Raw genomic sequence first — 57,671 nt, forward strand, 5'->3', positions numbered from 1 at the left:
AGCGTCGGCACGTCCTGGCCGAACTCGACGGCCCGGACGACGACGGCCCCGAACGGCTCCCCGACGTCGGGCTCGACGGTGCGGCGAAGCTCCTGGTGACGAGTCGTGCGCTCCGTGTGCGGCGCGACCACCCGGAGCTCTTCACCCGGTACCTCGCGCTCGAGGCGACCGGCAGCGCGGCGGACCACGTGATCGCGTTCGACCGTGGGGGCGCGGTCACGATCGCGACGCGCCTGCCGATCGGGCTCGAGCGGGTCGGCGGATGGGGCGACACCCTCGTGCACGCCGTGCCCCAGGACCGCGTGGACGTGCTCACCGGCCGCAGCGTGCCGGCCGGCCGGGGCATCGCCCTCGCCGAACTGCTCACCGACTACCCCGTCGCGCTGCTCGTGCCGGCGCACGTGGCCGAGGCGACGGACCACGGCACGGAGACCCCCGCCGACAGCGGGGCGCCCGCCGACAGCGGCTCCGGCTCTGCCGGTGAGTCCGACGCGCAGGCCGAGATCGACATCCTGGAGGGTCACGCATGACCGCACCCGACCGCTACGCCGTCTGGGCGCCGACACCGGAGCGCGTGCGCCTCGTGGTCGACGGCACCGAGTACCCGCTGACCCGCGGCACCGACGACTGGTGGACGACCGACGCGATCGTTCCCATCGTCGGAGCCCGCTACGGCTTCCGCGTCGGCGACGACGACGCGGTGCGGCCCGATCCGCGCAGCCGCTTCCAGCCCGAGGGGGTGCACGGCCCGTCCGAGGTCGTCGACCCCGCACGGTTCTCGTGGACGGACGACGCGTGGACCGGGCGTCCGGCACGCGGCGGCGTGATCTACGAGATGCACGTCGGCACCTACACGCCCGAGGGCACGCTCGACGCCGCGGCCGCGAAGCTCGACCACCTCGTCGAGCTCGGCGTGGAGTTCGTCGAGCTCCTGCCCGTCAACGCGGTGAACGGCGAGTGGAACTGGGGCTACGACGGCGTCGGCTGGTTCGCGGTGCACGCTCCCTACGGCGGCCCGGACGCGTACGACCGCTTCGTCGACCGTGCGCACGCACTCGGCCTCGGGGTCATCCAGGACGTCGTGTACAACCACCTCGGGCCGAGCGGCAACTACCTGCCGCTGTACGGGCCGTACCTGCTGCAGGGGCTCGGCAACACCTGGGGCGACTCGGTGAACGTCGAACACCCCGAGGTCCGTCGGTACGTGCTCGACAACGTCCGGATGTGGTTCCGCGACCACCACGTCGACGGGCTCCGGCTCGACGCCGTGCACGCCCTGCGGGACACCACCCGCCCGCACGTGCTGCAGGCGATGGCCTCCGAGACGGACGCGTACTCCGCCTTCGTCGGGCGGCCGCTCTCGCTCATCGCGGAGTCCGACCTCAACGACCCGATCATGTTCCGCCCGCAGGAGGCCTCGGGCTACGGCCTCGCCGGGCAGTGGTCGGACGACTTCCACCACGCGGTCCACGTCGCGCTGACGGGTGAGACGAACGGCTACTACGCCGACTTCGCACCGCTCTCGGCGCTGGCGAAGGTCCTCGAGCACGGGTTCTTCCACGACGGCACGTGGTCGTCGTTCCGGGGGAAGCGGCACGGGCGACCGATCGACCGCGGGACCTCGCCGACGACGGCCCTCGTCGTCGCGAACCAGAACCACGACCAGATCGGCAACCGTGCCGCGGGCGACCGTCTCGCGGCGACCGTGAGCGACGAGGGTCTCGTGATAGCCGCGGCCCTGACGCTGCTCGGCCCGTTCACGCCGATGCTCTTCATGGGCGAGGAGTTCGCCGCCTCGACCCCGTGGCAGTTCTTCACGTCGCACCCCGAACCGGAGCTCGGCAAGGCCACGGCCGAGGGGCGCATCAAGGAGTTCGCCGAGCACGGCTGGGACGAGTCGGCCGTGCCGGACCCGCAGGACCCGACGACGTTCACGAACTCGAAGCTCGACTGGTCGGACGTCGATTCCGAGCGGGGCGCGGCGATCCTCCGGGCCTACCGCGTGCTCGTCGCCCTGCGGCGGACCGACCAGGCCTTCGTCGACCAGCGGTACGAGGCGAACGCCGTGCGCTGCAGCGAGGACCGCCGCTGGCTCGTGCTCACGCGCGGGTTGCTCGGCCCGGATGCCCGGCCGGTGCACGTCGTGGTGAACTTCCTCGACGACGCGGCCGAGGTGCCCGTCCCCGGCGCCACCGGCGAGGAGCTCTACCGCTTCGGCGAGGCCGACGTCGCGACGGACTGCGTCCGCTTCACCGGGCGGGGTGTCGTCGTCCTGCGCTGACCAGCGCGAATCCGACCAGCGCGAAGCTGGTCAGCGCGAAGCCGACCAGCGCGAACCGAACGGCCCGTGGCGACTCCGCCACGGGCCGTTCGTCTGCCCGCCCGCATTCCTCCCCGGGCCCGCCTCGCCCCTCGACGGGCGCCTCCGCGAAAGCGACAGACACCCGCCGTCGCCGTCCGGGAACCTGTCGCTGTGCCGCCACGGACCGCGGACGGATCCGCACGGAGTCGCTTTCGCGCCACGCGGACGCGCCACGCGGACGCGACGCGACCGCGACCGCGACCGCGACCACGGACGCGACGCGACCACGGACGGACCGGAGGCGCGGTGCCAGCCGGCACCGCGCCTCCAGGAAGCCCGTCAGCAGCCCGTCAGGCCGCGTGGTCGGCGACCGCGTGCGCGTTCGCCCGCACCGACGGGAGTCGGCGGTGGTCCTTGACGAGGGACCGGGCCTCGCGGATGCGCCGGTCGATGCCCCACTTCGTGACGAGGGTGAGGCTCTCGCGGACGATGTTGCCGCTCATCTTCGAGACGCCGAACTCCCGCTCGGTGAACGTGATCGGGGTCTCGACGACGCGCAGACCGGCCTCGAGCGCGCGCCAGCAGAGGTCGACCTGGAAGCAGTAGCCCTTCGAGGCCACGCCGGCGAGGTCGATGCGCTCGAACGCCCGCGAGGTGAACACCCGGAACCCGCCGGTCGCGTCACGCACCGCGATGCCGAGGGCGAGGCGCGTGTAGAGGTTGCCGCCGCGGGAGAGGAGTTCGCGGTACCAGGGCCAGTTCTCCACGGCGCCGCCCTTGATCCAGCGCGAGCCGAGGACGAGGTCGTTCGTGTCGGCGAGCTCGATCATCCAGGGCAGGTACTCGGGGTGGTGGGAGCCGTCCGCGTCCATCTCGACGAGCTTGTCGTACCCGTGCTCGAGGCCCCAGGCGAACCCGGCGAGGTACGCACCGCCGAGGCCGTCCTTCACGGTGCGGTGCATCACGTGCACCCGGTCGGTCTCACGCGCGATCTGGTCGGCGATGTCGCCGGTGCCGTCCGGGGAGTTGTCGTCCACCACGAGCACGTGCACGTCGGCGTCGGTGGCCGCCAGGGTGCGCTCGACGATGGGGCGGACGTTCTCCGCCTCGTCGTAGGTCGGGATGATGACCAGTGTCGTGCTCATGGTGCTCCTTGCGCTTGACATCGAAGATATCGGCCGGTCGCTGCGTCAGTCCGACGAGAGGTCTGCGAACACGATCAGATTGTCCGTGTAATGACCTGTGGCCGTGTCGAACGTGCCGTCACACGTGATGAGGCGCAGCTGGGGTGTGGGGGCGGTGCCGTAGACGTCGCTCGTGGGGAACGCCGACTTCGCCGCCCGTTCGGACCGGTCCACCGTGAAGGTGCGGGTGGAGCCGTCGGACATGGCGACGTGGACCTCGTCACCGGGGACCAGTTCGTCGAGCCGGAAGAAGACGGCTGCGGCGGTGGGGCTGTCGACGTGCCCGGCGATGACGGCGGGGCCGACCTCACCCGGGACGATGCCGTCGCTGAACCACCCGGCGCTGTCCCAGTCCTTCGGCGGGTCGAGTTCGCCGGCGGCGCCGCGGTGGAGGTCCTCGAGCGACGAGGACACCCCGATGGCGGGGATGGTCACACGGACCGGCGTGGCGTCGGACCGGGCGGCGGGGGCTGCCGGGTCCTGGAAGCCGTCGGTCGCGCTCCCGGCCGCGGGTGCCGCAGTGCCCGACGATCCGGCGGTCGGCGAGGCCGACCCGGCCACCGTCGGTCCCCCGGTCCCGTTGGTGGCCGCGACCGCGACGCCGGTGACCCCGCCCACCACGAGCACCCCGGCCACGACGGCCACGACGAGCACGCCGCGCCGCCGCGGTCCGCCCGCGCCGAGTCTCGGCTCGCCGGACACACTGCGGCCTCCGGCAGCGCGAACTCGTCCGCCCCGCCGAGTCTCGGGCGCGTCCCCGCGCGCACCGGCCCACCGCCGCCCGCTCACGAGGCACCCCCGGCACGCGTCGCGCACCCGCCGAGCACGTCGGACGTGAGCATCGTCGCGCCGAGCGCGGCCCACGCGTCCCCGTAGTACGTCGGCGTCGTCGCAGCCGTCCGGTCCGCCCGGCGCAGGTCCGTCGCCGCCGCTGCCGACTGCCCGGATGCCTGCTCCGCCGCGGCCCGCGCCACGTACGCCAGCGCGTTCGTGTCGCCCGTCACGGCCGTGCCGCCGAGGTCGAGCTGTGCCGCCAACTGCGTCTGCCGCCGGAGCGTCGGCGCGATCGACCCGGCCAGGGACCGGTCCTGCGCGGCGCAGGCCTCGGCGTACCGGAGCGGCAGCCGCATCGCGTCGTACCCGTACAGCACCCGGTCGTCCCCGCCGGTCGCGGGCATCGGGTCGACCGTGCCGTCGGCGTGCACCTGGGACCAGTCACTCGGCAGGTCGGACCCGGCGAGCACGGCCCGCGTGACCGCTCGCGACCCGGAGCCGAGCGCCTTCCATCGGTCGTCGCCGGTCGCCTTCGCCAGCACGTCGTACGCCGCCGGTGACGCGTACGAGGCGTCGTACCGGTACGGCTCGGAGTCGGCCCACGGCCCGGGCAGCAGGATCGTCCCGAGCTCGGTCGTGGCGGTCTCGTGCTCGAGGATCGCGGACGCCATGGTCTTCCCCGCCGTGGTGTACCGGGGCTCGTCCCACGAGGACCCGGCGAGCACGAGTGCCCTGGCGGCGTCGAGGTCGGCGTCGCTCGCGGATTGCCCGTCGGCGATGCCGTCGTCCGGCGTCCACCGCCACGCGAGCAGGTGGTCATCGGTGAGCAGGTGCCGCTTCGTCCACGTCCAGATCTCGCCGAAGCGGTCACGGTCGCCGTTCGCGTAGGCGATCAGGAGCCCGTAGGCCTGCCCCTCGCTGACGGTGTCGCCGCCCTGGTCGGTGCGGACGACGCGGCCGTCCTGCACGTACCGGTCGAGGAAGTCCGTCCGCAGCTGCTCCGGCGAGCGCGCTGCGTCCGGCGCCGCCGAGGACGTCGGGGTCGACGCACCTCCGGCCTCCGGCTGCGAGGCGCCCCACGGGCGCACCGCGACGAGCGCGATGCCGAGCGCGACGAGCACCGCGCCTGCGGCGGTCACGGGGATCCAGGTCCTGCGGGTCATGCGGCCTGCCTTCCTGACTGGGTGCGGTGTGGGACGGGAGGCGCGGATCACGCGGGCGGATCCGCTGGGGTGATCCGCGCCTCCGGTCCGGCGTCAGCGGAACAGCGAGCGGAGCGTCGCGATCAGCTCGTGGGTGGCCTGCTCGACCGGGTCGGCGGCCGCGCCGCCACCACCGGTCTGCACCCCGCCGGACGGCGTGGACGCCGTGGCTGCCGCGTCCGTGACGGGCACGACCGTGAGGTCGCCCTTGCTGTCGTCGAGCACGAACAGCGTCGAGACGGTGTTGCCCGCGAGGTCGACCTTCGCCGTGCCCCGCTGCCCGCTGCCGGAGACGTCGAGCGTCCACTTGCCGGCGCCGACGGTGGCGTACTTCGTGGCGGTGCCGAAGGCGGCGTCCTCGGCGACGGCGGTCCCCTCGGAGGTGCTCACGTCGACCGACTTCGCGGTGGTCGCGGCCTGCACGAGCCGGAGCTTCGCCTTGCCGTCACCGGGCTGCTGGAGGTCGTCGGTGAACGCGGTCGTCTTGAGCTGCGAGTTCTTGCCGTAGGCGACGACGGTGCTCGCGTCGCCCTTGTCGACCGTGACGTCGGTGGAGATGACCGGGGTCGAGTCGGGGGCGTCGGCGGCGCGCATCGACAGGACGTAGGTGCCGACCGGGAGCTCCTGGTACGGGCTGACCTGGCCGTAGGTGACGTCGTCGAGCTCGAAGACCGTCTTGCCGCCGGCGAGGCTCGACAGCTCGACGTCGACGCCCTTCGTGTCCGGGGAGAGGTGGCCGACGCGGAGCCAGCCCTGGTCGCTCGAGGTGGCGGCGGGTGTGGCGGCGGTCGCTGCTTGCGGCGCGAGGCCGACGGCTGCGGCGACGAGGCTCGTGGCGAGGGCGCCGACGAGGAGGGTGCGACGAGGTGCGGGCATGGTGGTGCTCCTTCTGGTCGTGGTTCGGGTCTGGTGCGTGGGTGCGGCGGCGGTCACGAGGCGCTCGTCGCGGTCGTGGTCGGGTCGGCGGGGGCGTAGACGATGGTCAGGCGCGACCCGTCCCGCTCGACCGAGTCGGGTCGGAACCCGCTGGCCATGGCGTCGAGGGTGGCCTCGACGCGGGACGCCTCGGCGTTCCCCGGGGCCTGCAGGACGACCCGGCGGAAGGGCTGCCCGGTCTCGCCGGACACCGGCGTGAACCGGTCGACCTCGACGAACCCGTCGGCGAGGACCTGCCCGAGCGCGATCATCGCCCGCGAGTCCACCTGCCCGGCGCGGAACTGCGACTTCGTGCCCTCGTCGGCGAAGAGCGCCGGGTTCGAGGCGAGCTCGGTCCCCATCGTCTTCCGGAGGTCGGTCGCGCGGGTGATGGCGGCCTCGGCGGCCGTCGACCCCTCGGCGTGGATGCGTCGGACGTCGACCCGCTGGTTGCCGGTGCCGAACGCGGCGACGGTCGTCGAGTTCTCGATCGCCTGGCGGATGTCCGACGACGAGTTGCCGCCGGTGCGCATGGAGTCCGTCGTGACGACGTAGTCCGAGTCCTTCCAGCCGTTCGGCGACTGGCGTTCGACCGCAGCGTCGGTGTCGAGCTTGTAGTACCAGATGACGTTGTTCCGGGCGAAGCCGTCCTGCACGAGGTCGACCCACATGGCGTCGTCCACGAGCAGCCGCGAGGACTTCGGGACGTTGTCACCGACCCACTGCTCGGCCTGCTGCATCGGCAGGTCGAGGTTGCCGAGCACGAACCCGCGCAGCTGCGTCCCCCAGAGCGGGAGTGCGACGAGGAGTGCCGCGGACGTCACGACCGCCCACGTGGTGCCGAGGCCCCGGCGGACGACGGCCCGCGCATCGGTCCCCGAGGTCCCGCGCAAGCGGCCGAGCACGGCGAGGACGGCACGTTCGGCGGTGTAGGCGACGAGGAGCGCGGCGAACGGGATGAGCATGATCACGTACGGCACGGGCAGGTACCCGTTCGGGCGGAACATCATGAGCAGCAGGAACACGAGCATCGCCGCGATCGGGCGTACCCGGCGGAGGAACAGCCCGACGAACGCTGCGGCCGAGCCGAGCACGATGAACACCGGGTCGAGCGCCCACCACTGCGCGGCGGCCTCGTTCGCGAGGCTCCCCGCGTCGAAGACCGATCCGCTGGCCGCCCGGGAACCGAGCTGGTAGGTGATGCCCTCGAAGAGGCTGACCCGACCGGTGCCGGGCAGGAGCTCGCCCTTCACCGCGGCGAGCAGCAGGTAGCCGCCACCGATCACGGCGAGCACGGCCCCGGCGACGCTGAGCGTGTACCGGCGAGTGCTCCGGTCGGCCCGGCGCACCGCGATCCAGATGAGGAACGGCAGGGCGAGCAGGTACGTCTCCTTCGAGAGCACCGCGATGCCGAGGCACGCAGCGGCACCCGCGAAGCCGGCGAGCTGCTGGCGACGGCTGAGCACGAGGACGAACGCGGCGAGGAGCCACGGCGTCGCGACGTTGTCGATGTAGACCGTGCGGTGGTACTGCAGGGCCAGGGGCGACAGCGCGAACACGAGGCCCGCGACCGCCGCGGTGGCACGGCCGGCACCGAGTCGGCGGGCGAGGACGAACAGCAGGATGCTCGACACGGCGGCGAAGAACACCATCGCCTCGCGCCCGGCCTCGACGGCGAACGGGTAGCGCGCGAACGCCCCGGTCAGCGAGGTGTACCCGGCGATCTGGATCCAGCCCAGCGGCGGGTGGTCGTACCAGTACGTGTAGTGGGTGATCTCGCCGAGGTGCGTGATCGCCCAGGCCTGGGCGGTGTACGTGCCCTCGTCGTCGATCCGCTGGGGCGTGCCGGACATGTTCCACGACTGCACGACGACGGTCACGGCGAGGACGGGGAGGAGCCAGCCGAGGCTCGCGGCGTGCCGGCGGAACCAGGCGCCGACGCCGGAGCGCTGGCGGGCGACGGCGCCCCGGATCGGGATGCCGGTGGTGTCGGTGATGCTGGCGGTCATCGGGTCCCTCCGGTGGTCGACGCGACGAGTTCACGGTCGTCCGAGCGGTCGTCCGCCCGGTCGGTGGTCACGGCGTTCGCGAAGCCGACGACCTCGGCCGACTCCCCGGCCGTGCGGTGCTGCCCGGTGTGCTCGGTCTTCTCCCACCCGTTCTGCCCCTTGGCGTGCCGGACCACGGCCCGGACCGCCGCCGCGGCGAGGAAGATCTGGTACGGCACGAGGCCGAGCACGAGCTTCACGTAGTCGCGGATCCGGACCTTCTCCTTGTAGAGCCGACCGAACTCGTTGAGGCCGACGACCTCGACGGCGAGCAGCATGAGCGTCGGGGCGACGGGCACGAACGACACGAGGGCGATCGCCGTCGGCACCTTGACGAACAGGATCATCAGGACGCTGAGCGGGATGAGCAGCCCGGTGGCCGCCTGGATGAACGGCATCGTCAGCATGTAGCGGGCGAAGAACCGCTGGCGGAACGACGGGAGCTTCTTCCACTCCCCCTTGCCGAGCACCTGCAGGAAGCCCTGGTTCCACCGGGTCCGCTGCTTGAGCAGGGAGGCGAAGGTGGGCGGGGTCTCCTCGCGGGTGACGGCCTCGGGGCTGTAGGCGACGACGACCTTGGCACCGTCGGCGGAGAGCCGGACGCCGAGCTCGCAGTCCTCGGCGAGGCAGTGCGCGTCCCAGCCGTTCGACCAGTCCAGGCGTTCCTTCGTCACGAAGACGGTGTTGCCGCCGAGCGGGATGAACTTCGACCCGGCGTGGAAGTGCAGGCGCGAGCGGAACCAGAAGTAGTACTCGAGCACGTTCCGGAGCGACCACCAGCTCGACTTGAAGTTCATCAGCTGCACGCCGCCCTGCACGACGTCGGCGTCGGTCTCCTGGAAGCGCGAGTCGACCAGGGAGAGCAGCCGCGGGTAGACCTCGTCCTCGGCGTCGAACACGCCGACGATGTCGCCCGTCGCGTACTGGAGCGCGAGGTTCATCGCCTTCGGCTTGTTCTTCGGCGCGGTGTCGTCGACGACGACCGTGATGAGCCCGGGGTGCCGGGCCGCGGCGGCACGCACGACGGCGTCCGTCTCGGGGTCGTCCTCGCCGACGATCGCGATGATCTCGAAGTCCGGGTGGTCCTGCTTCGCGAGCATGTCGAGCGTCTCCCCCATGACGTCCTGCTCGTGGCGGCCGGGGACCAGCAGCGTGAACCGGTGCGCCGCCGGGCGCGGGGTCTGGCTGAAGCTCGTCGACTTGAGCGCGTCGCGCGAGCGCCAGGCGTGCAGCATCCACCACAGCGTGGTGAGCGCGATGATCGTGAGCAGCACGGAGATCGCGATGAGGGCCGAGTACCCGACCCACTCGCCGACCGACCAGGCGGCCTGCGGGAGCTGCCCCGAGCCTCCTGTCGGGACGTCGGTCGTGCCGCGGTTCGGGACGCTCGACGGAGCCGTCCCCTCGTTCGGCTGGAGCAGCGGCCCTGCGGCCGTCCACAGCGTGGCGGAGATGGTCATTCGGCGAGCTCCTTCGCGTGAGCGTCGGTGGAACGGAAGACGAGGGCCTTGTACGCGGCGAACCGGAACGCGGTGCCGAGCACGAGACCCACCCCGTTGCCGGCGACGTTGTCGGCGAGGGTGGAGGTGAAACCGAGGACGTAGTGCGAGACGAAGAGGCACGCGGCGGCGATGCCGAGGCCGATGAGGTTGGTGACCGCGAACAGGAGGCCCTCCCGGAGGGTCTCGCGGCGGCCGGTCTGCCGCTCGGCCCGGAACGTGATGAACCGGTTGCCGATCCAGGCGACGGCCGTGGACACGACGGCGGAGACGATCTTCGCGGCGATGGGCCCGTCGGGCATCACGGTCGCGCGGAGGAGATTGTAGACGCCGAGGTCGATGACGAAGCAGACGGCGCCGATGCTGCCGAAGGAGACGAGTTGCCGCGCGAGCACCACCAGGCGCGCGACGGCCGCGCGCGGAGGGACGGGTACCGCGCCGGTTGCGGATGGCACCACAACGGGGGTATCGGTTCGGGTCATGCCCCCGATTCGGGGGGCTTCTCGAGGCGGTTTGGGTGGGGTACAGGCTTACGGATGGTTCTGCCAGTTTCGCGACACCCGCTGTTCACATGCGGGTCGCGGTAGACGCGCCCCCACGACGGACTGGAGGCGCGGTGCCAGCTGGCACCGCGCCTCCAGGTCGGAAGGGTGGTCGCGTCTACGCGGGGCGCGACGCCGGGCTGACGGTCTTCGACGCGTCGCGCTCCGGGATGTCCCCCAGGGCTGCGTCGATCGCCGCGAGGGCGTCGGCGTCCAGGCGCACGCCCGCGGCCTTGACGTTGTCGGTGACCTGCTCCGGACGGGACGCGCCGACGATCGCACTCGCGACGTTCTCGTTCTGGAGCGTCCACGCGATGGCGAGCTGCGCCAGGGTCAGGCCGGCCTGGTCGGCGACGGGCTGGAGGCGCTGGACGGCTTCGAGGACCTCGTCGCGCATGAACCGCTTGATCATGTCGGCGCCGCCCTTCTCGTCGGTGGCGCGGGAGCCCTCGGGCAGCGGCTGGCCGGGCTTGTACTTGCCGGTGAGCACGCCCTGGGCGATCGGCGACCAGACGATCTGGCTGAGGCCGAGCTGCTTCGACGCGGGGACGACTTCGCCCTCGATGACGCGCCACAGCATCGAGTACTGCGGCTGGTTCGAGATGAGCTGGAAGCCGAGCTCCTTCGCGAGCGCGGCACCGGCGCGGATCTGCTCGGCGTTCCACTCGCTGACACCGATGTACAGCGCCTTGCCCTGGCGGACGACGTCGGCGAAGGCCTGCATCGTCTCCTCGAGGGGGGTCTCGTGGTCGTACCGGTGCGCCTGGTAGAGGTCGACGTAGTCGGTCTGGAGGCGCTCGAGCGACCCGTCGATCGACTCCATGATGTGCTTGCGGCTGAGGCCGACGTCGTTGTGCCCCTTCGGCCCGGTCGGCCAGTAGACCTTCGTGAAGATCTCCAGCGACTGGCGGCGCTCGGCCTGCAGCGCCTCGCCGAGGACGGTCTCGGCGGCGGTGTTGGCGTACGTGTCCGCGGTGTCGAACGTGGTGATGCCGGCGTCGAGCGCTGCCCGCACGCACTGGGTGGCGACGTCGTTCTCGACCTGCGAGCCGTGCGTCAGCCAGTTGCCGTAGGTGATCTCGGAGATCTTGAGTCCGGAGTTGCCCAGGTACCTGAATTCCATGCTCCCGACGCTAGCGGGCTTCCCCGCGCCGTGAGGGGCCGTGCGAGTACCTGGGTGCGGGGGCGCGCGCTGCGCGCTGCGCGCGTGGGGGTGGGGTGCGCGGTGGTGCGCCGGCGGCGGGGATGCGCGAGCGGGCGGAATGCCCACGGGACCACGCTGGGACCGGGGCCATTTCGCCCGCTCGCGCCGCGCCTCCCGAGCCCTTCGGACGCGCCGGCGGCGGGGATGCGCGAGCGGGCGCTATACCCACGGGACCACGCTGGGACCGGGGCCATTTCGCCCGCTCGCGCCGCGCCTCCCGAGCCGCCCTCGAGCCGGCCATCCGTCCACAGGCGGTCGCTCGCACCAGCCGTCCACAGATCAGGGCGGGCGCCACTCGCACGGTGCCACCGGCGGCCACGCTGGCCGCATGCACGTCGACGCGACCTTCCCGATGGCCCTCCGCGGCCGACCGTTCCGCGTGCGCGAAGCCCTGCACCGCGGCGTCAGCGCCGGCCGGCTCCGATCACGAGCGTTCCTCCGCCCGTTCCACGGCATCCGCGCCTGGACCCGTCCGCAGACGCACGACGAGCGCGCGCGAGCGGTGCAGCCGCGCCTGCGCCCGGACCAGGCGTTCAGCCACACGACCGCCGCAGCGATCCTCGGCTTCCCGCTCCCGCGCCGGCTCGAGCGCGATCCCCGCGTCCACGTGACGACGATCGGGACGGACCAGGCGCTCCGTGTCCGCGGGACGATCGGACACCGCGCCCACCGCGGCAGACTCCAGGTGGTCCACTCGGGCACCGCGGCGCTGACCCACCCAGCGGACACGTTCATCGCGCTCGCGACCCTCCTGAGCCGTGACGAACTCATCGTGGTCGGCGACGCGATCATCGGCTGGCTCGGCTGGTGCGACCACGCCGAACTGGTCGCCGCAGCTCGCCGCTACCGCGGAGCGAGGGGCATCCGTCGCGTCCGAGCAGCCCTCGCCGAGATGCGCCCAGGGTCACGTTCGCCCGGCGAGACCCGGCTCCGGCTCGCCCTCACGCGGCGTGGTCTGCCGCAACCGGCCCTGAACCACGACGTCGTGGTGGACGGCCGGTGGGTCGCCTGCGTCGATCTCGCCTACCCGGACGCCCGTGTCGCGATCGAGTACGAGAGCGACCTCCACCGCACCGACGATCGCACGTTCCGCAAGGACATCACGCGGGGTGAACACCTGAAGGACGCCGGCTGGTGGCTGCTGCGCGCCACCGCGGACGACGTGGGACCGGCGATCGAGGCGCTCGTCGCGCGCGTCCGTCGCCTCCTCGACGGCGTCTCGACCGGGAGGCACGACCCACGTCCGACACGCCGGCCGGCGTCATCGAGATGAACATTGGTTGACGCTTCAACCAAACACGTGCAGAATGGGCTAGCATCAACTTCGATGCAGGCGCATGGAATCGTGGTTCCGCCCGACGCCTGCTCGGGAACGCAGTCCACACGCTTCGAAGGAGTCACCATGACGCTCACCGCCTCGACCATCCCCGGCTACCAGACCGGTACCTGGAAGATCGACCCCACCCACTCCGAGGTCACGTTCTCGGTCCGCCACCTCGCGATCAGCAAGGTCAAGGGCAAGTTCGAGACCTTCGACGCCACCGTTGTCACCGCCGAGAACCCGCTCGAGTCGACCGTCGAGGCGAACATCGACGTCGCGTCCATCAACACCGGCCAGGAGCAGCGCGACCAGCACCTCAAGACGAGCGACTTCTTCCTCACCGAGGAGCACCCGCAGCTCACCTTCCGCTCGACGAGCATCGAGGCCAAGGGCGACGACCTGCACATCGCCGGTGACCTGACCCTTCGTGGCGTCACCAAGCCGGTCGTCCTCAAGGCCGAGCTCGGCGGCTTCACGGCCGACGGCTACGGCCAGGTCAAGTTCGGCGCCGAGGCCACGACCAAGATCGACCGCACCGAGTTCGGCGTGAACTGGAACGCTGCGCTCGAGGCCGGTGGCTTCACGCTCGGCAACGACGTGACGATCAACCTCGACGTGCAGTTCGTCCTCCAGGCGGCCTGACACCTCGTCCCTCCTGACCCGAAGGTCATCGCGTTGCGCGTGACCTGAGGGACATCGAACCGCAGGACACTGCAGTACCCGAAGCGAACGGCCCGGCTCCTCCACCATGGAGTCGGGCCGTTCGTCGTTGCTGGGGGGGCTTTGGGGGGGTCTTGTGCCTGGTCGCTCGCGCGTCCGGCCGTCGAGCGGGCGAAGTACGCGCGGTTCCTGGCAAGCGCCCGCCAGCTTCCGCCCGCTCGCCGCGACCGCGACGCGATCGGCTCCGTCGCGCGCGCCGGTGTCCCTGGTCGCGCGCGCCACACGCGCCGATCGGGCGGATTCGGCACCGACGGACGTGGCACCCCCGCGCATTTCGCCCGCTCGCCCGGCGACCGCGCGCAGTAGCGTGAGACCGCAGCGTCCGCCGACCGGCACCGGGCGACCGCCGCGGGGAATCGGAACCCGAGCCGGAAGGTTGCAGGGGAACACACCGGAACCGCCTCCGGGCCGGTCGTCGAACACCCACCAACACGCAGCACCCCGCACCCCGCACCCGCAGGACCCACGAACAGGAGCACCACCATGGCCACCGACTGGATCGCGCTGCAGGCACTCGCGGCAGCCGAGTTCGGCCGCCGCGTCGCCGCCGTCACGGACTGGGACGCGTCGACCCCCGACTCCGAATGGACCACCCGAGACCTCGTCCGACACGTCGTCGAGGAGCAGCGGTGGATCCCGAAGCTCCTGACGGGGTGCGACTACGCCCAGGCCGAAGCGGATCTCGAAGCGGTCGGCTCCGACCTCGCGGCCGAGTGGGCGAAGTTCGCGGCCGAAGCCATCGAGGCGTGGCAGAGAACGCCCGCTGACACGCCGGTGCACCTCGCCACGGACGTCGTCCCGGCCGGGCAGTACCTCACCGAGCAGACCAGCGACATCACGATCCACACGTGGGACCTCGCGCGGGCGACCGGCAGCGACGAGACCCTGCCGGACGAACTCGTGCAGGCCGTGTGGGAGCACTTCGAGCCACAGATCGAGGACCTCGCCGCGACCGGGCTCTACGCCGCACCGGTCGACGTCGACGAGGACGCGCCGCTGCAGGTCCGCCTCCTCGCGGTCACAGGGCGCGATGCCAGGGTGGCGGCATGACCGAAACCGCCCGCTCGGCAGCCCCCGCAACCGCCCGCTCGACAAGCCCGGCAGCCCCCGAAACCGCCCGCTCGGCAGCCCCCGCAACCGCCCGCTCGACAAGCCCTGCGAGCCCGGCAAGCCCCGAAACCGCCCGCCCGGCGACCCCGACCACCCGCCTCGGCGCCTCCGGCCTCCAGATCAGCTCCGTCATCCTCGGCATGATGTCCTACGGCGACCCCGACAAGGGCGCCCACGAGTGGAGCGTCGGCATCGACGAGGCCCGCCCCTTCGTCCGCCGCGCCTACGACCAGGGCATCACCACGTTCGACACCGCGAACGTGTACTCCGCTGGCAGCTCCGAGGAGATCACCGGCACCCTCCTCAAGGAACTCGCCCCGCGCGAGGAGGTCCAGGTCTTCACCAAGGTCTTCAACCGCATGCGCCCGGGCCCCAACGGCGCCGGACTCTCGCGGGCGGCGATCATGCACGAGATCGACGCCTCGCTGACCCGCCTCGGCACGGACTACGTCGACCTGTACCAGATCCACCGCTTCGACCCGCACACCCCGGTCGAGGAGACGATGGAGGCCCTCCACGACGTCGTGAAGTCCGGCAAGGCGCGCTACATCGGCGCGAGCAGCATGTGGGCGTGGCAGTTCGCCGAGATGCAGCACGTGGCCGACCTGAACGGCTGGACGCGGTTCGTCAGCATGCAGGACCAGTACAACCTCCTCGAACGCGAGGAGGAGCGCGAGATGTACCCCTTCTGCGCCCACACCGGCGTCGGCGTGATCCCGTGGAGCCCGCTCGCCCGCGGCAAGCTCACCCGCCCCTGGGACGCGCAGGGTTCCGGCAACAGGGCCGACACCGACGAGTTCGGCAAGACGCTCTACAAGCAAGACGAGGACGCCAACCGCGCGATCGTCGACGCGGTGCAGCAGGTGGCCGAGGCGCACGACGTGAGCATGGCGCAGATCGCCCTCGCGTGGGTCATGCGGCAGCCCGCAGTCTCCGCCCCGATCGTCGGCGCGACGAAGGAGCACCACATCGACGACGCGGTCGCTGCGACGACGATCGAGCTCACGGACGACGAGGTCACCCGTCTCGAATCCGCGTACACACCCCGGGTGCCGTCCGGTTTCTGACGCACCCACCGGACGGACGGGAGGCGCGATGCCAGCTGGCACCGCGCCTCCTGGCCGTCAGACGGTCGCGTCCGGAATCCGCCGCTCGCCGCCCAGCCGCGCGATCCGCACGAGCGCCGCGCGCTCCGTCCCCGGCTGGTGCCCGAGCACGGCACCGATGCCGTCGAGCACCACGCCCGCGGTCCGCCGGACCGGGAACTCCACCGGCCCGACCGCAGGCGTCCGCAGCCCGAGCATCGAGCGGTGCCGCGGATCGAGGGAGACGACCGCGCCGTCGAAGAGCGCCCGGTACCCGGGGCGCAGCAGGCGTGCGAGGGGCGGGTCCTTGATGAACCGGACGACGTCGAGCGTCCGTGCGTTGGCGACGAGTTCCCCGCGGTCGAGGTACCCGTTCATCTGGGCGCGGAGCTCGGCGTCGGACTCGGGGGCGTCCTCGACGCCCATCAGCCGGCCGGCGATCGCCCACTCACGGACGTAGGCGTCGGCACCGCCGGGGATGGGTTCGCCCCACAGCTGCGCACTGCGGAGGAAGGCGTCGGTGAACGCGAGGTGCACCCACCGGGCGAGGTCCGGGTCGTTCGCGGCGTACGGCTTCGTGACCCCGTGGCCGTCGACGTACTCGCCACGGACGCGCTCGTGGAGCTTCCGGACCCAGGCGCTCGCGGACCGGGCCGCCGTGGTGTCGCCGTGCGAGACCGTGTAGATCCAGCGGATCGTGCCGGCGAGGCGGCCGAACGGGTCCTCGCGGTAGCGGGAGTGGTCGGCGACGCCGGCGAGCGCCCCCGGGTGGAGCGCCTGGACGAGCAGGGCGCGGACACCCGCGAGGATCGTCTGCTTCCCACCGTGCACCGACCAGGTGGCGGAGCCGGGCCCGAAGAACCCGGCGTCCGTGCCCTGTTCGAGCTCGTCGATCCAGGCCGGGCGCTCCGTCGCACCACCGGTGAACGTGTCGTTGAGACGGGATCGGAAGGCATCGGCGACAGAGGGCATGACGCCATCGTCCGTCGTGCCCCTGACAACGCGCTCGGGTGGCCCGCTAGGTTGGTCGGCGTGAGCATCGACACGCCTCGTCCCTGGCTTGCCTCGTACGCCCCGGGGGTCCCGCACGACATCGACGAGCCGACCGGCTCCCTGTACGACATCGTGGAGGGGTCCGCCAGGCGCTTCCCGAAGAAGGTCGCACTCGAGTTCTTCAAGCGGACGACGACGTACGCCGAGCTCGAGGAGCAGATCCTCCGGGCGGCGAACGGCCTCCGCAAGCTCGGGGTGACCGCCGGCGACCGGGTGGCGATCGTGCTGCCGAACTGCCCGCAGCACATCGTGGCCTTCTACGCCGTGCTCCGCCTCGGCGCCGTGGTCGTCGAGCACAACCCGCTGTACACGCCGCGCGAGCTCCGCCACCAGTTCGAGGACCACGGTGCGAAGGTCGCGATCGCGTGGGACAAGTCGGTGGCGACGCTGCAGGACTTCCCCTCGGACGTGAAGCTCGACGCGATCGTCTCGGTCGACCTCACCCGCGCGATGCCGCGCGGGACCCGGATCGCGCTGTTGCTGCCGGTCGCGAAGGCCCGCGAGTCCCGGGCGAAGCTGACCACCAAGGTGCGCGGCACGACGCCGTGGGACGACCTCGTGTCGAACCGGAAGCTGTCGAAGCGCCACCCCCGACCCGCCACCGACGACGTCGCCCTGATCCAGTACACGTCCGGCACGACGGGCGTGCCGAAGGGTGCGGTGCTGTCGCACGGCAACCTCATCGCGAACGCCGCACAGGCCCGGGCGTGGGTCCCGCAGATCCAGCCCGGTGACGGCAGCGTGGTCTACGCGGTCCTGCCGATGTTCCACGCCTACGGCCTCACGCTCTGCCTGACCTTCGCGATGAGCATGGCCTCGCGGCTCGTGCTGTTCCCGACGTTCGACCCGGCACTCGTGCTCGCCGCGATGAGGAAGCACCCGCCGACGTTCCTGCCGGCCGTGCCCCCGATCTACGCGCGGCTGCAGCACGCGGCGGACTCCGCGAAGGTCTCGCTCGAGGGGATCGAGATCGGCATCTCCGGGGCGATGGCGCTCTCGAAGGAGGTCGTCGAGCCGTGGGAGGCCCGCACCGGCGGCTACCTCGTCGAGGGCTACGGCCTGTCCGAGTGCTCCCCCGTCCTGCTCGCGAACCCGGTGTCCCCGGCCCGGCGCCTCGGGTCGATCGGCCTGCCGCTGTCCTCGACCGAGGCGCGGGTGGCCGACCCGGACGACCCGACGAAGGTCCTCGGGGCCGACGAGCCGGGCGAGCTCCAGGTCCGCGGGCCCCAGGTGTTCCGCGGGTACTGGGGCAAGGCCGAGGCCACCGACGAGGTCTTCACGCCGGACGGCTGGTTCCGGACCGGTGACATCGTGGCGATCGACGCCGACGGGTACGTCCGGATCGTGGACCGCCTCAAGGAGCTCATCATCACCGGCGGGTTCAACGTCTCCCCGACCGAGGTCGAGGACGCCCTGCTCAAGCACCCGAGCGTGCGCGAGGTCGCGGTCGTCGGGATCACCCAGGGCGGCAACGAGCAGGTCGTCGCGGCCGTCGTGCCGAAGGACCCCGCGACGTTCGACGCCGATGCCCTGCGGGCGTGGTCGCGCGAGCACCTCGCCGCGTACAAGGTGCCCCGCCGGGTGGTCGTGGTCGAGGACCTGCCGCGCTCGATGATCGGCAAGGTGCTGCGGCGGAAGGTGCGCGACCAGATCCTCGGCGAGTAGCGGCGCACCCGCACCCCCGGCGGCGCGCCCCCGGCGGCGCACCCGCACCGCTAGGCGCGCGTGCGCTCCGGCACGGCCAGGACCGCCAGCCCGACGACCACCAGCCCGATGCCGACCCAGCCTCCGGCACCGAGGTGCTCCCCCACCACGAGCACGGCGAGCACCGCGGCCACGACGGGCTCGAACAACGACAGCAGCGTCGCGACCGAGGCGCTCACGGACCGCAGCCCGACGGCGTACAGCGAGTGGCCGAGCACCGTCGGCACGAGCGCGAGGTACAGGAACACCGGCCAGTTCGCCGCGACCCCGAGCGACGCCTGCCCGCCCACGGCGGCGAGCACCACGAGCGGGACCGCCGCGAGCCCGAACACCGCACCGACGAGTCCGCGCTCACCCGGCAGGGACGCGCGAGCCGGCGGGGAAGCGCGACCCGGCAGCGACGCACGAGCCGGCAGGGACGCGCGAGCCGGCAAGGACCCGCGACCCGGCAGGGACGCGCGAGCCGGCAGGGACACACCGCCGGGCAGCGCGACGGGAACGGACACCGCACGCATGCCCCGCGCGACCGCCCACGAGTACAGCGCGTACGTCAGACCGGCGAGCAGCGCACTCCCGAGCCCGAGCACGAGCGACCCGCCCCGATCGGAACCATCCGACGCGCCCGCATGCTCGGAGGACCGCGCGAGCGTCACGACGACCATCCCGACCACGCTCACCAGGGTGGCGACGACCCACCTGCGCGTGACGCGCCTCCCGTCCGCCACCCACTCGACGAGCCCCGCGAACACGGGCGACGACCCGATGGCCACCGTCGTGCCCAGCGCGACGCCCGCGTCCGCGAGGGCCGCGTAGAACGCGACCGCGTAGACGACGAGTGACGCCGCGCCGAGCAGCGCCCAGCGACGGCTCGCCGGGTCGGCGACCGCGCGGAGCGTGCCGCGACCGGCGCCGAGGGCGAGGACGATCCCGCCGAGGCCGAACGTCACGGCCCCGAAGACGAACGCGGGGACCCCGGGCGCGAAGTGCGTCGCGGTGCCGGTGGTCCCCCACACGGCCGCGGCGACGAGGACCGCCGCGAGTCCGCCGACGGGCCTGGAGGCGCGGCTCGCGTCCGCCCCGCCCGTCACGACACGTGGACGCTCGGTCGGCGGTTCACGTCGGGCTCCGCCTCGCGCAGCACCTCGCGCGTCACGGGCGCGACGTCACCGACGCCGGTGAACACGAAGCGGATGGCGTTGCGGATCGGGCTGCCCTCGTTCCACTCGAAGTAGATGCTCGGGACGACGCCGGCGATGTCCCGGATCGCGAGGAGCGTCGACGCGATCGTGTTCGGCACGTTGCCCGACCGGACCTTGAGCACGCGGTGCCCGTGGATGACGTGGCCCTCGACGACGAGGTCCTCCTCGAAGTCGGAGGAGTCGGCGGGCAGGACCTCGAGGAACATCGTCGGCACGCGGGCGGGGATGCCGGAGTCGCGGCGTTCCTCGCGCCCCTTCGACCGGTACGCCTCGGCCGTGCCGGCACCCGGTTCGTTCGCGATGATGCAGACCGAGCTGAACTGGTCGGCGTCGGCCTCGATGAACTGCCGGGCGGTGGCGTCGAGCTCGATCGACGACGCACGGAGCTCGAACGACCGGCGGACGCGGGAGACCAGCGAGACCACCACGATCGCGATGATGAAGATCGCGGCGATCCGGACGCCGTCCGGCCGCTCGATGACGTTCGCGACGGTCGTGTACACGAACACCACGGCGATGATGCCGAACCCGATCGTGCGCTTCTTCTGCTGCTTGCGTCGGGCCGACAGGGTCACCGCGACCGCGGCGCTCGTGATGAGGACGAGCACGCCCGTGGCGTAGGCGCCGCCCTGCGCGTCGACGTTCGCCTGGAAGATGATCGTGATCACGAAGGCGATGAGCGTGAAGATGATCACGAGCGGTCGGGTCGCCCGCGCCCACTGCGGTGCCATGCCGTAGCGGGGCAGGAACCGGGGCACGAGGTTGAGCAGACCCGCCATCGCACTCGCACCGGCGAACCACAGGATCGCGACCGTCGAGAAGTCGTACACGGAGCCGAACACGCCACCGAGGTACTCGTGCGCCAGGTACGCCAGCGCCCGGCCGTTCGCGCCGCCGCCCGGTTGGAACTCGTGCTGCGGGATGAGGAAGGTGGTGACGATCGACGAGGTGATGAGGAACGAGCTCATGATGACCGCGGCGACGGTGAGCAGGCGCTTCGTCCCGCGGATCCGTCCCTCGGGTCGGGCGCTCGTGTCGTCGGACGCGTCGCCGCGCACCTGCGGCATCACCGCGACGCCGGTCTCGAAGCCGGACAGGCCCAGCGCGAGCTTCGGGAAGACGATGAGGGCGATGCCGATCATCACGAGCGGGTTGCTGTGCTGCGCGGTGAGGCCGCTCCACCAGTCGCTCGCCACCATCGGGTTCTCGAACACGTGCCACAGGGACACACCGACGACGACCGCGTTGAGCAGCAGGTACACCGCGACGAGCGCGACCGCGATGCCGATCGCCTCCTTGAAGCCGCGGAGGAACACCACCCCGAGCAGGAGCAGCAGCGCGAGCGTGAGCGGCACCGGGATCTCGGTGAACCAGTGCGGCGTGAAGGGGTTCTCCGCGATGTGCGCCGTCGCGTCCGCCGCGGACAGCGTCATCGTGATCATGAAGTCCGTCACCGCGAACCCGAGGAGCACGAGCACGAAGAGCTTGCCGGCCCACCAGGGCAGGAGCTTCTCGAGCATCATGATCGAGCCGGCGCCCCGGAAGCTGTCCTGCGCGACCCGGCGGTACACCGGCAGGGCGCCGAACAGCGTGACGAGCACGAGCACGATCGTCGCGATCGGCGACAGGAGCCCGGCGGCGAGCGCGGCGATCGCGGGCTGGTACCCGAGCGTCGAGAAGTAGTCGACGCCCGTGAGGCACATGACGCGCCACCACGAGTGGGTCTTCTCCACCTCGACCTGGTGCGGGCCCTGGTGCGAGGCGCCCTGGTCGGCCCCGTGCAGCATCCAGCGACGCACACGGGTGCTTCGGTCGAGGGGAGGCTCGGTCGCGTCGCGTTCCGCGGCCCGCTCGGCGTCTGTCGCGGTCACGGACACGATCGTAGGCCGTCCTAGCGCCGTGGTCTCGCGATCACCGCCGCGACACCGGCCACCACGAGCAGGACCCCGGCGGTCAGGCAGGCCCCGAGCAGGAGCGTCATCGGGTCGACGGTGAACCACGGCAGGGCGCTCACGGCCATCGCAGCGGCGAACACGAGGAGGACGACCCCCCAGAAGACCGTGCCGAAGCGGGGTGCACGGCGCGGGCGGCGAGCGGGTGCCGGGGCCCCGTCGAACGGCGCGGTCGGGGTGGTCGGGTCGACCGGTGTGGTCCGGTCGTCGGGGGTGGTCCGGTCGTCGGGGGTGGTCCGGTCGTCGGGGGTGGTCCGGTCGTCGGGGGTGGTCCGGTCGTCGGGGGTGGTCCGGTCGTTCGTCATCGTCTCGTTCCTCACTGGTCGACGGTCACGGCGCGCGGCACGTCGACGCCACCGCCGATGAGCCACACGTGCACGGTCGTGGTCTCGGCGGCGTCCGCCGATCGCGCTGCCCGGTTCTCGACGGTCGTCGTGCCGAGCGCGCCACCGAGGCTGTCGTCCGCGTCGTCGTCCGGACGGAGCTCGACGCCGTACCCGATGCCGCTCACCCGGACCCGGACGGGAGCGTCGGTCGGCAGCTGGACCTCGGCTCCCCCGGCTCCGAGCCAGAGGTTCACCGTCCCGCCGCCGTCGGCCTCGTCGAGCCCGCGGAGGTCCAGCGTCGGCCCACCGACCACCATCGCGTAGTTCCGCTCGGTGCCCGGCCGCACGTCGTCCACCCGCCAGGTGGTCCCGCCGACGACCGTGACCTGCGTGCCGGTCGGCAGCACCCCCGTCACGACGAGCGCGACGACCCCGATGGTCGAGAACAGCCCGAGGCCACCGCTCTCCCGCCCGCGCACGCCGGCCACGACGGTCGCCACGGCGAGCACGGCGACCGCGGCGGCGATCCCGAGCACCGGCACGGGCAGGTCGGTCTGCTGCGCCCACACCGCGACGCCGGCTCCGACGACGAGGGCGAGGCCCAGGCTCACGGCGACGTACCCGGCACCGGGGAGCCGGTCGGCTCGCTCCGCGCGCCGTTCCGCCTGACGCTGCCGTTCCGCGCGCATCCGCTCGGTGTGCTGACGGTGTCGGTCCGCCGCGGAGGTCGTGTCCCACTGCCAGGAGGCGCTGCTCGCCCCCGCCACGGACCCACCGGGAGCGACGTGGTCGGGTCTACCCGCCGTCGTCGCGCCCGTCGCCGCCCACGGCGTCGGCGCGGGGTCGTCGGCACTCGTCCAAAAGTCGCGCCGCGTGCCCGGCTCCGCCGGCTCGCCGTGCGCCGCCTGCTCACCGGCCGCCGCCTGCTCGCCGGCTGCCGGCTGCGAGCCCCGGCGCGCCAGGACCACCACGAGCCACACCGCGCACCCCACGAGGGCGATCGTCCACGCGGTCCCGAGCGTGGCCGAGAGCCATCCGGGCATCCCCCACGCCACCGGAACGCCCTGCCACCAGATGCCCTGGACGGCGGGGACGAAGGTCAGCACCACGAGGACGCCGATGGCGATGAGCGCCGGGTCGAGCACCCCGCGGACCATCCGCTCGACGTGGATGCGTCCGGACGAGTCCGGCAGCAGCGCCCACCCCGCCGCGTAGGCGAGGAACACCGGGCCGCCGAGGAGCGCCACGACGATCGCGACGCCCCGCACCACGAGCGGGTCGAGCCCCGTCCGCTCGGCGACGGCGCCGCACACGCCGGCGAGCCAGCGGTCGTCGGACCGGGTGACGTGGATGCCCCGGATCCAGTCGAAGAACCGTGTCGCCGACGCGGGGCCGCCGGTGTCCTGTTGTGTCATGGCCACCAGCATCGTGGCCGCCGACGGTCGGCACCATCGGGGTTCACCCTGATCGTCCCCTGATCCCCGCCCCCGAGCCCGCGATCGACGGACCCGGGGTGCCAGGATTGGCCCATGCCGACCGCCACGATGTCCCGCCCGGCCCTCCGGGTCGTCGGTGGCGTGTGCGGCGGGTTCGCTGCCCACACCGGGCTGCCCGTCGGCGCGGTGCGGCTCGCGACCGCGGTGCTGGCGGTGTGCGGCGGGGCCGGTGTCCTGCTCTACGCCTGGCTCTGGGCGACGACGCCGAGCCAGGGTCCGGCGACGCCGACGTCCCTGCGGGCGGTGCTGACCCGTCCCGCAGCGGAGGCCGAGGCCGCGCCGGACGAGCACGCGCGCCGGGCGCCGGTCGTGGAGATCCTGCTCGGCATCGCCCTGCTGACGGCGGGCGGCGCGATGGTCGCATCGCGGCTGGGCGCCGACGTCCCGCTCGCGTTCATCGTGCCGGCGATCGTCGTCGCCACCGGGGCGGCACTCGCGTGGCGGCAACTCGACGCCCTCCGGAACGTCCGCACCGCGGGGTCCTCCGCCCTCATCGTCCGTGCCCTCGGCGCGCTCGTGCTCGTCGTGCTCGGCATCCTGCTGTTCTTCACCTCGAGCACGCACCCGAACGTCTGGACGGTCCTCACCGCCGCGACCGCGGTGCTGCTCGGCGTCGCCGTCGTGGTCGCGCCCTGGGTGGTCCGGCTCGTCCGCGACCTCGCCGAGGAGCGCGCCGCCCGTGTGCGGGACGTCGAGCGCGCCGAGATCGCGGCGCACCTGCACGACTCCGTCCTGCAGACCCTGGCGCTCATCCAGCAGCGGGCCGAGCCGGGCTCCGACGCCGCACGGCTCGCGCGGGCCCAGGAGCGCGAACTCCGGTCGTGGCTGTTCGCCGAGCAGGCCGAGCCGACCGCCGACCTCGGGGCCCAGCTCCGGGCGACCGCGGTCGAGATCGAGACCGAGTACCCGGCGCAGGTCGAGGTGATCGCGATCGGTCCGGCGCGCGCCGACCTGCCCGAGGGCATCGTCGCGGCCGCCCGCGAGGCGATGCTCAACGCCGCTCGGCACGCCGGCGGGACCGTCCGGGTGTACGCCGAGACCGCCCACGACCGCGTGGAGGTCACCATCGGCGACCGTGGGCCGGGCTTCGACCCCGCGGCCGTCCCGGAGGGCCGCTACGGCGTCCGCGAGTCGATCGTCGGCCGGATGCAGCGCATCGGTGGCACCGCGACGATCGCGCCGGGGCCGGGACGCACCGGCACCGAGGTCCGTCTGGTCCTCCCCCTGACCGCCCCCGACCGGCCGACCGAGGAGCACCCGTGACCGAGGACCCCACCGCGCAGCCGCAGGCCGCACCGCTCACCGTCGCCATCGTGGACGACCACTCCATCTTCCGGGCCGGCGTGCGCGCCGGGCTGCCGCCGCGCCTCCTGGTCGTCGGTGAGGCCGCGACCGTCGACGAGGCCGTCGACCTCGTCGCCGCGACCCGACCGCGCGTCGTCCTGCTCGACGTCCACCTGCCCGGCGGTGCGGGCGGTGGCGGCGCCGAGGTGATCGCACGCGCCGCCCCTGGGCACCCGGACACCCGGTTCCTCGCGCTGAGCGTCTCGGACGCGGCGGACGACGTGGTGCGGGTGATCCGGGCGGGAGCGCGCGGGTACATCACCAAGAGCTCGTCGGAGGCCGACGTCGCCGAGGCGATCGACCGCGTGGCCGAGGGGGACGCGGTGTTCTCGCCGCGGCTGGCCGGTTTCGTGCTGGACGCGTTCGGCGCGGTGAGCGGCGAGACCGCGCAGGTCGACACGGAACTCGACCGCCTGTCCGCGCGCGAGCAGGAGGTGATGCGGCTCATCGCCCGCGGGTACGCCTACAAGGAGGTCGCCGCGGACCTGTTCATCTCGGTGAAGACCGTCGAGACGCACGTGTCGAAGGTCCTGCGGAAGCTGCAGCTGTCGAACCGGCACGAGCTCACGGCGTGGGCGCTCCAGCGGAAGCTCCTCTGAGCGCTACTTCGAGCTGATCCGGGTGTACTTGTTCACCGACCACGGCACGAACACCACCAGCATCACCGCGATCCCGATCAGCACCGTCACGATCGGGTGCTGCATCGTCCAGATGTCCGGAACCGGTGCCGAGCCGACGTTGCCGAACAGCTCGCGGGCGGCCTGCACGAGCGACGACACCGGGTTCCACTCCGCGAAGACCCGCAGCACGAGCGGCAGCGTGTCGCTCGGGACGAAGGCGTTGGAGATGAACGTCAGCGGGAACAGGATCATGAACGAGGCGTTGTTGATGACCTCGGGCGTCTTGACGCTCATGCCCAGCAGCGCCATCACCCAGCTGAACGCGTAGCTGAAGAGCAGCAGCAGCGCGATGCCGGCGAGGAACTCGAGCGGCGACGAGTTCACCCGCCACCCGACCGCGAGCCCGGTGAGCATCATGATCGCCATCGAGATCCCGTTCAGCACCAGGTCGGAGTTCGTCCGGCCGACGAGCACCGCGGACGCCGACATCGGGAGCGTGCGGAACCGGTCGATCAGCCCTTCCTTGAGGTCCTGCGCCATCGCCGAGCCGGAGAACGTCGCGCCGAACACGACCGTCTGGGCGAAGATCCCCGCCATCAGGAACTGCGTGTAGTCGGTCCCCTGCACCTGGATCGCGCCGCCGTAGACCTGGCTGAAGAGCAGGACGAACATGATCGGCTGCAGCACCGCGAACACGAGCATGTCCGGCGACCGCTTGATCTTGATGAGGTTCCGCTTCGTGACCGTCCAGCCGTCCTCGAACCAGACCGCCGCGGGCGACGTGACGACGACGGGCAGCTGGCGGCCGAGCGCCGTGGCGGGTGTGGTGGCGGTCATCGTGCCGCCTCCTTCTGCTTCGTGGCAGCCGGGTCGACCGCATCGTCGTCCGTCGCCGCGTGGCCGGTGAGCCGGAGGAACACGTCGTCGAGGGTGGGGCGTCGCATGCCGGCGTCGTGCAGCTCGATGCCGGCGTCACCGAGGTCGGCGAGCACCCGCTGGAGTGCCGAGGGTCCGGCCTCGACAGCGATGGCGTGGGTCCGGCCGTCGCCGGAGGCCTCGACCTCGCCGACGCCGTAGCGACGGAGGACGGTCGTGGCGGCGTCCGCATCGGCCTGGTCCACCAGCGTGACGACGACCCGGTGGCCGCCGACCTGGGCCTTGAGGTGGTCGGAGGTGCCCTCGGCGATGACGGTCCCACCGTCGATCACCGCGATGTCGTCGGCCAACTGGTCGGCTTCTTCGAGGTACTGCGTGGTGAGGAGCACCGTCGTGCCCTCGGCCACGAGCCCCTCGATGATGCCCCAGAGCGCGAGCCGGCTGCGCGGGTCGAGCCCGGTGGTCGGCTCGTCGAGGAACAGCACGCGGGGGTTCATCACGAGTGCGCCGGCGAGGTCGATCCGCCGCCGCATGCCGCCGGAGAAGCCCTTCACGGGGCGGTCCCCTGCTTCGGCCAGGTCGAAGACGTCGATGAGCTCGCGCGCCCGTTCCCGCGCCGTCCGACGACCGAGGTGGTACAGCCGCCCGATCATCTCGAGGTTCTCGAACCCGGTCAGGTTCTCGTCGACCGCGGCGTACTGGCCGGAGACCCCGATGGACCGCCGGGTGGCCTGCGGGTCGGCGATGACGTCGATGCCGTCGATCGTCGCCGTGCCGCTGTCCGGCGTGATGAGCGTGGTCAGCACCTTCACCGTGGTGGTCTTGCCGGCACCGTTCGGCCCGAGCAGCGCCTTGACGGTGCCCTGCGGCACCACCAGGTCGAGCCCGGCCAGTGCGTGCACGGGACCGGACTTCGATCGGTACGTCTTGGTCAGCCCGGAGGCTTCGATGATGGCCATGTCGCTCCCTTGTCGAGCATGGAACATATCAGATGGTCGGTGCCGACCGTGACGCGTTACACGTCGAAGTCACCACCGAAGTCGCTGAAGCCACCGCCGAAGTCGGATCCGCTGTCGCCCCAGCCCGCACTCTCGAACCCGCCGCCGTCGGACGCGCCGCTGTCGGACGCGCCTCCGTCACCGGAGTCGGCACCAGTGTCCTCCGAACCACCGTCACCCGCAGCATCGGTACCGCCGTCGAACGATCCGGGGTCCGGCAGGAAGGCGCTCATGATGGCCGAACCGATCACGTAGCCGGCGACCGTCCCGAGGATCGAGGCGCCGATCATGCTGCCGAACGAGGGACCGGAGCGCTGCCCGGCACCGCCGAACATCCCGCCGCGACCGTTCCCGACACCACCGAGCGAGCGCTCCATGAACCCGGGCTGCCGGATCTCCGAGCGCGTCGCGGCCTGGGCCAGGGAGCGCGGGTCGTCGCCGCGCGGGGCCTCACCAGCTGGCGCGGACCGGGTGAACTCGTCGTAGACCATCCGGCGCTGCTCGTCCGTCAGCTTCGCGAAGGCCTCGGCGTGGACCTCCTCGATGCGCTCCGGCGGGGCCGTGCGGAGCAGGTAGCGGTAGCGCTCGACCGCACGCTCGTCGTCGGTCGACGCCTGCTGGCCACCGGTCGGGTCGCCGCCGCCCCACTGCGGCGTACCGTACTGGCCGCCGGCCGCCGGCGCTCCCGTGGGCGCGGGCTGGTGGTAGGACTGCTGGCCGTAGCGGTACCCCTGCTGCTGCGGCTGCTGCGGCTGTCCCCACTGGTTCTGCTGCGCGGCGCCGTTCTGGTCGCGCTCCGGACGTCCGAGCAGGCGGTCGAGGAATCCCATGGTCGATGCTCCTTCGGGTGCGCCCCGCCGGCGGCGGAGCAGTGCGGCCCGCCGTGGAGCGGTGCCGTGGACTGCCACCCTAGGGAGCGCCGGCGACCACTGACTGAACGCCCGCACAGAGTCACCCGAGAGCCGGCGGTGCAGGATGGCCTGCGTGACCGCGGACCTCGACGAACTCCGACGGCTCCGGCGCGCCCGCAGCCGGATGGACCGCGCCTACGCCGAACCCCTCGACGTCCCGTCGCTCGCCGCCGGCGCCTTCATGTCGCCCGCCCACTTCAGCCGCCGGTTCCGCGCCGCCTACGGCGAGACCCCGTACGCGTACCTGATGACCCGGCGCATCGAACGTGCACAGGCGCTCTTCCGGAGCACCGGGCTCAGCGTGACCGAGGTCTGCCTCGCCGTCGGCGCGACGAGCCTCGGATCGTTCTCGTCGCGATTCACCGAGCTCGTCGGGATGACCCCGTCGCAGTACCGTGCCGCCGATCACGACGCCCTCGCCGGCGTGTGGAGCTGTCACGCCATGGTCGTCACCCGACCCGTTCGAGCAGGATCCGAGAAGCGCGGGGCGACCGGGCAGTCCTAGTCTCGCTGCCATGAGCATCCAGATCAGCGGCGTGCACGTGCTCGCCGACGACATCGACGCCGCTGTCGCCTTCTACGGCGACGTCCTCGGCTTCACCGTCCGCAACACCGTCGAGAACGGCGGGTTCCGGTGGGTGACCCTCGCGAGCGACGACCACGCCGACCTCGAGCTCGTCCTGTCCGAGCCGCACGCCGGTCGGTCGCAGGAGGACGGCGACGCGATCGCCGCGCTCCTCGCCAAGGGCGGCCTCGCCATGCTGCAGCTCCGCGTGTCCGACCTCGAGGCCACGTTCGACCGGATCACGGCGAGTCCCGACGCCGAGGTCCTGCAGGAGCCCACCGACCAGTTCTGGGGCGTCCGCGACGCGGCCGTCCGCGACCCCGCGGGCAACATGGTGCGGATCGCGCAGGCCTGACGGCCCGTCACGCGCCCACCTGTGGGCCGGGAGGCGCGGGTCGGGCCCGCACCGCGCCTCCAGGCCCACAGGGGTGACGCTCAGACGGCGGCGAGCGCTGCCGTCCACACGGCGTGCAGTTCGTCAGCCGCTCCCGGGTGCGCCACCAGGAACGGCTCACCCGCCGGCGGGAACCCGTCGACGGGGCCCTCCCGGGTGAGCACGACGCCGCCGGCCTCGTGCACGAGCAGCACCGCAGCACCGTGGTCGATCGGGTCGAACGCCGACACGCACCCGCCGATCCCCCGCCCGGCCGCGACCTGCGCGATCGTGAGCGTGCCGGACCCCTGGATCCGCAGCGTGCACGAGCGGGCCGCGAGGGCGTCGAGGAACGCGCCGAACCCGGGCCACGGCCGGTGTCCGTCGAGCTCGGTGCCGACGACGGCTCCGGCGAGTGCCCGCGGGGCGTCGTCGAGGCGCAGCGTCCGGTCACGGAGGGTGGCGCCGCGACCGCTCCGGGCCTCGAGCACCTCACCGCGCCACGGATCGGCGACGACGCCGACGAGTGGACGACCGCCGCGGGTGAGACAGAGCGACATCGAGGTCCACGGCACCCCGTTCGCGAGGTTCGTCGTGCCGTCGACCGGGTCGAGGTACCAGCGGTGCCGGTCGCCGGGGGCGTCGCCGTACTCCTCGCCGGTGAACCCGTGGGTCGGGAACACCGTCCGGACGCGGGAACGGACGTGCTGTTCGACGAGCCGGTCGACGTCGGTGACGAGGTCGGCCGGGTGCGCCTTCGTGGTGACCTCGCCGACCGGGTGCTCACGGGTGAAGGCGATCACCTCGTGGGCGATCCGGTGCGCCAGTGCTTCGGCGCGTGAGGCCACCTCGGTCTCCGTGGGCTCGCGGTCGCGCCCGGGCCAGCCGTCCCGTTCCGCCGCTGCGAGTGCCGCTCGGACCGCGGCGACGTCGTTCGTGGTGATCGAGTCGACGCCGGACATCGCTGCCCACACGGCCGGCTCGGGGTCGTCCACGGTCCACACCGACACGACGAGGCCGAGGTCGTGCGCGGCCCGGACGGTGCGCGGCGTGAGGAACGCGACGTCGAGGTTCAGCGTCGAGGGCGCGAGCGGCGCGAGGTCCTCCGCGGTCGGCGCCTCGAGCGACTCCCACGCGAGCCAGACGTCGGCGTCCGGGATCACCTCGCGGACCGCCGCCATCGCCTCGGGCGCACCACACCACGCGACGCCGGTGCTCCCTCGGTGCGCCGCGACGGTCCGCGCGGCGACGAGGGCGTCCTCCGGGTCGGTCAGGTCGACGAGCAACGAGGTCCGGCAACCGTCGAGCCGTTCGAGTGCGGCGTCGAGTCGCGGGATCCGGTCGAGGCCGTTCCCGAGCCGGGCGACGTCGCACCAGTCCACGTCGCGGACGCGCCGGGCGTCGCCCCACATCCGGCCGAGGGTCTCGTCGTGGAGCAGCACGGCGACGCCGTCGGCGGTACGGCGGACGTCGACCTCGATGGTGTCCGCGCCGAGGGCCTCGGCGACGGCGATGGCCGGCAGGGTGTTCTCGCGCCGGACGCGCGGCGCACCCCGGTGGGCGACGAGGCGGGGTACGCGCACGGTGCGCCGGGCGTCCGGGGCAGCGTCGGTGGCGACCATCCGGCCCGTCGGTGCCTGCGCGGTCGACGTCATCCGCCGATCGTGCCGGACGCCGGCGAACCGGAGGTGACGAGCGTGTGAACGCGGCGTGCGCGTGGGCGGCCGTCGCCGACTGCGAGAATGGGGTGTGACCGAACGCACCTGGGGCGGGCTCGCAGCCGTGATCGACGTCGTGCTCATCGTCCTGTTCGCCCTGATCGGGCGCTCCTCGCACGGTGAGGCGAACTCCGCACTCGCGCTGTGGACCACCGCGTACCCGTTCCTCGCCGGGTGGGCGATCGCCTACGTGACGAGCGGAGCGTGGGCTCGCCCGCTGCGATTCTGGCCCACGGGTGTCGTCGTGTGGGTCCTCACGGTGTTCGTCGGGTTGGCGATCCGGGTGGCGACGGGCCAGGGCGACGTGGACGGCAACCCGCTGCCGATCTCGTTCGTGATCGTCGCGACGATCGTGCTCGGGGTGTTCCTGCTCGGGTGGCGCGGGCTCGCTCGACTCGTCATCGGTGCCGTCGACCGACGCCGGCAGCGCGGGGCGGTGTCGGCCGAGCGCTGACCGTCAGGTGCGCCCGGCTCGACCGCACACCGGTCAGAACAGCCCGGCGCGCGGTGCCTCCGGCCCGTCGAATCCGCGGAACATGTCCGACACCAGGGCCTCGATCTGCGGCTCGACGAGTCGTTCGACCGCCTCGGCGATCCGCGGCCGGTGGTCGATGAGCGCCAGGCAGACCGCCGTGCCGGTGGAACGGGCGCACTCGTCGGAGAGGGCGATCTCGTGACGGAGCGCCGACTTCGCCTCGTCCGACAAGGGTTCGCGTGGCGCCTGCTCGTGCGCGCCCGTGCCGGTCAGCTCGCCGAGCGTGAAGAGGAACGGCTCCCCCGGTGACGGCTCCGGGTCGACGTCGAGGCCCTGGAACTCCGGCTGCAGGCCCTCGGTCGGCTGGTACCCGGCGTGACGCTTGCGTGCCGCGGCCCGCTCGAGTTCGCGCTGCAGCAGGGGCAGGTTCTTGGCGGTGTAGTCGTCGACGGCGTCCTCGATGATCGTCGAGATGCGGCCGATCAACGCGTGCTGGACGGCGTGCGGCACGTCCGGTCCGAAGCCCGCGGCGGTGGCGATCGGCGAACCGGTGCACTTGCGGCAGATGCGTGTCCGGGGCCGCGCGGTGCCGATCTGCCAGCGGGGCAGCCATCGCAGCCAGACCTCGACAGCGCTGCGCACGCGTCCGTCGATGCCGTCCATGCTCCAAGGGTATGCGCCGCGCCCGGGATCGCCGCGGATTTCCGGGCCGGGGCCGATCGCGCGGTTGCACCGTGCGAGGTGCGCGCCGCACTGTGCGAGGTTCCGCGCAGCGTGCGGGGCCACGGGCATGCCACCGTGCGGGGAACCTCGCACACTGCGGAACGGCGGCGGCGGCGCGGCGCCGGGCGACGCCGGGTCGTCAGTCCTTCGGCTCGGTCACGAAGTCGATGAGCTCCTCGACACGACCGAGCAGCTGCGGCTCGAGGTCGGCGAAGGTGCGCACCTGCCCGAGGATCCGCTGCCAGGCCCGGGCGATGTCGGCCTGCTCGGCGGCGGGCCACCCGAGCGCCTGGCAGATGCCCTTCTTCCACTCGATCGAGCGCGGGATCGTCGGCCACGCCTGGAGTCCGACGCGGGCGGGCTTCACCGACTGCCAGACGTCGACGAACGGGTGCCCGACGACGAGCACGTGCGCGCCCCACTTCCCCCGCATCACGGCGTCGGCGAAGCGGGACTCCTTCGAGCCCGGCACGAGGTGGTCCACGAGCACGCCGACACGACGGTCGCGCGACGGCCGGAAGTCGTCGAGCACGTCGGCCAGGTTGTCGACGCCGGAGAGCTCCTCGACGACGACGCCCTCGACCCGGAGGTCGGCTCCCCAGACCTTCTCGACGAGTTCGGCGTCGTGCTTGCCCTCCACCATGATCCGGGAGGGCAGTGCCACCCTTGCACGCTGCGACTCCACGGCGAACGATCCGGACGCGGTGCGGAGGCGACCGCCGTCGGACGCGTGCCGGACCGCCGGGGCCGAGCCGCGCCTCCCGACCGGCGGTGCAGCGGCGGCAGACCGCCCCACCGGTGCCTGCGGGCGGCCCAGCGTGACGAGCTCGCCCTCGAGCAGGAACTGCCCGGTGAAGGGGAAGGACCGGGTGCGTCCCTTCCAGTCCTCGAGCTCCACGTTGCCGGCCTCGAGCCGCACCACGGCGCCGGCCCAGCCGGTCGTCGGGTCCTCGAGGACCATGTCCCGCTCGAGCGGCACCTGCCGCACCTTCTGCACCCCGCGCGAGCGCCAGTCGCCCGAGAGCACGTCACTGCCGTACCGGTCGTCGTCCACCCGCACGAGGGTACTGTCGTCCCGGGCCCGGACGACGTCGACCGGCCGCACACCCCACCATCTCGACGGAAGGCACACCCTTGCGCGCTGCGATCATCCACGCCCCGAACGACATCCGTGTCGAGGACCGCGACCAGCCCGACCTCATCACGCCGAAGGACGTCGTGGTCAAGGTCGTCGCGGCGTGCGTGTGCGGGTCGGACCTCTGGCCGTACCGGGGCGTCACGCCGACGAAGCAGCCGCGTCCGATCGGCCGTGAGCTCGTCGGCGAGGTCGTCGCGGTGGGCGACGCCGTCACGGACCTGCACGTCGGCGACTTCGTCATCTCCCCCTTCACCATGAACGACGGCACGTGCCAGGCCTGCCGCCACGGCATGACGACCGGTTGCGACCACCTGTCCGGCTTCGGCGGGAAGGACGCGTACGGCGACCCGGTCGGCGGCGCCCAGGCCGAGTACGTCCGCATCCCGGACGCCTCCGCGACCCTCGTCGCGGTGCCGGGCCCGGTCGACCCGGTGCTCGTCCCCTCGCTGCTGACCCTGTCGGACGTCTTCTCCACCGGGCACCACGCCGCGGTGTCGGCAGCCGTGGGCCCGGGCCAGACGGTCGTCGTGGTGGGCGACGGCGCGGTCGGGCTGTCCGCCGTCCTCGCCTCGAAGCGGCTCGGTGCCGAGCGGATCATCGCGATGAGCCGGCACGCCGACCGACAGGCGCTCGCGCGCGAGTTCGGCGCGACGGACGTCGTCGAGGCGCGTGGCGAGGAGGGCGTCGCGGCGATCCGCGAGCTGCTCGACGGCGACCTGGCCGACTGCGCGGTGGAGGCCGTGGGCACCGAGGAGAGCATGGACCAGGCACTGCACTCGGTCCGCCCGGGTGGCAACCTCGGCTTCGTCGGGGTCCCGCACGGGGTGCCGACGATCGGCACGCGGTACCTCTTCGACACGAACATCACCGTCGCGGGCGGCATGGCCCCGGCGCGCACGTACATCCCCGAGCTGCTGCCGGACGTGCTCTCGGGTGCGATCGAGCCGGGCCGCGTCTTCGACCTCGAGCTCCCGCTCGACGAGGCGGCGGAGGCGTACCGCGCGATGGACGAGCGTCGCGCGATCAAGGTGCTCCTGCGTCCGTAGGTCGCTCCGCACGTTTCGCGGAACGGAACGCGTGTTTCGAATCGGTAAACAAACCTTTCAGTAAAGAAGGTTGTCCGTTACAGTCCTCGACATGACCACTCGAGGACGCACCCCCGGCCAGCCCGGCCTCCTGCGTGTCCTCAACGACCGGGCAGCGCTCGAGCTCCTGCTCGACGACGGGCCGCTCACCCGCAACGAGATCGCCCAGCGCACCGGGCTCAGCAAGCCGACCGCGGCCGAGATCATCCGGCGGCTCGAGGCGGCGGCCCTCATCCGCGAAGCCGGCACCGCACCGCAGGCCGGTCGCCGGGGCCCGAGCGCGGTGGTGTACGAAGCGATCACCGACCGCGACCTCGGCGTGGCGGTCGACGTCCAGCTCGTCGACGTCCGGAGCACCGTGGTGGACGCCGCGGGCCGGACCTTCCCGGTCGCGACCCACACGATGTCCCCGGCCGAGATGCGCGCGCCCGGTGCCGACATCGTCGCCGCCGCGATCTCCCGGGCCGCGGCGGCCGCGGGCGTCGACCCGGACCTCGTCACCGCGGTGAGCATCGGGGTCCAGGCGAGTGTCGACCACGCGACCGACACCCTCATCTTCACCGACGGCCTGCCCGGCTGGCCCCGGGACCGTGTCGCCGCGACGCTCTCCGCCGCACTCGGGGTCCGCGTCGTCATCGAGAACGACGCCAACCTCGCGGCGATCGCCGAACGGAACATGGGCGCCGGACGGACCCCCGGGTCGTTCGCCCTGTTCTGGATGGCCGAGGGCCTCGGCATGGCGCTCGACCTCGGCGGCCACCTGCACACCGGCGCGTCCGGTGCCGCCGGCGAGATCGGCTACCTCGGCGTGCCCGCAGACGCACGCTCCATCGACCCGACGGCCACGATCGTCGCGGACCTCATCTCCGAGTCCGCGATCATCGCCCTCGCCGCCGAACACGGGATCACGGCACCGGACGGCACCGCTGCCGACTGGCGCCAGGTGCTCCCGCAGCTGCCCGGACTCCCCGAGCAGCACCCGTTCACCACCGCCCTCGGCGAGCGCGTCGGGCACAACGTGCTCCCCGCCCTCGCTGTCGCCGATCCCGAGACGGTCGTGCTGCACGGCCCGACCGGGATCGCGGGCGGACCCGCCCTGGCCGCCGCCGTGACCGCCTGGCTCCGGACCCGCACGCGCTGGTCCACCGCCGTCGTGGCCCCCGGCGTCCCCGACACCCCCGTCCTGCACGGTGCGCGGCACGTCCTCATCGACGTCGTCCGCACCGCGCTCGCGGACCGGCTCGAGCGCATCAGCGACGATGTGCCCGCACCGGACCCGGCCGAGCGCCCCTGACCAGCACCACCCCACCCGCACCACTCGAGGCACCATCACCCGGCCCTGTCCCAGGGCTCTTCGGCGCGCCCGGTGACGACGTCGCACGCCCGGATCCGTCCGGCGTGCGGCACCGCGACCGCACCGCGTCGGAGCGAGACCAGAGAGCGAGTACCGCAGTGTCCCTCCCCCAACCGAACGTCCCGCACCGCCGGACGTTCCGCCGCATCGTCACCGCCACGGCCGTCGCCGCCGTGGGCGCCCTCGTCGTCGCGGGCTGCAGCTCCGGCAGCAGCGCCGACTCGATCGAGAAGAGCGCACCGAAGGACCTCAAGGGCACCGTGTCCCTGTGGCACTTCTTCACCGGGCGCGAAGCCGGCGTCGTGAAGAGCGCCGTCGCCGGCTTCGAGAAGGAGAACCCCGGCGTCACGGTCGACATCCACGCTGGCCAGGACGACGAGAAGCTCCAGAAGGCGATCTCGTCCGGCCAGAACATCGACGTGGGCCTGTCGTACTCGACCGCCATCGTGGGCAGCTTCTGCTCCTCGGGCGCCTTCCGCGACCTGTCGCCGTACATCAAGCGTGACAAGGTCGACCTGTCGGACATCCCGAAGGCCGTGCAGTCGTACACGCAGTACAAGGGCACGCGCTGCACCCTGCCGGCCCTCGCCGACGTCAGTGCGCTCATGTACAACAAGCCGCTGCTCGCGAAGGCGGGCATCACGACCCCGCCGAAGACGCTCGACGAGCTCAAGGCCGACGCCCTGAAGTTGACGACCTACAACGCCGACGGGTCGATCAAGCAGCTCGGCTTCAACCCGCTCATCGACTTCTACGAGAACTCCCCCGAGCACTGGGCCCCGATGGTCGACGGCTCGTGGCTCGACGCGAAGGGCAACAGCGTGATCGGCACGTCCGACGCCTGGAAGAAGCTCATCACCTGGCAGAAGGGCTTCGTCGACGAGATCGGCTACGACAAGCTCAAGGCCTTCACCTCGGGGCTCGGCCAGGAGTTCGCCGCCGACAACGCGTTCCAGACCGGTCAGGTCGCGATGCAGATCGACGGCGAGTACCGGACCGCCTTCATCAAGGACCAGAAGCCGGACCTCGACTACGGCACCGCACCGACCCCGGTGATGGACGGCCTCGGCAACTACGGATCGACCTACATCGCGGGCAACGTGGCGGGCATCGCGAAGGGGTCGAAGCACCCCGAGCTGGCCTGGGCGCTGCTGAAGTACCTCTCCACGAACACCGACGCGCAGGTCACGATGGGCAACGGGCTCAAGAACATCCCGACGCTCACCTCGGCCCTCGAGTCGCCGAAGCTCGAGGTCGACGAGAACTACAAGACCTTCGTCGACGTCGCCGGCGACAAGGACACGATGACCTCGCCGGGTACCGCGGACGGCGCCGCCTACATCGGCACCTTCACGAAGTTCTGGCAGGCGTACCAGCAGAACGGCGGCGACCTCGACGCGAAGCTCAAGAAGCTCGACTCGGACATCGACAACGCCAACCAGCTGGCTGGTCCGTGACCATGACCGACGTCACCACCCCTGAGACCGGCAGCCTGGAGGCGCGGCCCACCCGCGCCTCCCGGCCGCCGGCGAGCGCCGGGTCGCGTTCGACGGCCCCCGGGAGCCGGCCACGTCGGCGCCGCTCCGCCGAGTCCCGCCGTCGCCTGGTCGCGCTGACGATGCTCGCCCCGGCCCTGGCGGGCCTCGTGATCTTCTTCGCGTACCCGCTCGTCGCGTCGATCTTCTACTCGTTCACGCGCTACAACCAGCTGCAGGAACCCGAGTTCGTCGGGCTGCTGAACTACCGGTTCCTCTTCACCCAGGACCCGCAGATCGGCCCCGCGGTCGTGAACACGCTGTGGTTCGTGGTCATCCTCGTGCCGGTCCGGATCGTCTGCGGGCTGCTCGTGGCGGGACTGCTCAGCCGCGCGAAGACGGCGACCGGGTTCTGGCGGACGCTGTTCTACCTGCCCGCCCTGGTGCCTCCCGTCGCGAGCGTCGTCGCGTTCGTCTTCCTGTTCAACCCCGGCACCGGCCCCGTGAACCAGATCCTGCGGGTGTTCGGCATCGACGGCCCGCTCTGGTTCAACGACCCCGCGTGGTCGAAGCCCTCGCTCGTGATCATGGGCGTCTGGGTGATGGGCGACATCATGATCATCTTCCTGGCGTCGCTCCTCGACGTGCCGCGCGACCTGTACGAGGCCGCGTCGCTCGACGGGGCGAACGGCGTCCAGCAGGTGCGGCACATCACGCTGCCGACGATCGCGCCGGTCATCGGGTTCGCCGCCGTCACCGGGGTGATCGCGGCCCTGCAGTACTTCACCGAGGCCGCCGTCGCGTCGGGCGTCGCCAGCGGCAAGGCCACGATCGGCGGAGGCACCGCGGCGCAGCTCGGCTACCCGGGCACCTCGCTGCTCACCTACACCGAGCTGCTCTACCAGCACGGGTTCGCCAACTTCCAGTTCGGCTACGCGTCCGCGATGGCCGTGGTGCTGTTCGTGGTCACCGCCGTGGTGCTCGTCCTCACGATGCGCCGCATCTCCGTCTTCAGACCCGAGGAGTCCTGATGACCGCCGTGTCCCAGTCCCCGCTCGCCAGGGCTCCCCGCGGTGCGGCGTCCGGCTCCGCCCGCGGTCCGCGCCGCAGCCTGCTGGTCTGGATCGCCGAGCACGCCGCACTCGTCGCGCTCGGCGTCCTGACCATCGCGCCGATCGTGTTCGTCATCCTGACGTCGCTGATGTCGAGCAACCAGGCACTCACCGCGTCGATCGTGCCGCGCCCGTTCGACTTCTCGAACTACGGCCGCGTGTTCACCGAACTGCCGCTCGTGCAGTGGTTCGGCAACTCGTCGATGTACGCCGTGCTCGCCACCGCGTTCATGCTCGTCAGCTCGGTCCCGGCGGCGTACGCGCTCGCCCAGATCAAGTTCCGTGGCGCGAACCTGATCTTCACCGTGATCATCGTCGCGATGCTCCTGCCCCCGCAGGTCACCGCGGTGCCGGTCTACGTGATGTGGTCCGAGCTGCACCTCACCGGCACGCTCTGGCCGCTCATCCTGCCGAACCTGCTCGGCGACGCGTTCAGCATCTTCCTGCTCCGTCAGTTCTTCATGACGATCCCGAAGGAGTACGGGGACGCCGCTCGCATGGACGGATGCAGCGAGTGGGGCGTGCTGTGGCGCGTGGTCGTCCCCATGGCCCGCCCGGGCATCGCGTCGGCGGCGATCTTCATGTTCTTCCACTCGTGGAACGACTACTACGGCCCGCTCCTGTACGCCTCCGAGAACCAGGCCGCCTGGCCGGTGGCGTACGGGCTCGCCACGTTCCGCGGCCAACACGGCACCGACTGGTCGATGACGATGGCGATGACCGTCGTCGTCATGGTGCCCGTCGTCATCATCTTCTTCTTCGCACAGAAGGCATTCGTCGAGGGCATCGCGCTCACCGGCGTGAAGGGATAGCACCACAGTGAAACTCGCAGTCATCGGTGGCGGATCCACCTACACCCCCGAACTCGTGGACGGCTTCGCCCGGCTCCGCGATCAGCTGCCCATCGACGAGCTGTGGCTCGTCGACCCCGACCCCGTCCGGCGCGAACTCGTCGGCGGTGTCGCGAAGCGGATGTTCGCCCACGCCGGCCACCCGGGCACGATCCACGTCACGGACGACGTCGTCGCCGGGGTCTCGGACGCCGACGCCGTCATGTTCCAGCTCCGGATCGGCGGGCAGGCCGCCCGGCACCAGGACGAGACCTGGCCGCACGAGGCCTGCTGCATCGGGCAGGAGACCACCGGGCCCGGCGGGTTCGCGAAGGCGCTCCGCACCGTGCCGGTCGTGCTCGAGTACGCGTCGCTCGTCAAGCGGTACGCCAAGCCGGACGCGTGGATCGTCGACTTCACGAACCCGGTGGGCATCGTCACCCGTGCACTGCTCGAAGCGGGGCACCGGGCCGTCGGGCTCTGCAACGTGGCGATCGGGTTCCAGCGGCGCTTCGCGAAGGAGTTCGACGTCGCACCGTCGGCCGTCCGGCTCGACCACGTCGGTCTGAACCACCTGACGTGGGAGCGCGGCGTCCACGTGACGGACGGCTCCGGTGAGCGCGACGTCCTGTCCGACCTGCTCCGTGCCGACACCGGTGCCCTCGACCGGATGGCGGAGAGCGTGCACATGCCGGCCGACCTCATCCGGCTGCAGCACGCCGTGCCCTCGTACTACCTGCGCTACTTCTACAGCCACGACGTCGTGCTCGAGGAACAGCTGCACGCACCCACCCGTGCCGAGGCCGTCATGGAGACCGAGCGGGCCCTGCTCGCGAAGTACGCGGACGAGTCCGTCGTGACGAAGCCCGCCGAGCTCGAGCAGCGCGGCGGCGCCTACTACTCCGAGGCGGCGATCGACGTGCTCTCCTCGATCCTCGGCGACCGCGGTGACGTGCAGGTCCTCAACGTGCGCAACGACGGCACGTTCCCGTTCCTCCCCGACGACCACGTGATCGAGGTCCCGGCCCGGGTCACCCGTGCGGCGATCACACCGTTGCCCGTCGCGCCACTCGACGCCGACATGGTCGGACTCGTGTCGCACGTCGCCGGGTACGAACGCCTCGCCCTCGACGCCGCCGTGCACGGAGGCCGCGACCGCGTGCTCCGCGCGATGTGGGCGCACCCGCTCGTCGGGCAGGTCGACAAGGCCGAACGGCTCACCGACCTGCTCCTGGCCGCGAACGCGGAGCACCTGCCGTGGACGCGATCGGAGCAGCTGACGTGGGCGGGCTGAACGGAGCCGGAGGGTCCGGGAGCGGTGTCGGCACCGCCCGAGCGACCCGCCCGCCCGCACCCGTCCCGCCGGCGCCGAGCGACGTCGTCCTGGCCGTCGACGGTGGCGGCAGCAAGACGGACGTCGTCGCGATCGCACTCGACGGTTCGATCGTCGGGCACGCACGGGGCCCCGGCTCGAACCCGCAGACCCGCGGGTGGGACGTCGCCGGGCCGATCCTCGACGACGTCCGGGCGCGGGTCGTCGGCGACCTCGGCGACCGTCGGATCCGGACGACGCACGTGTACCTGGCCGGGCTCGACCTGCACGACGAACTCGTCGCGGCGACCGAGGCGCTCGCGCACTGGGAGACCGACGGCGGCGCGCCGCACGTCCTCGACAACGACCTGTTCGCACTGCTGCGGGCGGGGACGCTGTCGCCGGACGCCGCCGCGGTCGTCTGCGGCACGGGCATCAACGCGCTCGCGGTCCGGGCCGACGGCACCACCGCACGGTTCCCCGCCATCGGTGACGTCTCCGGCGACTGGGGCGGCGGCGCGTACCTCGGCAGCCGTGCGCTGTGGCACGCAGCCCGCGCAGACGACGGTCGCGGACCGGCGACGGCCCTGGTCACGGCCGTCCCGGCGGCACTGGGCCTCCGCAGCGTCCGCGAGGTGACCGAGGCCATCCACTTCGGCCGCCTCGACCAGCGGGTGTTCAACCGGCTGTGCCCGGTGCTGTTCGAGGTCGCCGGCGCGGGTGACGCCGTGGCCGCCGGCGTCGTCGCGCGGCAGGCCGAGGAGATCATCCTGCTCGCCGCGGTCGCGCTCGAGCGTCTCGGTCTCGGTGGTTCGGCCGCGAGCCCGGTGCCCGTGGTCCTCGGCGGCGGTGTGCTCGCAGCGCGGGATCCCCTGCTCGTCGAGGGCGTCGTCGACGGCCTCGCTGCCCGGGTGCCCGGAGCGGTGCCGACGTGGGTGACCGATCCTCCCGTGCTCGGGGCGGGGTTGGCGGCACTGGAGTCCGTCGGGGCCGACGACGACGCGCTCGACCGCTACCGGCAGGCCGTGCGCTCCCGCGCCTTCGCGAGCACCACGGCGCTGATCCGCTGACGCGGCGCACGCGCCGCGCGCGGGCCGCGCGGCGCCCGCGCACGCGCCCGCGCCCGCCGCGCCCGCGCACGCGCCCGCGAAAGCGACAGTGTGCCGCACGACGATCGCAGCACACTGTCGCTCCAGCGGCAGCATCATCGCGCGCACTTTGTGCGCTGTCGCTTCCGCGGCACGACCCACACCGCGCCCGGAACGCACCCACACACGGACGGGAGGCGCGGTGCCAGCCCGCACCGCGCCTCCCGTCCGACCGTGCTCGCGCCCATCCCGTGCTCGCGCGCCCCGAGACTCGGCAGGGCGGACGAGATGCGGGCCGCCGGGCCGCGAAACTGTCCGCCGAGCCGAGACTCGGCGAGACCGCCGCGCGGGGCGCGCCGCGCGCCGCGCCGCGCGCGCCGCGCTACGCGCGCGCCAGCAGCCCCAGCATGTCGACCACCCGGTTCGAGAACCCCCACTCGTTGTCGTACCAGGCGACCACCTTCACGTGCCGCCCCTCGTCGACACGGGTGAGCAGCGAGTCGAACACGCTCGACTCCGGCCGCCCCGTGATGTCCGTCGACACGAGCGGGTCCGCCGTGAACGCCAGCACCCCCGCGAGCGGCCCCGCGGCGGCAGCACGGTAGGCCTCGTTGACCTCCTCGACGGTGACGTCCCGCGACACCACGGTGTTCAGCTCGACGATCGACCCCACCGGCACCGGCACCCGGATCGCGTCACCCGACAGCTTGCCGTCGAGCCGCGGCAGCACGAGCCCGATGGCCTTGGCCGCGCCGGTCGACGTCGGCACGATGTTCACCCCGGCGGCACGCGCCCGACGCAGGTCGCGGTGCGGACCGTCCTGCAGGTTCTGCTCCTGCGTGTAGGCGTGCACGGTCGTCATGAACCCGTGCTCGATGCCCGCGAGGTCGTCGAGCACCGACGCCAGCGGCGCGAGCGCGTTCGTCGTGCACGAGGCGTTCGAGACGACGGTGTGCACCGCCGGGTCGTACACGTCGGAGTTCACGCCGTACGCGATGGTGGCGTCCGCGCCGGTGGCGGGCGCGCTGATGAGGACGCGGCGGGCTCCCGCGGTCAGGTGTCCCGCCGCTGCGTCGCGCGCGGTGAACCGGCCGGTCGACTCGAGCACGACCTCGACGCCGAGGTCGCCCCACGGGAGCTCCGACGGCTCGCGCGACGCGAGGACGCGGATGCGCCGTCCGTCGATGACGAGGGTGTCCCCGTCGACCTCGACGGTCCCGGCGAACGGGCCGAGCGCGGAGTCGTACCGGAACAGGTGGGCGAGCGTCTCGGGTGCGGTGAGGTCGTTGACGGCGACGACCTCGAGGTCGTCGCCTCCCCGGGCGAGGAGCGCGCGGAGGGTGTTGCGGCCGATGCGGCCGAAGCCGTTGATCGCGATGCGGGTCATGTGGACTTCCTTTCGTTCCGCGGTCCATGCTCACGGCCCGGGAGGCGCGGCTCCAGTGGCTGGGAAGCCAGCGTTCGAAAGGATGTCGCCACCACTGCGGCGACGCGGTCAGTCCTGGAAGGTCCGCCGGTACTCGGTCGGCGAGGTCCCGAGGATCCGACGGAAGTGCGTCCGCAGGTTGGCGTCCGACCCGAGCCCCGCCCGCTCGGCGACCTGGTCGACGGCGAGGTCCGAGCGCTCGAGCAGCTCCCGTGCGAGGTCGACCCGAGCCCGGAGCACCCACTGCATCGGCGTGTACCCGGTGTCCTCGACGAAGCGCCGCGAGAACGTCCGCGGCGAGACCGTCGCGTTCCGGGCGAGGACCTCGAGCGTCAGCGGGTCGGCGAGGTGCCGGAGCGCCCACTCCCGCGTCTCGGCGAAGACGTCTCCGAGGGGCTCGGGCATGCTCCGCGGGACGTACTGCGCCTGCCCGCCGCTCCGGTACGGGGCACTCACGAGCCGCCGTGCGACGTGGTTCGACAGCCCGACCCCGTGGTCCTGCCGGACGATGTGCAGGCACAGGTCGATCCCGCTCGCCGCTCCCGCACTCGTCAGGACCGACCCGGCGTCGACGAACAGCACGTCCTCGTCCACGTCGACCTCGGGGTACCGGTCGCGGAGCACCCGCGTGTAGTGCCAGTGCGTGGTCGCACGGCGGCCGTCGAGCAGTCCGGCGGCGGCCAGGGCGAACGCCCCGGTGGAGATCGCCGCGATCCGGACGCCCCGCTCGTGCGCCTGCCCGAGCGCCGCCACCACGTCGGCCGGCGGTGGCGTGTCCGCGGGGAACCGGTACCCGGGCACGAAGACCGTCTCGGCCCACTCGAGGGCGTCCAGCCCGTGGTCGACCGCGTACGCGAGGCCGTCTCCCCCGGTGATGCGTCCCACGCGGGGGCCGCACACCCGGACCTCGTACGGCATGCTCGGGCGGTTCGAGAAGACCTGCGCCGGGATCCCGACGTCGAGCGGCTTCGCCCCGTCGAGCACGAGGACCGCAACGCGGTGCAGGTGGGGCGTGGCCATGCAGCGACGCTAGCGCCCTCCGGGGACGTCAGGCGTCGCGGATCGCGAGGACCCGGTGCGGTGCCGCCCGCTCCGCCCGCCACCCGGAGGGCAGGACGTCCTGGAGTTCCGGCAGCGTGAAGCTCCGCCGGATCGAGCGCAACCCGTCGACCCGCACGAAGGTGCCGGCCGCGACCAGCGTCGAACCGACCGCGTACGCCCGGTAGGCCGAGCGCGACCGCCGGATGTCCGAGTGCAGGCTGCGGCTCGTCGCCAGCTGTTCGGAGTCCGCGAGGAACCCGCGCCGCTCCTCGTCGCCGAGGTGGTGCAGCACGTGGTTCGACACGACGACGTCGAACCGCTCCCCCGCGGCGATGAGCTCGGCGCTCGACTGCTGTCGGAAGGTGACACCACGCGGGGTGGAGCGGGTCGCCGCGTCGATCGCCCGCGCGTCCGGGTCGGCCCCGACGACCTCGACGTCGAACCCGTCGGCGGCAGCCCACCGGACGAGCGCCCGCGCGAGGTCGCCGCCGCCGCACCCGAGGTCGAGCACGCGTCCCCGCCCGTTCGCGGGGAGTGCCGGCGCGACGTGCGTCCGCCACGCGGAGCGCCAGCCGCTCACGAGTGCGTTCACCACGGCGAAGCGTCGGAACGTCCGCGCGAGCGCGCGCGGGTCGCAGTCCGGGTCGTCCATGAGTTCGTGGAGGTCCAGTGCGCGCGTGGTCAGATCGACGGCCGGGAGGCGCGGGTCGATCCCCTCGGTGCGGCTCACGAGACGCCCGTGGTCGCCGTTTCGACCGCATGGTCTCGGGCTGCTGCCGTCGCCGCCTTGGCCGGTTCGTCCTGCTCGCGGGTCGGGATCGACGGTCGCAAGCTGCCGACGGCGGTGAGTCGGGCGGCCTCGACCGTCAGGCCCGGCCCGAACGCGAGCGCGATGACGGGGGCACCGTCGTCGATGCCGTCGTCGAGCACCTGGCGGAGCACGAAGAGCACGGTGGCACTCGAGACGTTCCCGTGGTCGCGGAGTACGGCGCGGCTCGCCGAGAGGGCGGCGTCCGGCAGCCCGAGGGCGACCTGCGTCCGGTCGAGGATCGCGCGGCCGCCCGGGTGCACGGCCCAGGTCGGAACGTCGACGGCAGCGGAGCCCACGGCGGACAGCAGCGGTGCGACGGCCTCGGCGACCGTGGCGCCGACGAGCTTCGGGACGGCCGTGCTGAGCACCATCTCGAAGCCCTCGTCGCCGATGTTCCACGCCATCTCGGACGCACCCTCGGGCACGACCGTCGTCGCGAAGTCGTCCAGGCGGAGTCCGGCACCCTCGGCGGTGACCACGGCGGCCGCCGCACCGTCCCCGAAGACGCTGTTGGCGACGATCTGGTCCGGGTCGTCGCTCGCCCGGACGTGCAGCGTGCAGAGCTCGGCGCAGACGACGAGCACCACGGCGGACGGCACGGACTCGGCGAACGCCGCAGCGATGCGGAGCGCCGGGAACGCCGCGCAGCACCCCATGAACCCGATGTGCTGGCGGAAGACCGTGCGGGGGATGCCGAGTTCGGTGACGACGTCGAGGTCCGGGCCGGGCTGGGTGAACCCGGTGCACGAGACGGTCACCACGTGGGTGATCGATTGGGGTGTCACACCCGCGCGGTCCACGGCGTCGCGGGCGGCCGCCACGAACAGGGCCGGGGCGAGCTCACGGTACCGGTCGTTCCGGGTGCCGGTCGACGGGGACCGCAGCACGCCGTGGTCGTCGCGGAAGGCACCGGACGGCCGCGTGCTGTCGAGTTCCTCGAGCACCGTGTGCCGGTGCTCGACGGCGGAGGCGTCGAACGCGGCGGGGACGAGCCGCCTGCCGAGCCGGCCCAGGTCGGGCTGCGAGGCGAAGAGGTCGCGCACCGCAGCCTGCTCGAGTGTCGTCTCGGGGACGGCGGTACCGATGGCGCGGATCGTTGCGGACACGACTCATCCTTTCACCGGGTCGCTGACGCGTCCCCAGGATCGACGGGAGGCGCGGTGCCAGCCGGCACCGCGCCTCCCGTCGATCGTTCGGTCCGGACTACGACTGCTGCGCGCGCTCCAGCACCAGCTCGCGGACGCGGGCGGCGTCCGCCTGGCCCTGCATGGCCTTCATGACGGCACCGATGATGGCGCCGGCGGCCTGGACCTTGCCGTCCTTGATCTTGGCGAGGACGTCGGGCTGTGCGGCGAGCGCTTGGTCGACCGCGGCGGTGAGCGCCGAGTCGTCCGACACGACCTTGAGCCCACGCGACTCGACGACCTGCGACGGCGACCCTTCGCCGGCGATGACGCCTTCGAGGACCTGGCGTGCCAGGCGGTCGGTCAGGTCACCGGACTCGACGAGGGCGATGAGCTCGGCGACGTGCTGCGGCGAGACGAGGTCACCGGGGGCGGCGTCCCGCGTGTTCGCGACACGGCTGATCTCACCCGTCCACCACTTGCGGGCGGCCTGCGGTGCGGCACCGGCGGCGACGGTCCCCTCGAGCTCGTCGAGCAGCCCGCCGTTCACGACGTCCTGGAACTCGAGGTCGGTGAAGCCCCAGTCGCCCTTGAGCCGACGGCGACGTGCCACCGGGGCCTCGGGCAGGGAGGCACGGAGCTCCTCGATCACGGCCGGGTCCGGCACGACCGGGAGCAGGTCGGGCTCCGGGAAGTAGCGGTAGTCGTCGGCGTCGGACTTCGGACGGCCGGCCGAGGTACGACCGGTGTCCTCGTGCCAGTGCCGGGTCTCCTGCGTGATCGAGCCACCGGCGGCGAGGATCGCGGCCTGACGCTGGATCTCGTAGCGGATGGCCCGCTCGACGGCCCGGAAGGAGTTGACGTTCTTCGTCTCCGTGCGCGTGCCGAGCTTCTCCTGCCCGCGGGGACGCAGCGAGATGTTCGCGTCGCAGCGGAGGTTGCCACGTTCCATGCGGGCCTCGGAGACGCCGAGCGCTCGGACGAGGTCACGGATGACCTGCACGTACGCCGCACCGAGCTCGGGTGCGCGCTCCTCTGCACCGAAGATCGGCTTCGTGACGATCTCGACGAGCGGGACCCCGGCGCGGTTGTAGTCGACGAGCGAGTACTCGGCACCCTGGATGCGGCCCGTGGCACCGCCGACGTGCGTCAGCTTGCCGGCGTCCTCTTCCATGTGGGCGCGCTCGATCGGCACGGTGAAGATGGTGCCGTCGGCGAGTTCGACCTCGACCTCGCCCTCGTACGCGATCGGCTCGTCGTACTGCGAGATCTGGTAGTTCTTCGGGTTGTCCGGGTAGTAGTAGTTCTTCCGGGCGAACCGCGAGGACTCGGCGATCGAGCAGCCGAGCGCGAGCCCGAGCTGGATCGAGTACCGCACGGCCTGCGCGTTGACGACCGGCAGCGACCCGGGGAGCCCGAGGTCGACCGGCGTCACGTTCGTGTTCGGCTCGCCACCGAAGAAGTTCGGCGCGTCCGAGAACATCTTGGTCTTCGTCGCGAGCTCGACGTGGACCTCGAACCCGAGGACCGGCTCGTACAGCCGGAGTGCCTCGTCGAAGTCCATCAGCGCGTCCTTCTGCGCCATCAGATCACACCTTCCTGCGCAGCGGACTGCTGACTCTGGTCGAGGTCCGGGATGCTGTCGATGAGCGGGCGGCCCCACTGCTGCTCGAGCAGGCGTTCGAGGGCGGCGCCGTACCGGTAGAGCCGGGCGTCCTCGCGCTGCGGTGCCATGAGCTGCACGCCCGTGGGGAGCGAGTCCTCGGGAGCGAGGCCGTTCGGGATGCTCATGCCCGGGACACCGGCGAGGTTCGCCGGGATCGTCGTCAGGTCGTTGAGGTACATCGCCAGCGGATCGTCGATGCGCTCACCGATCGGGAACGCGGTCGTCGGGGCCGACGGGCTGACCAGCAGGTCGACCTGCTCGAACGCGGCCTGGAAGTCGCGCTGCACGAGGGTGCGGACCTTCTGCGCCGACCCGTAGTAGGCGTCGTAGTAGCCGGCGCTCAGCGCGTAGGTGCCGAGGATGATGCGGCGCTTCACCTCGGGACCGAAACCGGCCTCGCGCGTGGCGGCCATGACGTCCTCGACGGTGGCACCGTTCTCGGGCGTCACGCGGAGCCCGAAGCGCACGGAGTCGAACTTCGCGAGGTTCGACGAGGCCTCGGCCGGGAGGATCAGGTAGTAGGCGCTGATCGCGTAGGCGAACGACGGAGCGTCGATCTCGACGACGACCGCACCGGCCGACTCGAGCAGGGCGACGGTCTCGTGGAAGCGCTCGGTGACGCCCGCCTGGAAGCCCTCGCCACCGGCGAGCTCCTTCACCACGCCGACGCGCAGGCCGCGCAGCGTGTCCGCCTGCAGGCCCTCGCGCGCAGCGGCCGCCATCGACGGCCAGGCGTCGGGGATGCTCGTGGAGTCACGCGGGTCGTGCCCGCCGATGACGTCGTGCAGCAGCGCGGCGTCGAGGACGGTGCGCGACACCGGGCCGACCTGGTCGAGGCTGGAGGCCAGGGCGATCGCGCCGTAGCGGCTCACCCCGCCGTAGGTCGGCTTCACGCCGACGGTTCCGGTGACGGCGCCCGGCTGGCGGATCGAGCCACCGGTGTCCGAGCCGAGGGCGAGCGGTGCCTCGTGCGCGGCGACCGCGGCCGCCGAACCACCACCGGAGCCACCGGGGATGCGGTCGAGGTCCCACGGGTTGTGCGTCGGGCCGTACGCCGAGAACTCGGTCGTCGAGCCCATGGCGAACTCGTCCATGTTCGTCTTGCCGAGCGGCACGAGGCCGGCGGCACGGAGCTTCGCGACCGGGGTGGCGTCGTACGGCGGCACCCAGCCTTCGAGGATCTTCGAGCCGGACGTCGTGGGCATGTCCTGCGTGCACAGGACGTCCTTGATCGCGATCGGCACGCCGGCGAGCGGACCGAGGTCGTCACCGGCGGCACGGCGGGAGTCGATCGACTTCGCCGCGGCGATCGCGTTCTGGTTGACGTGCAGGAAGGCGTGGACGTCGCCGTCCACCGCCTGGATGCGGTCGAGGTGCGCCTGGGTGGCCTCGACGCTCGAGACGTCGCGCGCCACGAGGGCGTCGGCGAGCGCCGCGGCGCTCAGCTTCGTGATGTCGGTCACTGCTCTTCTCCCAGGATGGCCGTCACGCGGAACCGTTCGCCGTCGGAGTCGGGTGCGCCCGAGAGCGCCTGCTCCTGCGTGAGGGTCGGACCGACCACGTCGGGTCGGGTGACGTTGCCGAGCGGCACGGGGTGGCTGGTCGCCGGGACGTCCGGGGTGGCGACCTCGGTGACCTTGGCGACGCTGTCGACGATGTGCGACAGCTCCCCCGTGAGCTTCTCGATCTCTTCGGGCGTGAGTGCGATACGTGCGAGGTTCGCCAGGTGGGCGACCTGCTCGCTCGTGATGTCAGGCATGGTGCTCCGTCGATCGGTTCGTGGATTGCGCACCAGTCTATTGGTGCCTCAGTGGCCCTTCTGCTTCCCCGTCTGCTTCTGGGGAGACTGCTGCTGCCCCTGCTGCGTCGTGGACGTGGAGTCCCCCGGTGTGGACCCCGTCGGAGCGGTCGTGGCCCCGTTCGACGCCGGCCCCGACGAGGAGTCCGACGACCCGTTCGACGACGCGTCCGTCGACGAGTTCGACGACGAGTTCGACGACGAGTGACTGGTCTGCCCGATCATCGCCGCGTTCGGGGTCGGCAGCGCACCGCCACCGACGGTCTGGTCGAGGTAGGACATCATCGACTTGCCGACGCCGAACTTCGCGCTGTACCCGGTGGTCCCCTGCAGGAACGGCCAGTTCGCCAGGCTCACGTTGCCCTGGACGTTGCCGATCCAGGTCGCGTTCGTGTACTTCGTGCTCGACGCGACGAGCCAGTTCTGCACGTCGCCGTCGGTGGTGCCGGTCTTCGCGAACTTCGGGGTGCTGTCGCCGGGGTTGGCGCTCGCGGCCGTGCCGGACCCGGTGAGGACGCCCTGCAACGCGTAGTCGACCGTCCCGGCCACGTCGGCCGCCACGCCCTGCGTGCAGGACGACGGCGTCGGGGTGATCTTCGTGCCGTCCGACTCGGTGACGGAGTCGATGGCGGTCGGCGTGCAGACGACGCCGCCGTTCGCGAAGCCCGCGTAGGCCTCGGCGAGGTCGATCGGGGACAGGTTGTTCACGCCGAGGATCGACGCCGGGGTCTGCCCGAGGGCGCCGCCGGCCGCCGGGTGGATGCCCATCGACTGGGCGAGCTGCGCGATCTTGCACAGGTCGAGCTGCTTGCCCATCGCGGCGTAGGCGGTGTTGATCGACTCCGAGGTCGCGGCCTGCACGGTCATCGACGACGGCACGTTCTCGGCGTTCGACACCGGCCAGGTCCCGCCGCTGACGTTCTGGCAGGTGTTCGTGAACTCCGAGTTCTGGAACGTGTGCTCGGTCGTCGACACGGACTGCGAGAGCGTGTGCCCGGTGGCGAGCCACTCTGCGAGCGTGAACACCTTGTACGTCGAGCCGGTCTGGAACCCGCCCGAGTTGCCGTACCCGCTGTCGGCGCTGTAGTTCACCGCGGTCGACCCGGCGGTCGAGGTGTCGCCCTGCGTGTACTGCGTGTTCTGCACCATCGAGAGGATCCGGCCGGTTCCCGGCTCCACGGTGACGTTCGAGCCGCCGACGTCGACGCCGGCCATCGTCGACGGGACGTAGGTCGACAGCGCGGTCTGCGCCTGGGACTGCAGGTCGAGGTCGAGCGAGGTGTGGATCTCGAGGCCCTTGGTGTCGAGCGTCGCGATGCGCTCGGCGGCCGTCTTGCCGAACGCCGGGTCCTGCAGCACCTGGTCGCGCACGTAGTCGCAGAAGTACCCGGCGTCGTAGCCGGTCGCGGCCGAGGAGCAGCCGTTCGCCGTGGCGGTGATCTTCGGCGTGACCGGTGTCGCCTTCGCCTGCTCGAGCTCGGCCTTCGTGATGTCGTGGTGGACGTACATGCGCTGCAGCACGTAGTCGCGGCGTTCCTTGGTGGCGGCGTAGCCGTTCTTCTCACCGTTGTCGGCGTTCGACGGCTGGTCGATGCGCAGGTTCGACGGGTTGTTGAGGATCGCGACGAGGGTGGCCGACTGGACGAGCGAGAGGTCCTTCGCGTGCACGCCGAAGTAGTACTCGGCACCGGCCTCGGCGCCGTACACGCGGCCGCCGAGCCCGACGAGGTTCAGGTACCCGGTGAGGATCTGGTCCTTCGAGTACTTCTTGTTCACGGCGATCGCGTACCGCATCTCCTGGAGCTTGCGCTGCGGGGTCACCCCGGCGGCGTCCTCGTAGCACGCGGCGACCTTCTTCTCGGTGTCCGCGGCGTCCTTGCCCGTGAGCTCCTCGCACTGCTGCACGAGGACGTTCTTCACGTACTGCTGGGTGATGCTCGACCCGCCCTGCACGTCACCGCCGACGACCGTCGCCGCCGCACCGCGGAGCGTGCCGACCACGTCGATGCCGCCCTCGTCGTAGAAGCGGGGGTCCTCGGTGTCGATCGCCGCCTGCTTGAGCGTCTTCGCCATCGCCCCGGACGCCACGGTCGTACGGTTCTCGGCGTAGAACGAGGCGATCTTGACCTGCTGTCCGCCCTTCTCCGCGTAGACGGAGGAGACCTGCTGCGGCGTCTGGATGTCGAGGTAGCTCGGCAGGTCCTCGAAGAAGGACACCGCCCCGGACGTGCTCTCGCCCGCGACGGCGACCCCCGGTGTGACCGCCACGGCGACGAGCATGCCCGCCAGCGCCGACATCGCGACGAACGTCAGGAGAGCACCAGGCCATCGCACCACACGCATGCAGGGCACCGTACGGTCACGATCTGGACTGGTTCTGCCGTGGAACGAGTCCAGGCTGCACCGCCCCTCAGGTTCCCACCCAGGATCAGTCGCGGGGCTGGAGGTCCTGCGGTCGGACGAGGTACATGTCCGGCGACGCCTGCGGCAGCCCGTCGCCACCGCGCTCACCGCGCCGGACCTGCTCGCGCACGAGGTCCCCGCGGCCGACGGCGATGAGCGCCACGTCGTGCAGCGACGCCGTCCCCGGCTTGAGGTAGTCGTTGTGCCCGACCGGTCGGCGGAACACCTCGCCGGCCTCCTGCACGTCGACGCCCCCGGTCAGGTCGAGCACGGTCGAGCCGAACCCCGCGGAACCGGGATCGGTGCCGAAGTACCCGGAGCCGGCGATCGGGTCGCTGTGCGCGTCCCCGACGAACACCTGCCCGGCGCTGACGGCCAGGTCGGCCGAGGTGCGCACGTCGCTCCCCGGCGAGCCCAGGACCGTCAGGGTGTCCGCGCTCATCTCCCCCGAGGCCAGTGCCATGAGCGCCGCGGTCGACCCGTACGAGTGGGCGACGATGTTCACCCGCGGTTCGTCGCCGTCGCGGATCTCCCGGAGCCCGCCGACCGTCCGGGCGAGGCGCTCCCCACCCGTCTTGGCCATGCCGAGCGACATGATGTTCGACAGGTCCGGTGTGCGGTAGCCCATCCACGCCACGACGGCGACGCCGTTGCCCGAGCCGGGCGCGGCCAGACCGGCCACGGTCGCCTGCTCGGTGTAGAGGTCGTTCGCGGTGTTCGTGAAGTCCGCCATCTGGCCCGTCACGGTGAAGAACATGCCGGGGACGACGACCGTGACGTCGGCGGCGGTGTCCAGGTCCCCGACGGCGATGGCCGCGCGCCCGGCCCCTCGCGTGTCGAGCGTGATGAGGTACCGGTCCGGTGCACCGACCTCGTGCACGAGCGCATCGCGGACCTGGCCGAGCATCGCGGTCACGGCGGCCGCGGCCGAGTGGTCGGCGAGACCCGTGGCGAGGACCGCCCGGTTCGCACGGTCGCGGACCGCGTAGGGCACGCCCTCGAGGTTCCCGACGACGGACGGCGCGAGGGTCGTCAGGGTGTCGCGCTCGTCGTCCGTGAGTCCGGACCACCAGGCGGTGACCTCGGCGGCGGTCGGCGGGTCGTCCTCGGCGGTCGCGAGCACGTGACGGTCCTGCCCGGCACGGAGGAGGTCCGCGCCGCTGAGCGACGACAGGTCGCTGAGGAACGCCCGCCCGTGCTCGACGGTGACCCCACTCGACGCGGACGACGGCCCGGACGCGGACACCGACGCGGTCAGGTGTACCCCGGTCATGACCGGTCGGGGTGCTGAGGCACCCTCAGGGACCCGCGCGATCGCGTGCACGACGGCCACGGAGGGGGTGGCGGGCGCGACTGGGGCCTCGACCACTCCGAGCGAGTGCATCGAGGCGGTGAGCAGAGCCGCGGCGATGAGCAGCAATCGGGTCTCCCCCGGGAAGGCCGTCCCGTCGACTCCCTGCAGACGACGGGTGATGCTCTATCGAGTGTAAGGAGAATAGCCTTCCCGAGGACGTGCGCGTTGCAACTTGTCCCCCGAACTGGGTGGACACACAGGCGCGCCGTACCGCACCGACCGACGCCGGACGTGCTCCTGAGTCGGACTCAGTCCTCGGGGTCGTCCCCGGCGGCGTCGCCGAGCGCCGCCGGCCCCTCGGTCACGAGCAGGCGGAACTGCTCGGCGTCGATGATCCGGACCCCGAGTTGTTCGGCCTTGGTGAGCTTCGAACCGGCCCCGGGACCGGCCGCGACGAAGTCCGTCTTCTTGCTCACGCTCGAGGCCGCCTTGCCGCCCGCGGCGATGATCGCCTCCTGCGCGCCCTCGCGGCTGTACCCCTCGAGGGAGCCGGTCGCCACGACGGTCAGCCCGCTGAGCACGCCGCCTTCCTCGTCCGCGGCGCCCGGTCCGGGGTGCCCGGGCGTGGTGAACTGCACGCCTGCCGCCGTCCAGCGGTCGATGATGTCGCGGTGCCAGTCGACTTCGAACCAGTCGAGCAGGGCGTCGGCGATGATCCCGCCGACACCGTCCACCGCGGCGAGTTCCTCGCGCGAGGCGGCCCGGATCGCGTCGAGCGACCCGAAGTGGTTCGCGAGCGCGCGGGCTGCCACCGGCCCGACGTGCCGGATGCTCAGGCCGACCATGATCCGCCAGAGCGGCTTCGTCTTCGCGGCGTCGATGTTCGCCAGCATCTCGAACGCGTTCTTCGACGGGTACCGGCTCGGTTCGCCCGTGTAGTCCGCTCCCCGTGCGTCGGGGTCGAACGGCGGGTCGGTCTTCTTGCGCGCCCGGCTGAACGGCGTCACCCGCTTCGGCGCACCGTCGTCGGTGGTCTTCTCCATGCCGGTCTCGGCGTCACGGACGATGACCTCGATCGGGACGATGTCCTCCATCGTCAGGTCGAACAGGCCGGCCTCGGTCTCGAGCGGGGGCTGCTCGGGGTGGAGCGGCTGCGTGAGGGCCGCCGCAGCGACCTCGCCCAGCCCCTCGATGTCGAGCGAGCCGCGGGAGGCGATGTGCTCGACCCGGCCGCGCACCTGCGCCGGGCAGCTCTTCGCGTTCGGGCAGCGGAGGTCGATGTCGCCTTCCTTCGCGGGGGCGAGGGGCGTGCCGCACTCGGGGCAGTTCGTCGGCATGACGAACTCGCGCTCGGTACCGTCGCGGAGCTCGACGACCGGACCGAGCACCTCGGGGATGACGTCGCCCGCCTTCCGGAGCACCACGGTGTCCCCGATGAGGACGCCCTTCGCCTTGACGACCTGCTGGTTGTGCAGGGTCGCCTGCCGCACGACCGACCCGGCGACCTCGGCCGGGGCCATCACCGCGAAGGGCGTGGCGCGACCGGTCCGACCGACGCTGACGACCACGTCCAGGAGCGTCGTGTGGACCTCTTCCGGCGGGTACTTGTACGCGATCGCCCACCGCGGGGCGCGCGACGTCGACCCGAGTTCCTCGTGCAGGGCGAGGTCGTCGACCTTGATCACGATGCCGTCGATCTGGTGCTCGACCGACGCCCGTCGCTCGCCGTAGTCCTTGACGAAGGCCAGCACCTCGTCGATGGAGTCGAAGACCCGGTGGTGCGAACTCGTCGGCAGGCCCCACGTCTGCAGGAGCTCGTACACCTCGGACTGCGCGCGGACGTCGGTGTCCCGTTCGAGTTCGCGGACGGGCCACGCGCCGATGCCGTGCACGAGCATGCGCAGCCGACGGAGCCGGTCCACCATGAGCTCGCGCTTCGCCTCGGACTTGCCCTCTTCCTTCTGGCGGAGGGATCCGGCTGCCGCGTTGCGCGGGTTCGCGAAGACCCGCTCCCCCGCGTCGCGCTGCTTGGCGTTCAGTTCGTCGAACTGCTCGACCGGGAAGAAGATCTCGCCACGGACCTCGACGAGGGGCGGGTGCCCGGAACCGGACAGGCGGTCCGGGATCGTCCCCATCGTGCGGACGTTGCCGGTGACGTCCTCGCCGACGACGCCGTCACCGCGCGTCGCGGCCGAGACGAGCCGACCGTTCTCGTACCGGAGGTTGATCGCGAGCCCGTCGATCTTCAGCTCGGTGAGGAACCGGACGCGCTCGGCACCGGCGTCGCGCTGCACCTTGACCGCCCAGTCGACGAGTTCGTCCGGGCTGAAGACGTTGTCGAGGCTGAGCATCCGCTCGGCGTGCTCGACCGGCGCGAACTGCACGGTCTGCGCCTGGCCGCCCACGGTCTGGGTCGGGCTGTCCTCGGTGAGGAGTTCCGGGAAGCGCTGCTCGATCGCGTCGAGGCGGTGGACGAGCCCGTCGTACTCGCCGTCCGCGACCGTCGACCCGTTCTCGTCGTAGTACGCGTGCCGCAGCTCGTTGATGCTGGACCGGAGCCGGTCGACCTCACGCTGCGCCTGCGCCGCGTCGAGTGCGGCGGGGTCGATCGTCTCGAACGTCGAGTCCGCGGGCGTCGTGTCGCTCATGCCCTCAGTTCTACCGGCAACCACCGACCGGACGCGCAGCCGACGGGCAACCCGGGAGCGCCGCGCGGTCAGACGGCGGCGGGCACCGCCGACACCGTCGCGTCGATCGTGCACTGCCCGAGCACCCGGGTGCCGACGTACACGACCGCGGTCTGCCCCGGCGCGACGCCCGAGAGCGGCTCGTCGACGTCGATGACCAGCTGGCCGTCGGTGACCCGTGCGGTCGCGGGCACCGGGTCGGCGTGCGCCCGGATCTGCACGTCGCACGCGAACGGCGTGGACGGGTCGGCGGGCGCGGTGCCGGCCCAGGTGAAGCGCGACCCGGACATCGAGGTCACGTCGAGGGCCTCCTTCGGGCCGACCACGACGGTGTTCTCCTTCGGGCGGATCTCGAGCACGAACCGCGGCTTGCCGTCCGGTGCCGGTCGACCGAGGTGCAGTCCGCGCCGCTGTCCGACCGTGTACCCGGTCGCCCCGTCGTGCGCACCGACGACCGTGCCGTCCCGCTCGACGACGTCGCCGGGGGCCGCGCCGACCCGGTCCGCCAGCCAACCCCGGGTGTCGCCGTCCGGGATGAAGCAGATGTCGTAGGAGTCGGGCTTCTGCGCCACGGTGAGGCCTCGCGCCGCCGCCTCGGCCCGGACCTCGTCCTTCGAGGGCGTCGCTCCGAGCGGGAACATCGCGTGCTGGAGCTGCTCGGCGGTCAGGACGCCGAGGACGTACGACTGGTCCTTCGCCCACGCCGCCGAGCGGTGCAGCTCGCGCGCCCCGTCCGGACCGGTGACGATCGAGGCGTAGTGCCCGGTGCAGACGGCGTCGAACCCGAGGGCGAGCGCCTTCTCGAGCAACGCCGCGAACTTGATCCGCTCGTTGCAGCGCATGCAGGGGTTCGGCGTCCGGCCGGCCTGGTACTCGGCCACGAAGTCGTCGACGACGTCCTCCTTGAACCGGGCCGAGAAGTCCCACACGTAGTACGGGATGCCGAGCGCGGACGCGGCGCGCTGGGCGTCCATCGAGTCCTCGATCGTGCAGCAGCCGCGGCTGCCGGTGCGCAGGGTCCCGGGCATGCGGCTCAGCGCCAGGTGCACACCGACCACGTCGTGCCCGGCGTCGACCGCCCGGGCTGCGGCCACCGCCGAGTCGACCCCACCGCTCATCGCCGCCAGAACTCGCATGGCTCCAGGGTAACCCGCCGACGAAGCGGTACCGCGGGCGTACCGTTGTCCGAGCGATGACCTCCGAGACCCCTGCCTTCGACTTCCGGTCGGTCCTGCTGTCCGGGTTCCTGCCCGCAGCGCTCTTCGCGATCGGCGAGGGCGCGATCATCCCGATCATCCCGATCGCGGCGAGCTCCCTCGGCGCGAGCCTGGCGTTCGCGGGCTTCGTCGCGGCGCTCATCCTCGTGGGCGAGCTCATCGGGGACGTGCCGTCCGGGGTGGTGGTCGCCCGCATCGGGGAGCGCAACGCGATGATCGGCGCGGCGGTCGTCTCCGTCGTCGGGCTCCTGGTGTGCACGGCCGCCCCGAACGCCTGGGTCCTCGCGCTCGGGGTGTTCCTCGTCGGTGTCTCCACCGCCGTCTTCGCCCTCGCTCGGCACGCCTACATGACGACGGCGATCCCCCTCCACATCCGGGCACGGGCGCTGTCGAGCCTCGGTGGCGTGTTCCGCTTCGGCTACTTCGTCGGACCGTTCATCGCCGCCGGTGTCGTGCACCTGACGGGCACCACGCAGAGCGCGTTCTGGATCCACATCGTCTGCTGCCTGCTGGCGGCGGTGACGCTCCTCGTCCTGCGCGACCCCGCGACGGGCGCACGCGGCTTCCGCAG

At 72.1% G+C, this 57,671-nt stretch carries 50 protein-coding genes (2 of these 50 cut by a window edge); 20 read left to right on the top strand and 30 right to left on the bottom strand.

The genetic code is table 11. The features are described from left to right. Positions 1 to 530: the end of a malto-oligosyltrehalose synthase gene (gene treY, locus BM028_RS01360; RefSeq protein WP_092384101.1), read on the top strand. 1,933 nt of this gene lie to the left of the window's left edge; the window shows 530 of its 2,463 coding nt (coding positions 1,934-2,463); its start codon lies off the left edge, out of view; its stop codon occupies positions 528 to 530. Next, positions 527 to 2,281, top strand: a complete 1,755-nt coding sequence (treZ, locus tag BM028_RS01365; RefSeq protein ID WP_092384103.1) for a malto-oligosyltrehalose trehalohydrolase — start codon at positions 527 to 529, stop codon at positions 2,279 to 2,281. The genes treY and treZ overlap by 4 nt, the downstream gene beginning before the upstream one ends. 371 nt (positions 2,282 to 2,652) lie before the next feature. On the opposite strand, the gene BM028_RS01370 is transcribed toward treZ, so the two are convergent. The 8 genes from BM028_RS01370 to BM028_RS01405 form a co-directional block, all read right to left on the bottom strand. Next, positions 2,653 to 3,447, bottom strand: coding sequence for a polyprenol monophosphomannose synthase (locus BM028_RS01370; protein WP_071295927.1), 795 nt, complete (start codon positions 3,445 to 3,447; stop codon positions 2,653 to 2,655). A 45-nt stretch (positions 3,448 to 3,492) separates the two neighbouring features. Further along, positions 3,493 to 4,140: a class F sortase gene (locus tag BM028_RS01375; RefSeq protein ID WP_092384884.1), complete on the bottom strand. Its 648-nt coding sequence runs from the start codon at positions 4,138 to 4,140 to the stop codon at positions 3,493 to 3,495. Positions 4,141 to 4,271: 131 nt separating this feature from the next. Beyond that, positions 4,272 to 5,423: a family 8 glycosyl hydrolase gene (locus BM028_RS01380; RefSeq protein WP_092384105.1), complete on the bottom strand. Its 1,152-nt coding sequence runs from the start codon at positions 5,421 to 5,423 to the stop codon at positions 4,272 to 4,274. A 93-nt stretch (positions 5,424 to 5,516) separates the two neighbouring features. Continuing rightward, positions 5,517 to 6,338 carry a DUF4397 domain-containing protein gene (locus tag BM028_RS01385; RefSeq protein ID WP_092384107.1) on the bottom strand — a complete coding sequence of 274 codons (822 nt, stop codon included), beginning with the start codon at positions 6,336 to 6,338 and terminating at the stop codon, positions 5,517 to 5,519. Positions 6,339 to 6,391: 53 nt separating this feature from the next. Beyond that, positions 6,392 to 8,386, bottom strand: coding sequence for an ArnT family glycosyltransferase (locus tag BM028_RS01390; protein ID WP_092384109.1), 1,995 nt, complete (start codon positions 8,384 to 8,386; stop codon positions 6,392 to 6,394). Continuing rightward, complete coding sequence (locus tag BM028_RS01395; protein ID WP_092384111.1) at positions 8,383 to 9,885, bottom strand: glycosyltransferase; 1,503 nt, start codon at positions 9,883 to 9,885, stop codon at positions 8,383 to 8,385. Before BM028_RS01395 ends, BM028_RS01390 begins: the two co-directional genes overlap by 4 nt. Then, complete coding sequence (locus BM028_RS01400; protein WP_071295941.1) at positions 9,882 to 10,379, bottom strand: GtrA family protein; 498 nt, start codon at positions 10,377 to 10,379, stop codon at positions 9,882 to 9,884. Before BM028_RS01400 ends, BM028_RS01395 begins: the two co-directional genes overlap by 4 nt. Before the next feature lie 205 nt (positions 10,380 to 10,584). Then, positions 10,585 to 11,589, bottom strand: coding sequence for an aldo/keto reductase family protein (locus tag BM028_RS01405; protein ID WP_070416633.1), 1,005 nt, complete (start codon positions 11,587 to 11,589; stop codon positions 10,585 to 10,587). 409 nt (positions 11,590 to 11,998) lie between these two features. Here BM028_RS01405 and BM028_RS01410 point away from each other — a divergent pair, with 409 nt between their 5' ends. The 4 genes from BM028_RS01410 to BM028_RS01430 all read left to right on the top strand — a co-directional run bounded on the left by BM028_RS01410 (position 11,999) and on the right by BM028_RS01430 (position 15,888). Continuing rightward, entirely contained in the window at positions 11,999 to 12,943 is a 945-nt protein-coding gene (locus BM028_RS01410; RefSeq protein ID WP_092384113.1) for a hypothetical protein, read from the top strand. A 129-nt stretch (positions 12,944 to 13,072) separates the two neighbouring features. Next, positions 13,073 to 13,633, top strand: a complete 561-nt coding sequence (locus BM028_RS01415) for a YceI family protein (protein WP_092384115.1) — start codon at positions 13,073 to 13,075, stop codon at positions 13,631 to 13,633. Positions 13,634 to 14,194: 561 nt separating this feature from the next. Then, entirely contained in the window at positions 14,195 to 14,761 is a 567-nt protein-coding gene (locus BM028_RS01420; RefSeq protein WP_070416636.1) for a TIGR03086 family metal-binding protein, read from the top strand. A 200-nt stretch (positions 14,762 to 14,961) separates the two neighbouring features. Beyond that, on the top strand, positions 14,962 to 15,888 hold the full coding sequence (locus BM028_RS01430; RefSeq protein WP_092384119.1) for an aldo/keto reductase: 927 nt from the start codon (positions 14,962 to 14,964) through the stop codon (positions 15,886 to 15,888). A gap of 57 nt (positions 15,889 to 15,945) precedes the next feature. Here the strand turns inward: BM028_RS01430 and BM028_RS01435 are convergent, their stop codons facing one another. Further along, on the bottom strand, positions 15,946 to 16,878 hold the full coding sequence (locus BM028_RS01435) for an oxygenase MpaB family protein (RefSeq protein ID WP_070416638.1): 933 nt from the start codon (positions 16,876 to 16,878) through the stop codon (positions 15,946 to 15,948). Positions 16,879 to 16,938: 60 nt separating this feature from the next. Between BM028_RS01435 and BM028_RS01440 the strand changes: the two genes are divergently transcribed. Continuing rightward, positions 16,939 to 18,624 (top strand): long-chain-fatty-acid--CoA ligase, encoded by a 1,686-nt coding sequence (locus BM028_RS01440; RefSeq protein ID WP_092384121.1) that lies wholly within the window; start codon positions 16,939 to 16,941, stop codon positions 18,622 to 18,624. A gap of 50 nt (positions 18,625 to 18,674) precedes the next feature. Here BM028_RS01440 and BM028_RS01445 read toward each other — a convergent pair whose 3' ends face one another. The 4 genes from BM028_RS01445 to BM028_RS01460 all read right to left on the bottom strand — a co-directional run bounded on the left by BM028_RS01445 (position 18,675) and on the right by BM028_RS01460 (position 23,555). After that, a complete protein-coding gene (locus BM028_RS01445) occupies positions 18,675 to 19,751 on the bottom strand; it encodes a DMT family transporter (RefSeq protein ID WP_092384123.1) in 1,077 nt (358 codons plus the stop codon). Further along, entirely contained in the window at positions 19,748 to 21,649 is a 1,902-nt protein-coding gene (locus tag BM028_RS01450) for an APC family permease (RefSeq protein ID WP_402717313.1), read from the bottom strand. The genes BM028_RS01445 and BM028_RS01450 overlap by 4 nt, the downstream gene beginning before the upstream one ends. A 104-nt stretch (positions 21,650 to 21,753) precedes the next feature. Next, positions 21,754 to 22,119, bottom strand: coding sequence for a hypothetical protein (locus tag BM028_RS18715; RefSeq protein ID WP_254789351.1), 366 nt, complete (start codon positions 22,117 to 22,119; stop codon positions 21,754 to 21,756). 11 nt (positions 22,120 to 22,130) lie between these two features. Beyond that, positions 22,131 to 23,555, bottom strand: coding sequence for a PspC domain-containing protein (locus BM028_RS01460; RefSeq protein ID WP_175495951.1), 1,425 nt, complete (start codon positions 23,553 to 23,555; stop codon positions 22,131 to 22,133). Positions 23,556 to 23,669: 114 nt separating this feature from the next. On the opposite strand from BM028_RS01460, the gene BM028_RS01465 reads away from it, so the two are divergent. Together BM028_RS01465 and BM028_RS01470 are read left to right on the top strand one after the other, a co-directional pair. After that, positions 23,670 to 24,899 (top strand): ATP-binding protein, encoded by a 1,230-nt coding sequence (locus BM028_RS01465; RefSeq protein WP_092384129.1) that lies wholly within the window; start codon positions 23,670 to 23,672, stop codon positions 24,897 to 24,899. Next, positions 24,896 to 25,579, top strand: a complete 684-nt coding sequence (locus tag BM028_RS01470) for a LuxR C-terminal-related transcriptional regulator (protein ID WP_092384131.1) — start codon at positions 24,896 to 24,898, stop codon at positions 25,577 to 25,579. Before BM028_RS01465 ends, BM028_RS01470 begins: the two co-directional genes overlap by 4 nt. 3 nt (positions 25,580 to 25,582) lie before the next feature. Here BM028_RS01470 and BM028_RS01475 read toward each other — a convergent pair whose 3' ends face one another. The 3 genes from BM028_RS01475 to BM028_RS01485 are packed head-to-tail and all read right to left on the bottom strand — an operon-like array spanning position 25,583 to position 28,304. Beyond that, positions 25,583 to 26,437 (bottom strand): ABC transporter permease, encoded by an 855-nt coding sequence (locus BM028_RS01475; protein WP_070416645.1) that lies wholly within the window; start codon positions 26,435 to 26,437, stop codon positions 25,583 to 25,585. After that, on the bottom strand, positions 26,434 to 27,435 hold the full coding sequence (locus BM028_RS01480; protein ID WP_070416646.1) for an ATP-binding cassette domain-containing protein: 1,002 nt from the start codon (positions 27,433 to 27,435) through the stop codon (positions 26,434 to 26,436). Before BM028_RS01480 ends, BM028_RS01475 begins: the two co-directional genes overlap by 4 nt. A 56-nt stretch (positions 27,436 to 27,491) precedes the next feature. Further along, a complete protein-coding gene (locus tag BM028_RS01485) occupies positions 27,492 to 28,304 on the bottom strand; it encodes a hypothetical protein (protein ID WP_083295011.1) in 813 nt (270 codons plus the stop codon). Between the two features lie 205 nt (positions 28,305 to 28,509). Here BM028_RS01485 and BM028_RS01490 point away from each other — a divergent pair, with 205 nt between their 5' ends. Together BM028_RS01490 and BM028_RS01495 are read left to right on the top strand one after the other, a co-directional pair. Further along, on the top strand, positions 28,510 to 28,890 hold the full coding sequence (locus BM028_RS01490; protein ID WP_254789394.1) for a helix-turn-helix transcriptional regulator: 381 nt from the start codon (positions 28,510 to 28,512) through the stop codon (positions 28,888 to 28,890). 10 nt (positions 28,891 to 28,900) lie between these two features. After that, a complete protein-coding gene (locus BM028_RS01495) occupies positions 28,901 to 29,305 on the top strand; it encodes a VOC family protein (protein WP_092384134.1) in 405 nt (134 codons plus the stop codon). A gap of 80 nt (positions 29,306 to 29,385) precedes the next feature. Here BM028_RS01495 and BM028_RS01500 read toward each other — a convergent pair whose 3' ends face one another. Continuing rightward, positions 29,386 to 30,978 (bottom strand): inositol monophosphatase family protein, encoded by a 1,593-nt coding sequence (locus BM028_RS01500; protein WP_175495952.1) that lies wholly within the window; start codon positions 30,976 to 30,978, stop codon positions 29,386 to 29,388. 94 nt (positions 30,979 to 31,072) lie between these two features. Here BM028_RS01500 and BM028_RS01505 point away from each other — a divergent pair, with 94 nt between their 5' ends. Continuing rightward, positions 31,073 to 31,495: a DUF3054 domain-containing protein gene (locus BM028_RS01505; RefSeq protein WP_092384888.1), complete on the top strand. Its 423-nt coding sequence runs from the start codon at positions 31,073 to 31,075 to the stop codon at positions 31,493 to 31,495. A gap of 33 nt (positions 31,496 to 31,528) precedes the next feature. On the opposite strand, the gene BM028_RS01510 is transcribed toward BM028_RS01505, so the two are convergent. Further along, positions 31,529 to 32,179, bottom strand: a complete 651-nt coding sequence (locus BM028_RS01510; RefSeq protein WP_070416650.1) for a spermidine/putrescine ABC transporter substrate-binding protein — start codon at positions 32,177 to 32,179, stop codon at positions 31,529 to 31,531. 199 nt (positions 32,180 to 32,378) lie between these two features. Then, on the bottom strand, positions 32,379 to 33,293 hold the full coding sequence (locus BM028_RS01515; protein WP_071295040.1) for a DUF3097 domain-containing protein: 915 nt from the start codon (positions 33,291 to 33,293) through the stop codon (positions 32,379 to 32,381). Between the two features lie 80 nt (positions 33,294 to 33,373). Between BM028_RS01515 and BM028_RS01520 the strand changes: the two genes are divergently transcribed. The 7 genes from BM028_RS01520 (at position 33,374) to BM028_RS01550 (ending at position 41,615) form a co-directional block, all read left to right on the top strand. Then, positions 33,374 to 34,423, top strand: a complete 1,050-nt coding sequence (locus BM028_RS01520; RefSeq protein ID WP_092384138.1) for a zinc-binding dehydrogenase — start codon at positions 33,374 to 33,376, stop codon at positions 34,421 to 34,423. Between the two features lie 91 nt (positions 34,424 to 34,514). Further along, positions 34,515 to 35,756 (top strand): ROK family transcriptional regulator, encoded by a 1,242-nt coding sequence (locus BM028_RS01525; RefSeq protein WP_092384140.1) that lies wholly within the window; start codon positions 34,515 to 34,517, stop codon positions 35,754 to 35,756. A 158-nt stretch (positions 35,757 to 35,914) separates the two neighbouring features. Continuing rightward, entirely contained in the window at positions 35,915 to 37,273 is a 1,359-nt protein-coding gene (locus BM028_RS01530) for an extracellular solute-binding protein (RefSeq protein ID WP_092384142.1), read from the top strand. Positions 37,274 to 37,275: 2 nt separating this feature from the next. Further along, on the top strand, positions 37,276 to 38,322 hold the full coding sequence (locus BM028_RS01535; protein WP_217637349.1) for a carbohydrate ABC transporter permease: 1,047 nt from the start codon (positions 37,276 to 37,278) through the stop codon (positions 38,320 to 38,322). Then, entirely contained in the window at positions 38,322 to 39,215 is an 894-nt protein-coding gene (locus BM028_RS01540) for a carbohydrate ABC transporter permease (protein ID WP_071295012.1), read from the top strand. The genes BM028_RS01535 and BM028_RS01540 overlap by 1 nt, the downstream gene beginning before the upstream one ends. Before the next feature lie 7 nt (positions 39,216 to 39,222). Continuing rightward, entirely contained in the window at positions 39,223 to 40,527 is a 1,305-nt protein-coding gene (locus BM028_RS01545; protein ID WP_071295011.1) for a 6-phospho-beta-glucosidase, read from the top strand. Beyond that, entirely contained in the window at positions 40,515 to 41,615 is a 1,101-nt protein-coding gene (locus BM028_RS01550; RefSeq protein ID WP_254789352.1) for an N-acetylglucosamine kinase, read from the top strand. Before BM028_RS01545 ends, BM028_RS01550 begins: the two co-directional genes overlap by 13 nt. 400 nt (positions 41,616 to 42,015) lie before the next feature. Here BM028_RS01550 and gap read toward each other — a convergent pair whose 3' ends face one another. From gap to mnmA, 11 genes are all read right to left on the bottom strand, one after another. Continuing rightward, positions 42,016 to 43,020, bottom strand: coding sequence for a type I glyceraldehyde-3-phosphate dehydrogenase (gene gap / locus BM028_RS01555; RefSeq protein WP_092384144.1), 1,005 nt, complete (start codon positions 43,018 to 43,020; stop codon positions 42,016 to 42,018). 108 nt (positions 43,021 to 43,128) lie between these two features. Beyond that, positions 43,129 to 44,079, bottom strand: a complete 951-nt coding sequence (locus BM028_RS01560; RefSeq protein WP_092384146.1) for a GlxA family transcriptional regulator — start codon at positions 44,077 to 44,079, stop codon at positions 43,129 to 43,131. Positions 44,080 to 44,107: 28 nt separating this feature from the next. Further along, positions 44,108 to 44,830 (bottom strand): methyltransferase domain-containing protein, encoded by a 723-nt coding sequence (locus BM028_RS01565; RefSeq protein WP_083295014.1) that lies wholly within the window; start codon positions 44,828 to 44,830, stop codon positions 44,108 to 44,110. Then, positions 44,827 to 46,017: a type III polyketide synthase gene (locus BM028_RS01570; RefSeq protein WP_092384148.1), complete on the bottom strand. Its 1,191-nt coding sequence runs from the start codon at positions 46,015 to 46,017 to the stop codon at positions 44,827 to 44,829. Before BM028_RS01570 ends, BM028_RS01565 begins: the two co-directional genes overlap by 4 nt. 97 nt (positions 46,018 to 46,114) lie before the next feature. Then, a complete protein-coding gene (gene gatB, locus BM028_RS01575) occupies positions 46,115 to 47,620 on the bottom strand; it encodes an Asp-tRNA(Asn)/Glu-tRNA(Gln) amidotransferase subunit GatB (protein ID WP_071295008.1) in 1,506 nt (501 codons plus the stop codon). After that, a complete protein-coding gene (gene gatA, locus BM028_RS01580) occupies positions 47,620 to 49,164 on the bottom strand; it encodes an Asp-tRNA(Asn)/Glu-tRNA(Gln) amidotransferase subunit GatA (RefSeq protein WP_092384150.1) in 1,545 nt (514 codons plus the stop codon). Before gatA ends, gatB begins: the two co-directional genes overlap by 1 nt. Then, positions 49,161 to 49,460, bottom strand: coding sequence for an Asp-tRNA(Asn)/Glu-tRNA(Gln) amidotransferase subunit GatC (gatC, locus tag BM028_RS01585; RefSeq protein WP_070416660.1), 300 nt, complete (start codon positions 49,458 to 49,460; stop codon positions 49,161 to 49,163). The genes gatA and gatC overlap by 4 nt, the downstream gene beginning before the upstream one ends. Before the next feature lie 48 nt (positions 49,461 to 49,508). Continuing rightward, a complete protein-coding gene (locus tag BM028_RS01590; protein WP_092384152.1) occupies positions 49,509 to 51,842 on the bottom strand; it encodes a transglycosylase domain-containing protein in 2,334 nt (777 codons plus the stop codon). 85 nt (positions 51,843 to 51,927) lie between these two features. Beyond that, complete coding sequence (locus BM028_RS01595; protein WP_175495953.1) at positions 51,928 to 53,175, bottom strand: alpha/beta hydrolase; 1,248 nt, start codon at positions 53,173 to 53,175, stop codon at positions 51,928 to 51,930. 329 nt (positions 53,176 to 53,504) lie between these two features. After that, the gene (ligA, locus tag BM028_RS01600) at positions 53,505 to 55,844 is read right to left on the bottom strand and encodes an NAD-dependent DNA ligase LigA (protein WP_175495954.1); all 2,340 of its coding nucleotides are present in this window, start codon (positions 55,842 to 55,844) and stop codon (positions 53,505 to 53,507) included. 68 nt (positions 55,845 to 55,912) lie between these two features. Then, positions 55,913 to 57,019 (bottom strand): tRNA 2-thiouridine(34) synthase MnmA, encoded by a 1,107-nt coding sequence (gene mnmA / locus BM028_RS01605; RefSeq protein WP_092384156.1) that lies wholly within the window; start codon positions 57,017 to 57,019, stop codon positions 55,913 to 55,915. A 56-nt stretch (positions 57,020 to 57,075) separates the two neighbouring features. Between mnmA and BM028_RS01610 the strand changes: the two genes are divergently transcribed. After that, a protein-coding gene (locus BM028_RS01610) for an MFS transporter (protein WP_092384158.1) crosses the window boundary here: on the top strand, positions 57,076 to 57,671 show its 5' portion. 712 nt of this gene lie beyond the right edge of the window; only the first 596 of its 1,308 coding nucleotides appear in the window; its start codon is at positions 57,076 to 57,078; the stop codon falls past the right edge of the window.

Origin of the sequence: Curtobacterium sp. YR515 (genome assembly GCF_900113095.1) — a bacterium.
GTDB lineage: Bacteria > Actinomycetota > Actinomycetes > Actinomycetales > Microbacteriaceae > Curtobacterium.

What these genes read in the sequence shown, in the direction of transcription:
- treZ (WP_092384103.1), top strand. Translation starts at nt 527, where the DNA reads ATGACCGCACCCGACCGCTACGCCGTCTGGGCGCCGACACCGGAGCGC.
- BM028_RS01370 (WP_071295927.1), bottom strand. Translation starts at nt 3,447, where the DNA reads ATGAGCACGACACTGGTCATCATCCCGACCTACGACGAGGCGGAGAAC.
- BM028_RS01380 (WP_092384105.1), bottom strand. Translation starts at nt 5,423, where the DNA reads ATGACCCGCAGGACCTGGATCCCCGTGACCGCCGCAGGCGCGGTGCTC.
- BM028_RS01385 (WP_092384107.1), bottom strand. Translation starts at nt 6,338, where the DNA reads ATGCCCGCACCTCGTCGCACCCTCCTCGTCGGCGCCCTCGCCACGAGC.
- BM028_RS01390 (WP_092384109.1), bottom strand. Translation starts at nt 8,386, where the DNA reads ATGACCGCCAGCATCACCGACACCACCGGCATCCCGATCCGGGGCGCC.
- BM028_RS01395 (WP_092384111.1), bottom strand. Translation starts at nt 9,885, where the DNA reads ATGACCATCTCCGCCACGCTGTGGACGGCCGCAGGGCCGCTGCTCCAG.
- BM028_RS01405 (WP_070416633.1), bottom strand. Translation starts at nt 11,589, where the DNA reads ATGGAATTCAGGTACCTGGGCAACTCCGGACTCAAGATCTCCGAGATC.
- BM028_RS01410 (WP_092384113.1), top strand. Translation starts at nt 11,999, where the DNA reads ATGCACGTCGACGCGACCTTCCCGATGGCCCTCCGCGGCCGACCGTTC.
- BM028_RS01415 (WP_092384115.1), top strand. Translation starts at nt 13,073, where the DNA reads ATGACGCTCACCGCCTCGACCATCCCCGGCTACCAGACCGGTACCTGG.
- BM028_RS01420 (WP_070416636.1), top strand. Translation starts at nt 14,195, where the DNA reads ATGGCCACCGACTGGATCGCGCTGCAGGCACTCGCGGCAGCCGAGTTC.
- BM028_RS01430 (WP_092384119.1), top strand. Translation starts at nt 14,962, where the DNA reads ATGATGTCCTACGGCGACCCCGACAAGGGCGCCCACGAGTGGAGCGTC.
- BM028_RS01435 (WP_070416638.1), bottom strand. Translation starts at nt 16,878, where the DNA reads ATGCCCTCTGTCGCCGATGCCTTCCGATCCCGTCTCAACGACACGTTC.
- BM028_RS01450 (WP_402717313.1), bottom strand. Translation starts at nt 21,649, where the DNA reads ATGCTGCACGGGGCCGACCAGGGCGCCTCGCACCAGGGCCCGCACCAG.
- BM028_RS18715 (WP_254789351.1), bottom strand. Translation starts at nt 22,119, where the DNA reads ATGACGAACGACCGGACCACCCCCGACGACCGGACCACCCCCGACGAC.
- BM028_RS01460 (WP_175495951.1), bottom strand. Translation starts at nt 23,555, where the DNA reads ATGACACAACAGGACACCGGCGGCCCCGCGTCGGCGACACGGTTCTTC.
- BM028_RS01465 (WP_092384129.1), top strand. Translation starts at nt 23,670, where the DNA reads ATGCCGACCGCCACGATGTCCCGCCCGGCCCTCCGGGTCGTCGGTGGC.
- BM028_RS01475 (WP_070416645.1), bottom strand. Translation starts at nt 26,437, where the DNA reads ATGACCGCCACCACACCCGCCACGGCGCTCGGCCGCCAGCTGCCCGTC.
- BM028_RS01480 (WP_070416646.1), bottom strand. Translation starts at nt 27,435, where the DNA reads ATGGCCATCATCGAAGCCTCCGGGCTGACCAAGACGTACCGATCGAAG.
- BM028_RS01485 (WP_083295011.1), bottom strand. Translation starts at nt 28,304, where the DNA reads ATGGGATTCCTCGACCGCCTGCTCGGACGTCCGGAGCGCGACCAGAAC.
- BM028_RS01490 (WP_254789394.1), top strand. Translation starts at nt 28,510, where the DNA reads ATGGACCGCGCCTACGCCGAACCCCTCGACGTCCCGTCGCTCGCCGCC.
- BM028_RS01495 (WP_092384134.1), top strand. Translation starts at nt 28,901, where the DNA reads ATGAGCATCCAGATCAGCGGCGTGCACGTGCTCGCCGACGACATCGAC.
- BM028_RS01500 (WP_175495952.1), bottom strand. Translation starts at nt 30,978, where the DNA reads ATGACGTCGACCGCGCAGGCACCGACGGGCCGGATGGTCGCCACCGAC.
- BM028_RS01510 (WP_070416650.1), bottom strand. Translation starts at nt 32,179, where the DNA reads ATGGACGGCATCGACGGACGCGTGCGCAGCGCTGTCGAGGTCTGGCTG.
- BM028_RS01525 (WP_092384140.1), top strand. Translation starts at nt 34,515, where the DNA reads ATGACCACTCGAGGACGCACCCCCGGCCAGCCCGGCCTCCTGCGTGTC.
- BM028_RS01535 (WP_217637349.1), top strand. Translation starts at nt 37,276, where the DNA reads ATGACCGACGTCACCACCCCTGAGACCGGCAGCCTGGAGGCGCGGCCC.
- BM028_RS01540 (WP_071295012.1), top strand. Translation starts at nt 38,322, where the DNA reads ATGACCGCCGTGTCCCAGTCCCCGCTCGCCAGGGCTCCCCGCGGTGCG.
- gap (WP_092384144.1), bottom strand. Translation starts at nt 43,020, where the DNA reads ATGACCCGCATCGCGATCAACGGCTTCGGCCGCATCGGCCGCAACACC.
- BM028_RS01560 (WP_092384146.1), bottom strand. Translation starts at nt 44,079, where the DNA reads ATGGCCACGCCCCACCTGCACCGCGTTGCGGTCCTCGTGCTCGACGGG.
- gatB (WP_071295008.1), bottom strand. Translation starts at nt 47,620, where the DNA reads ATGGCGCAGAAGGACGCGCTGATGGACTTCGACGAGGCACTCCGGCTG.
- gatC (WP_070416660.1), bottom strand. Translation starts at nt 49,460, where the DNA reads ATGCCTGACATCACGAGCGAGCAGGTCGCCCACCTGGCGAACCTCGCA.
- BM028_RS01590 (WP_092384152.1), bottom strand. Translation starts at nt 51,842, where the DNA reads ATGCGTGTGGTGCGATGGCCTGGTGCTCTCCTGACGTTCGTCGCGATG.
- BM028_RS01595 (WP_175495953.1), bottom strand. Translation starts at nt 53,175, where the DNA reads ATGACCGGGGTACACCTGACCGCGTCGGTGTCCGCGTCCGGGCCGTCG.
- ligA (WP_175495954.1), bottom strand. Translation starts at nt 55,844, where the DNA reads ATGAGCGACACGACGCCCGCGGACTCGACGTTCGAGACGATCGACCCC.
- mnmA (WP_092384156.1), bottom strand. Translation starts at nt 57,019, where the DNA reads ATGCGAGTTCTGGCGGCGATGAGCGGTGGGGTCGACTCGGCGGTGGCC.